This window comes from Streptomyces sp. NPDC018026, assembly GCF_044327745.1.
GTDB lineage: Bacteria > Actinomycetota > Actinomycetes > Streptomycetales > Streptomycetaceae > Streptomyces > Streptomyces rubrogriseus.
In genome coordinates, this window is the sequence record NZ_JBIRFY010000008.1 from 278,139 (window position 1) to 333,774 (window position 55,636).

Sequence of the window (55,636 nt, forward strand, 5' to 3'; positions counted from 1 at the left end):
GTGGTGTGCGGGGCGACCATGATGTTGGCCCCGGCGAGTTCGGCGGCCTGGAACGTGCCCCTGAACGCCTTGCTCCGGAAGCCGGTCAGCAGGTCGGCGATCCGGTCGCCGCTCAGCTCGGCGGCGTCGTGCACCACCGGCGCGTACAGGCCGCGGCCCGCGTCCATGGTGACGCCCACATGGGCCCGTTCGCTCTCGCGCACCGCGCCGTCGTCGGTGAGCGCGGCGAACATCAGGGGGTGGGCCGCGTGCCGACGCGCCACCGCCTTGATCAGCAGGACGGGCAGGGAGACGAAACTGCCGGTGCGCTCGGACAGCCGCCGGGCCAGTTCCTCCGCCTGTCCGACGTCGACCTTGGCGTAAGCGGCCGCGGCCGGGACGGTCCGCATCGACTCGGTCACCACCGCCCCCACCGTCCGCTGCTGCCTGGACAGCCGGCGCTCGGGGGAGGCGGGCGCCGACGCGGCCCGCCGCACCAGGGCCTCGACGTCGGCCGTACGGATGACCGTGCGCCCGAGACCGCGCAGCTCGGCCTCGTTCACGCCGTGGCGGTCGGCGAGCTCACGGGCCGCGTTGGTGATGCTCAGCTCCGCGCCGGGGAGTGCGGATGCCGCCGCCGGGGTGGCGGCCGACGCCCGGTAGGAGTCGCGCTCCTCGGCCGACTCGAAGAGGTAGGCGATGGTCTGCCCCGGCCGGCACTCCTGGCCGCCGCCGACGAGGACGTGCAGGATTCCGGAGCCGGTGCTCTCGATCTCCTCACTGGCCTTGGAGGTCTCCACGACCGCCAGCGGTTCCTCGCCCTCGATGCTGTTGCCGTCGGGGACGAGCCACTCGACCAGGGTGTAGCTGGAGTCGTTCGTGTTGAGCGTGGGCAGCTCGATGCCGATCACTTCGTCGCCTCCATGATCGCGCGGTGGATGGTGGACGGCTGGAGCAGCACGTCGTGCTCCAGGTGCGCCGCGGTCGGCACGATGCTCGGCTCGGCGCTCAGCGGCAGTACCGGGCGGGCCAGTCTGCTCCACAGCTGCTCGTGGAGTTGCTGTGCGAGCAGTTCGCCCCAGGTCCCGTCGGCCGTGGAGTCCTCCATGACGCAGATGCGGTCGGCACGGGACAGCACCGGGAGCAGCGCCTTGCTGTCGAAGGGGTAGAGCTGGGAGGGCACCAGCAGTTCGCAGGTGATCTCCTCTTCGAGGAGCAGGGTGCGCAGAGCGGTGACGGCCCGTTCGGTGAGCCCGCCCGGGGCCAGGACGATCCAGTCGGGGGGCCCGCAGTCCGGCGCGAACACCCGGGCGGTCTCGCTGGGATCGGCCAGCACCTCGTAGCGGAAGAGGTCGTCCACGACCCCGTCCTGGTACATGGCGCGGGTGTAGAGCACCTTGTCCTCGAAGAGCACACCGGGTTCCTCGCGGTCGAGCATCGCGGTCAGTACCCGCCGGTTGTCGTGGAACGGGGAGACCTCCCGCAGGTGCAGCGAGGGAATGCCGAGGAAGTGCTTCTGCAGGCTCTGGCTGTGCGTCGGGCCGTACCCGCGGTTGCCGCCGGTGGGGCAGCGCACGACCATGCTCATCGGGACCCTGCGGCCGTACATCGACACGGACTTGGCGGCGAAGTTCAGCAGCGGGTCGAAGGCCAGCGCGGCGAAGTCCGAGAACATCATCTCGACCACGGACCGGTTGCCGGCCAGGGCCAGGCCCGCGCCCACGCCGGCGATGCCGCCTTCGCTCAGCGGTGAGGACAGCACCCGGTCCGGGAAGCGGTCGGAGAGCCCCCGGGTCACCTTGAACGCCCCGCCGTAGGGGTCGGCGACGTCCTCGCCGATCAGATACGTGCCGGGGTGGGCGCCGAGGAGGTGGTGCAGTGCGCTGTTGAGGTTCTCGGCCACCCGCTGGCGCCTGGTCATCGGGCCTCCCATCGGGACGCCGGACGCGCGCCGATCTCTCGTACGACGGCGGCGACGGCCTCCGCCTGCGCCCGGTCGGCGGCGGCGAACTGTGCGGGATGGTCCTGTCGGTAGCGGCGGTACCAGTCGTGCCGGGCGGCTCGCTCGCGGACCTCGGCCGCGCGGGTGTCGTCCCCCTTGCTGTGCGGGCCCACCCGGTGGGTGACGCACTCGACCACGTACGGCCGGTGCCGGTCGCGGACCTGCTCGACCGCGGGGGTGAGGGCGGCGCGTACGTCGCTGACGTCCACGGAGTCGATCCGCAGGTGGCCGACGCCGAAGGCCGCCGCCCGGGCCGCGACGGTGCCGGACATCTGCCGCTCGGTCGGTGTCGACTGGGCGATCCCGTTGTGCTCCACCACGACGAGCACCGGGGCCTGCCACAGCTGCGCCATGTTGAGCGCCTCGTAGACGGCACCCTCGCCCCAGGTGCCGTCGCCGATGTGGACCACCGCGATCCGGCCCGGCTCGGCCCGCTTCAGGTGCAGGCCGACTCCCACGGCGACGGGCAGGCTCTGGCCCTGTACGCCGGTCGACAGGTAGCGGTCGCGGTAGATGTGCTGGCTGCCGCCCACTCCGTGGCAGACGGCACCGGCCCGCCCCATGATCTCCGCGAGCAGACCGTGCGGGTCGTGGAAGCGGGCCAGGTAGTGGCCGTGCCCGCGGTGGTTGCTGAAGACGTAGTCGCCCTCGTCCAGCAGCGGGTAGAGCGCGACGGGGATGTACTCCTGGCCGAGGCAGGTGTGCGTGGTGCCGTGCAGCCGGCCCTGGGAGAACAGCTCAAGGACGGCCAGTTCGAAGTGGCGGATCATCAGCAGGGTGCCGAGATCGGCGTCGGACAGCCGGGACAGGGGACGGGCCACGACACCGGCTTCGGGTGCGCCACCGGGCCCGAGGTCGACCGCGGGGGACGCGGACGTGACGTTCATGAGGTGCTCCTTACGGAAGTTCGACCACCTGGGCGCACCAGGTCAGCCCGGCGCCGAAGCCCAGCAGCAGCGCCTTGTCGCCAGGCCGTACGGTGGCCGAGGCGAGCAGCGACTCCAGAGCCAGCGGGATGGACGCCGAACTGGTGTTGCCGTCGGTGACGATGCTGCGGGCGATCGCCACGTGCTCGGGCGGGCGCAGTCGGCGCACCATCGCGTCGATCAGCCGCCCGTTGCACTGGTGCGGCACGAAGGCGCCGATGTCGTCCCAGGTGAGCCCGGCCGCGTCGAGTGCGTCCTGGGCCACTTGCGGCATGTGCGAACCGAACCAGCGGACCACCCGGGTGCCGTCCATGTGCATGTACGGGCGGGCGGCACCGGGTTTGGGCGGGGCGCTGGTCATCCAGGGCTCACCGGGGCCGTGGGTCCCCCACACCGCCGGTCCGATCCCGCCGTGCTCCGCGGCGCTGACCACCGCGGCCCCGGCAGCATCGCCGAAGACCATGACGGTCGCGCAGTCGTCGGGGTCGGTGATGTCGCTCAGCCGCTCGGCGGCGACGACCAGGATCTGACGCGCCTGCTGTGCGGCGATGAGTCCGGAGGCCAGGGTCAGCCCGTAACCGAACCCGGCGCACCCGCCGTTGAGGTCGAACCCGCCGGCCCGGCCGGCTCCGATGCGGTGGGTGAGACCGGCGGCCCGGCACGATGCCTGGCCGACGCTGCTGGCGGAGGAGAACAGGACACAGTCCAGGTCCTCGGCGAGCACGCCCGCGTGGGCCAGGGCCTTGTCCGCCGCCTGCGCGGCCATCTCGACGAAGGTGTCGTCGGGGTCGGCCTTCAGCCTGGTCCGGATTCCGGTGATCTGCTCGATCCAGCCTTCCTCACGGCCGAACCTGGTGTCGAGTTCGGCGCTGGTGAGCAGGCCACCGGGGCGGTAGACGCCGATGCCGGTCAGCCGTCCCGCGCCCCGGGCCATCAGCGGGCTCCGTCCGCCGCGGTGACGGCTGCCTTGCCGTTCACGTAGTCGAGGGTCCGCCGGACGGTGCGCAGGTCGTGCACCGCCTCGTCCGGGATGGGAACGCCGCAGCGCTCCTGGATCCGCTCGGCCAGTTCGATGACGGCCATCGAGTCGAACCCCAACGAGGTGAAGGGCGCGTCGGCCGGCTGCTCCGAGATCGCCCGGGCCGCTTCGGCGCCGGCGATCTCGGCCACCATCGCCGTCAGGTCTTCCAGAGTGAAAGGGGACATGCGGAAACTCCAGCTGATGAGATGCGGGGAGAGGTGACGGGAGGGACGGAAGGGACGGAAGGAACGCGAGGAAGGAACCGCGCGTGGGTCACCGGGCGGGCAGCACGGCGCCGCGGCCCAGGAAGGCGAGCATCCTGCGGAAGTAGTCGGAGTCGAGCACCGGCGGGGCACGGTGCGCGGACGCCGCGGTGGGGCCGGCGGTGTCCTGCCCCGGGGCCGGGATCATCTGCCGGAGGGTCTCGCCGGCCAGCCGCAGGGTGCTGCGGGGCACCGCGTCGCCCAGGTCGCGAAGCCGCTCCAGCCAGGTGTCGAACGGAACGAGCGGAAGGTCGACACCCGCGTCCGCGAAGCCCTGGAAGTACGACCGGAAGGGCAGCGGCTCGGGATCGATCACGTGGAACACCTGTCCTCGGGCACGCCGGCTCAGGGACAGGTCGACGATGGCGCGGCTGGTGAAGTCGACCGTGCCCACCGGCAGGAGACCGGGGTGGTCGGGGGCGCAGCCCGCGCGGATGCTCGCCGTCGTCAGGTGGACGAACCAGTCCGACTTCCCCACCAGGCCGGTGCGCGAGTCCGCCAGGATCACGCCGGGCCGGTGCACCATCGTGGGCGATCCGCGGTCCGCGGCCTGCGCGACCAACTGCTCGGCGACCCATTTGGTGGCGCAGTAACCGGAGACACCGGTCCCGGCCTCCCGGGCCGCCGGGATCACCCCCATCGTCGAGATGTAATGCACGGGAATCCGGCGGGTCCGGGTCGCCAGTCTCAGGATTTCCAGGGTCCCCGACACATTGCAGCCGCGTAGGATCTGGTAACTCGCCAGAAGATTGACCCAGGCACCGCAGTGGTAAATGACGTCGATGCCGCGCGAGAGGTCCGTGAACTCCTCTTCGGTCAAGCCGAACCGCGGCTTCGCCAGGCTGCCGGGCACGACGTCGATCCGGGACATGTGGTGCTCCGGCACCTCCCGGGCGCGTAACTGACCGGCGAGCCGCTCCCGGGCCTCAGCGACCGACTCCGCTCTCACCAGGCAATGGATTCGAGCGTCGGTGGCATCCAGCAGGTCGGCGAGCAGGAAACCGCCGAGGAATCCGGTGGCTCCCGTCAGCAGAATTCTCTCGGGCGGCCCTTCGGGAACTTCCGTCAGAGCCGACGCATCGATTTCCGCCGGAAGTCGCAAATCGTCGCTGATCGGGAAACTGGCCATACCAACACCGCATTTCAGCACAGGCGAGATTCGGTCCTGCCCTGAACACTCCCCGCGCCTCACGAGGTTTACTACAGAAATCTGCCACCAGTGGGAGCGAAGGGCGCATCCTCCCGGCCGTTACCCGCGCCCGCACCCCCACAACGGGTGAGTAGGGCTCATTCATTCGAACAGGCCACGGCTCCGATGGGACGGCCGGAACGTACGCCCGGAGCGCGTTGCAGGTATCGCGCGCCGTCGGTTGCACGCCAACGCGCTTACGCGGACGGAGCGTTGCGCAACGGGGAGCGGGGGGCGGGGGCGGCCCGAGCGTAAAGACAGATGAGAAGGACACAGCCAATAGGTAGTGAGGCAAGGGGGGTTGAGCCATGGCCGCAGGGCCTGAAATGCCGGAGGTTCCCGATCCCGGTGGGAGCGGGGCGAGTTCGCACTCCGATCCGCCGAAGGCGTTGCCCGAGACATGGCAGCCGCTGCTCGGCCGCCCGGCCCTCGCGGAGCTGCTCGGGCACCCCCTCGCGGGCGCCGCGCTGCAGGAGATGTGCCGGCTCCTGCCACCCCGCGTCGCCGTGCACTCGCTGCGGACGTTCCTGCTGGCCGACGCCTGTGCGCGGACCCACGGGACGGCCTACGACCGGGTCGGTCTGCTGGCCGCCGCGGCCTTCCACGACGCCGGGCTGGTAGGGCGTACTCCACTCGGTCGCGGTGGATTCCCGTACCGCTCCGCCCAGTTGCTCGACCACTTCCTGGCCCGGCACCAGGTGGGCACGGTGCGGCGCACGACCCTCACGCGTGCGGTGCGCGAGCACATGCGGCCGTTCCCCGCTCGCGACGCCGGACCCGAGGCGCGGCTGCTGCACTTCGGCGTGTGGCTGGACGTCACCGGGCGCGGCGAGCGGCAAGTGCCCGGCGACCGCCGTCTGTTGGCCGGGCAGGCGCCCACCCCCTGGTTCGCCGTGTCCTTCTCCGCCCGGTTGGTGGCCTGCGGGCTGCGCCGGGTGCTGCCGGGCTCCCCGGTCACCCGCCGGTGACCAGGGAGCCCGGCGACTCGCTCTTCCCGTCGCGAAAGGAACCGCAGACATGCAAGAAGACCAGCGTGTTTTCGATGTCGCCATCGTCGGAGGCGGCATCGGCGGGACGATGCTGGGGACCGTACTCGCACGTCACGGCGTGCGGGTGCTGCTGCTCGAAGGCAGCGGCCACCCCCGGTTCGCCATCGGAGAGTCCACCGTCCCCGAGACCACTTTCGGGCTGCGGGTCCTGGCCCGCCGCTACGACGTCCCTGAGCTCGATCACCTGGCGACCAACGCGGCACTGCGCCGCCACGTGTCGTCGAACAGCGGGGTCAAGCGAAACTTCAGCTTCATCTACCACCGTGACGGTGAGCCCACCCGGCCCGACGAGTGCACCCAGTACCCCACCTGGGGGCCTCCGCTCGGTCCCGACTCGCACTACTTCCGGCAGGACGTGGACGCGTACATGTTCCACGTCGCCGTGTCCTACGGCGTGACCGCGTACACCCACACCATGGTCGACGACGTGAAGTTCGAGGAGGACGGCGCGACCCTCGTCACCCGGGACCGGGGCACCTTCCGGGCCTCGTACGTGGTCGACGCCGGCGGCATGCGGGCGGTCCTGCCCGAGCGCCTCGGGCTGCGGCAGGAACCGCCCTACCGCACGAGGTCGCGCACGATCTTCACGCACATGGTGGACGTGCGTCCCTTCGACGCCGTGGCGCCTTCGCGGGCACAGCACGGCATGCCCAGCCCGTTCAGCCAGGGAACGCTCCACCACATGTTCCCGGGCGGATGGTTCTGGGTCATCCCGTTCGACAACCAGACGACCAGCACGAACCAGTTGTGCAGTGTCGGCCTCAACCTCGATCTCGACCGGTACCCGCGGCCGGAGGACATCTCGGCGGAGGACGAGTTCTGGCGGTACGTGCACCGGTTCCCCAGTGTGGCCCGGCAGTTCGAGCGGGCGCGGGCGGTCCGGCCGTACGTGTCCACCGACCGCACCCAGTTCGCCTCGCAGAAGGTGGTCGGCGACCGGTGGTGCCTGCTGCCGCACGCCAGTGACTTCATCGACCCGCTCTTCTCCAGCGGTCTCGCCGTCACCGTGATGGCGCTCAACGCCCTGGGCCACCGGCTGATCGACGCGGTGCGCAAGGACGACTTCGACACCGCCCGGTTCGCGTACCTGGACCACTGGACCAAGCGCATGTTCCGGTTCTACGACGACCTGGTGTCCTGCAGCTACATCGCGTTCGACGACTTCGACCTGTGGAACGCCTGGAACCGCGTGTGGACCATCACCACGCTGTACGGCACGAACGCCCAGAACCAGGCCGCCGTGACGTACGAGAAGACGCACGACCCGGCCTGCTTCGACGTGCTGGAGCAGCCGCCGTACCGAGGTCTCCAGGGCATGGACAACCCCTGGGTGGAGCGGATGTTCGACCAGTCGCGGGACGCCGTACTCGCCTATCGTGCGGGCGAGTTGACGAAGGAGCAGACGATCGCACGCATCTACGAGCTGCTGGGCGAGAGCGGACTGGTCCCGGCGGTGTGGGGCACCCTGGACCCCGACGACCGGTGCCCGTCCGGGGTGTTCACCCTCTGGCCGCTGATGAAGATCCTGCTGTGGGGCAAGTACCGCTCACCGCAGCACGTCCGGGGCTCCTACTTCACCGGCGGAGCGCGGCTGGTGGGCAAGGAAGCGGTCCAGGCCTACACCACCGAGTTGCGCGCCGGCAGCTCCCAAGTGCACCAGACCGTACGGGACATGTGGCGCAACTGGAACCGCGACTGGACGCGGCGGTCCGCTCCTCGGAAATGAGCACGGAAAAACATTTCTGCCGACTGACGGAGGCACATATTCCGGTTTGCCGCTCCAGGGCCTCGGGTAGGAAAACCACATGGCCGAGCAAATGGAAAGTCGGCCGCGGTTCTCCCTGCTCAATCCGAGAGACAACGGGCTGCAATCCACGATGGTGCGACATTCCACCTGCCAATCGCCCGCTGAATGCTCCTGGGAAGAAATCTTCCAGCATCAGGACCGCCTCATGCGGCTGGTTCGGCGAAGACTACCAAGTTTTCAGGACGCCGAGGACTGCGTTCAGGAAACCATGGCCCGGGCAGCCGCCCACGCCACGTTGGACAGGAATCGACTCGGTGCCTTTCTGACGTCCGTGGCGCTTCGCCTCTGCATCGACTTCTACCGTGACATGGACCGTCGCAGCAGACTCCTCCAGCGTGCGGCGCTCGCGGAACCCCCGGGCACGACCGAGGAGGACGTCTGCGACGAGGACTTCGGCAGATGGCTTCTGGGCCAGGTACAACACCTGCGGGGGCGGGAGCAGGAGGTCATACTCGCCCGCGCCAAGGGTATTTCCACTGCGGAATTCGCCCGCATGCACAACATTTCCGTGAAGGCGGCAGAGGCTGCTTTCACCAGGGGCCGCGCACGATTGAAGAACGTCTGCGCGAAAGCCTTGGAAGGCTGCGCCCGATAACACCCGAAAACCGCACCTCTCCCATCGCAGAGAAACGGAAAGGGACCACACCCATGGGCAACAGCAAGAACATCCAGGACATCTTCAAGGATCTGGTCGGTGATATGACCGACAGCTGGAAGGAGGCTTTCGACGACCTCCTGAACCGGGACGACGACTCAGAATCGTCGCGCGGCTCCGGCAAGACCGTCAGCACGCTGGCCGACCTGCCCCCGAACGCCCTCGCCGCACTGGCCGGGGCCGTCAACCCGGCGACCGCGCTCGCGGGTGTCGCCAATCCGCTGGCCGCCCTCGGCGGGATCGGCGGCGCCGTGCAGAACCCCCTGGCCGCGCTCACCGGCGCCGCGGGCGGCGGCAACCCGCTCGCGGCCGCGCTGGGCGGGGCGGGCAACCCCCTGGCCGCGCTGGGCGGGGCGGCCAATCCGCTCGCCGCGGTCGGCGGCGCGGCCGGTGCGCTCGGCGGGCTCGGTCAGCTGGCCGGAGGCCTCGGACACGCGGCGAGCGGGGCGGGCGACCTGATGGCGCTCCCGACCCAGCTCACCCAGCTGCTCCAGGTGCTGCCCAAGCTCCTGGAGGCGGTGCAGGGCCTGCAGAACCTGACCAACCTGCCGGCCCAGGCCGGTCAGCAGGGGCTGGCGGCCCTGCAGGGCCTGACCGGTCAGCAGGGGCAGGGCGGGAAGCCGTCCCAGGGCGGACAGTCCTCGACCTCGGGCTGACCGGCCGTGCCACCGTCCCGTCCGGCCGTCTCCGTGGCGCACGCCGACCGCCGTTCCGTACCCGGGTCCCGATCTGAGGAGGATCACACACGATGACGTCTGTCGTCGGCGATCGGCTGCGTCTCGTGGTCAGGGTCCTGGGCAGCCTCGTGGCCGACGAGGTGGGACAGGCGACCCGGCTGCGGAGGCGTACGAAGCGGGACGCGCATTCCCCGGCGGAGGGCCCGGTCGGCTCCGCCGGGTCCGCGGCCGAGGCCACCGCCGGGGCGGAGCAGCGCCGCGCCAAGGCGGTCCGGCATGCCCTGGAGAGCCTCGGCCCCTTCTATGTGAAACTCGGCCAGGTCCTCTCCACCCGGCCCGACATGGTCCCCCAGTCCATCCGGGACGAACTGCAGAACCTGCACGACGAGGTCGACGTCCAGCCGTTCTCGGAGTTCGAGCCGGTACTGGCCCGCGACCTCGGGCCGAACTGGAAGCTGCGCTTCGACGACATCGAGACCGTCGCCCCGCTGGGGGCGGCGTCCCTCGCCCAGGTCTACCGCGTGACGCTGCCCGGCGGGCGCGCGGCCGTGGTGAAGATCCAGCGACCCGGCATCCGCGAGGGCGTACTCGCGGACATGGTCCTGATGCGCCGGGCGTCGAAGATCGTGGCCCGCGTCGCTCCCCGGTTCAACGAGGTCATCGACGTCGAGGCGATGCTCGGCTCGGTCTTCGACGCCATGGAGCCGGAGCTGGACTTCACCGGCGAGGCCCGCAACATGGACGAGGCCCGTGACCACGTCCGCCCGTTCCGCTCCCTGGAGGTGCCCCGGGTCCTGCACGCCAGCCCCCGGGTCCTGGTCCAGTCGCTGGCCGACGGGAAGTCGGTGCGGCACGTCGACCGCGCCCACTTCACGGACGACGAGCGCGTGGAGATCGGCAAGGACCTGCTGCGGTTCATGTACCACGGGTACTTCGTCCATCGCTTCTTCCACGCCGACCCGCACGCCGGCAACGTCTTCGCCGCTCCCGGCGGACCCGCGACGCTGATCGACTGGGGCATGGTCGGCCGGCTGGACCGCAGGACCAGTCTTCAGCTGCTGCCGCTGTTCATGGCGATGGCGCAGAACGACGGGGCCGGGCTGGCGCAGCACTGGGCGGAGATGGGCCGGCTGACGCCGTGGGCCAACATGCCCGCGTTCGCCGCCGACATGGCCGCGTTCGTGCCCACGGTCTCCCATCTCTCGCTGGAGGACATGAACTTCGGCGTCGCGCTCACCACTGTGCTGGCCAAGGCGACCAAACGCGGAATCGGTTCGCCGCCGGCCGTCTCACTGCTGGGCAAGTCCTTCGCGAACCTCGACGGTTCGGTGCGGTGCCTGGCTCCCGAGATCACGCTGCCCGAGGTGTTCCAGGCGGAGGTGCCGAAGATCCTCTTCGCACTGGGCCGCGATTTCCTCGGCCGCAACCAGTTCGCCCGGAACTCCATGGAGCTTCTGCTGGCCGCCGTCACCAGTCCGGAACAGGTCCGGGGCGTCCTCTCCGACGTGGCCAACCGCCAGTTCGCACTGAACATCCACGAGCCGCGCACCCCCGCCGCGATGGGCGGCCAGCGGCCCACCCGCCCCTCCAAAAGCCTGCTCGCGCTGGGTGCCGCGGCGTTCCTGCTGGGCCGTCGCCGCTCCGGATGAACCGGGTCCGCACAGCCACCCCGCCCCACCTCAAGGAGATCCATGCCGGAATCCACTCGTCCGCAGTCACCGTTCGCGCCGGCCGCCGCGACCCCGCACGGCATTTCCCGCGCGGCGCTCTGGACGGCCGCCGCACACGCGGCGGAGAACCTCCGGCCCGCGCCGCTCGTCCGCGACCCGTGGGCCGCCGACTTCCTCCACGCGGCCGGGTTCGACGGGGGCCCGCCAGGTGACGGACCGCTGCAGCGCATGCTGCCCGACTATCAGGTGGTACGCACCCGCTTCTTCGACGACTACGCTCTCGCCGCGGCCCGTTCGGGCTGCCGCCAGGTGGTGCTGCTCGGCGCCGGTCTCGACACCCGTGCCTTCCGGCTCGACTGGCCGACCGGGGTGCACGTCTTCGAGGTGGAGGACGCGGCCGTACATGCCTTCAAGGAGTACGTACTGGACTGGAGCCGGCTCTCCTGCGGACGCCGCACCGGCGTCGAGGCCGACGGCACGGCATCCTGGCGAGAGGAACTCGGGGCGGCGGGATTCGATCCCGGCAGGCCCACCGCCTGGCTGTGCGAGGCACCGCTGTACTTCCTTCGGCCGCCGGAGGTGGAGGCCGTCGTCACCGCGATGACCGAACTCTCCGCCCCGGGCAGCATGTTCGGCGCCGAGTGCGTGAACTCCGCGACCATGTCCTCCCCGTTCGTCGCGCCCTTCATGGACGCCCTGTCGACGATCGGACTGGCCTGGAACTGGCAGATCGCCGATCCGAAGCGCTGGTGGGCCGAGCACGGCTGGGACGCGGCGGCCGCCGACCTGTACACGCTGCCGTACGCGGTCGAGCGCCTCACCCCGTATCTGCCGCTGATCGGCACGGCCGCCGCGGAGAGCGTCTTCCTCACCACCGGGACACTGCGCGGCACTCCCTGACACGGCACCACGCGCAGGCCCCGGACGGTGCGTCCGGGGCCTGCGCGTGGTGCCGTGGGCTACGGCCGCTCCAGCTCCAGCAGCGCCGCGAGCCACAGGTCGGGGAGTTCGTCCGCGGTCGCCAGGGCCTCGTCGTGAACGACGGTCAGGCACGCGGTGTCGTGCTGGCTCGTCAGCGTCGTCACACACCGGATGCCCGACGCGACGCCGGCGAAGACGGCCGCGCGGCGGGCCGCGACCCCCTGGTGGACCAGGGCCGTGCCGAAGTTCACGCTGCTCACCGGGCCGGCCACGAACGCCCCGCGGACCAGGCGGGTGCCGACGGTGGCGCCGAGCGGCCGCGGGGCGGCGGACAGCAGCAGGCGCATGGCGTCGCGCCGCCGGCTCTTCCGCAGCCGGCCCGTGCGGGCAACCACCCGGGCCAGGGACCGCTGGGGTGACTCCTCGTCGCAGGGCAGCAGGAGCCGGGCGGTGACCATGCGGTTGCCCGGGGCGTACTCCTCCCCCGGGGCCCGGACCGACATCGGGATCGACACGGGCAGCGGCGGATGGGCCGAGCCGGTGTCCTTCAGGTACCAGGTGCGGACGGCGTGGGACAGGGCCGCGAGATAGACGTCCGTGACCGTGCCGCCGTGGGCGCGGGCGATGGCGCGCAGCCGGGCCAGCGGGGTGTCGGCGTGGCACACGTCGACACGGCCCGTGAACTCTCCGTCGAACGCGGGTTTCGGGGTGGGCGCGCGGAAGGCGGCCACCACCTCGCCCAGGGCGTCCGCGAGGCCGTGGGCGGTGGGCCGGGCGGGACGCTGTGGGGCCGGTCCGCCCTCGGGGTGGTCTCCGAGGAGGGCGCGGGCGGTGTAGGCGGCGCCCATGCCGTCCTGGAAGGTGTGGTCGGTCCGGTAGACCAGGGTGTGGCGGCCGGCCGGGCCGTGGACCAGCCACACGTCCCAGGGCGGCCGGTCGTCCGTGCTCATCGGCCGGGACAGCATCAGGCGGCTGGTCGCCGACCCGTCGGTGTCCTCGGGCAGCCAGGCCTCGTGCACGTGCCGGTCCACCGCGATCCGGTCCACTCGCCTGAATCTCCTGCGGTCCCGTGCGATGCGGTAGCGCAGCGTCGGGACGCGGTGGACGCGTTCGGCGACCCGCGCGCGTACGGAGTCCAGGGTGGGGGCACGGCCTTCGAACCCGAACGTGAACGCGAGGGGCACCGGGTTGCCGCCCGTCGCCAGGTGGAAGGCGGCATCTACGGTTCCCATGGACAGGGCCGACGGCAGGCGGCCGTCCGTACCGAGGTGGGGTCGCATGGTGGAACCTCCTGGTCGGGTGCTGAGGGTCTGTGGGGCTGCGAGGCCGGGGTCTGCGGCGCCGGAGTCCGCGGTCTGCGGAGCTGGGGTACGGATGCGGGCCGCGCCGCCGTCAGCATGTATGCCGTGCGATGCGCCCCAGTGCGTCCACGTACGCCTGAAACAGCGGCCGCACGGGTCCGCGTGCGGGCAGGCGCGGGGCCCGGGAACGGTGCCACGGGAGCGGTTCGCCGGGTTCCGGCTCACCCAGCAGGGCCGCGGCCACGTGCGCGCCGTGCGCCACGGACAGGGCGAGTCCGTGCCCGCAGCAGCCGCCGATGTACCAGACGTCGTCGAAGCCCGGGACCGGCCCCACCACCGGCAGGTCGTCGCCCGTCATGCCGATGCGGCCGGACCAGCGGTGGGTGACCCGTACCCGGGCGAGGTCCGGATGCAGGGACCGCAGCCACCTCTCCAGCCAGGCCCAGGCACGCTCCCTGACGGCCTGGAGACGGGAGGCGCCGACACCCGCCGGGACCGTGGCGGTACCGCCGCCCGCCACCAGGCCCCGGTCCGGCAGCAGCCGGAAGTACGGCGCCATCGGGACGGCGTCGACGACGGAGTGTCCGGCGCGCCCGCCCAGCGCCTCGTAGGCCGGGGCGCTCAGCGGTTCGGTGGCGACGGCGTACACCTCGAGCGGCAGCACGGTGCCGATCGGCAGATCCAGCGCCTGCGCGGCGGAGTTGACGGCCAGTACCGCCTGACCGGCGTAGAGCCTGCCGTGCGGGAGGACCAGCTCGGGGCCGACCAGATCGCCGGGGCGCAGGGCCAGCAGCGGGCTGCGGCCGTAGAATCGCACGCCCTTGTCGGCACAGGCACGGGCGAGGGCGCAGGTCAGGGCGGCCGGGTCGAGGGTCGCGGCGGGGCGGTGCAGGAGTGCCGCCCGGTAGGGCACGCCGACCCGGTCGCGGATGCCGGCCGGGGAGAGGACGGGGACGTCCAGACCGAGTTCGCGGCAGGCGCGGGCCTGGCGGGCGAGTGCCACCAGGCCCGCGGAGGACCGCGTGGCCACCAACTGCTCGCCGGGCCGCAGCCCGCAGGACACGTCGAGCCGGGCGCACAGGGCGAGGACGTCCCGCACCGCCCGCTCACTGGCCCGGTGCATCCTGCGCGCCGTCTGCGGGCCGAAGCGGCGCACCGCGCGGTCGACCGCGGGGCCGGCCCGGGGGCCCAGCAGACCGGTGCCCCGGCCGCTGGCGCCGGCCGCCGGGTGCTCGGCGTCCACCACCGCGATGTCGAGCCCGGGGGCACGCTCCGCCAGGTGGTAGGCGCAGGACAGCCCGGCCAGCCCGGCCCCGACGACGGCCACGTCCGCGGTGACCACGCCGTGCAACTGGGGCTGCGTCGGCAGTTCCGCGGGGTCCCAGTACGGCGTTCCGGCCGGCGGCCTGGTCATCCGGCGGCGTCCGGCACCGGCTCGGTCAGCACACCGAACCGGCGGTCGTGCCACAGCAGCGGGCGCCCGCCGCCCACGTGCACGGCGGCGACCCGGCCGACGACGAGGTGGTGGTCGCCGTAGCGGCGTACGTCCTCGGTCAGGCACACCGACCAGGCGAGCGAGCCGGCCAGCACGGGGACGCCCAGCACCTGCCGGGTGTCGGTCCCGGCGAACCGCTCCGCCGCGGTGGTGGTGGGGGACGCGAACCGGCCCGCGAGTTCCTGCTGTTCCTCGCGCAGCAGGTGCACGGCGAAGGACCGGCGGGCGCGGACGGCGGCGAGGGTGCGGGAGCCGTCGCGCAGACAGGCAAGGAGCAGCGGCGGGCGGGCGGAGAGCGAGGTGACGGCGGACACCGTCATGCCCAGCGGACCGTCCTCGCCGCGGGCGGTCACGACGGTCACGCCGGCGGCCAGCTTGGCGTACAGGCCGAGACAGCGGGCAGCGCCGGGCCCCGGTTCCTCGTGCAGCGGTTCCTCGCGCGGCGGGTCGGCGACCGGGGGCGGGGCGCCCGCGACGGCCGCCCGGTCAGTCACCAGCCGCAGCCGCGCGCTCATCGATCACCTCCGCGCCCGCAAGGCCCCGCAGCACGCGGGCGATGTTGGTCCGCAGGGTCGACTCGGCCACCGGGTCGAGGATCTCGGCCATGGAAGGGATGCCGAGGTCGAAGGCCGCGGTGTAGACGACGAGCGTGCCGCCGTCCCTCGCTTCGCAGCGCCAGCTCCCCTCGAAGGCCTGGAAGTCGCCGCTGAGCTGTTCGAAGGCGATGGAGTACGTCTCGGGCGAGTAGGTGTCGCGCTCCCGCCACCGCATCAGGCCGCCCCGGAACTCGACGGTCCAGTCCGAGACGGTGGAGCCGTCGGGCAGCGGAGGCTCGACGTGCACCTCGCGGAAGGTGTCGCTGTGCTCGGGATAGCGGCGGAAGTCACTGATGCGGGCGTAGACGTCGGCGGGTGCCAGTTCGTCGGTGAGGGCGTGCAGGACCACGTGGCGCATGGGTCGTTCGGTTCCTTCCCGGAGGGTTTCCGGACGCTGGTGTCCGGAGCGGGTGGCTGGCGTCGGCGCCAGGAGCCGGTGTCAGCCGGTCATACGGTCGGCCGTGCCGCGCAGGGCCGCGCCGAGGGTGGTGAGGAACAGTTCGAGCGCGGAGTCCTCGACCACGGCCGGCGGGGTCAGCCGCAGCACCCGGGTGGAGTTGAGGGAGTTGTTGACGAGCACACCGCGGGAGATCAGTTCCAGCAGGAGTTCGCCGACCGCCTGTTCTTCGGCGAACTCGATGCCGATCAGCAGGCCCCGGCCGCGCACTTCACGGACCAGTCCGCCCTCGTACGGCGCGCACACGTCCCGTACGGCGGTGAGGATGCGCGGGCCGAGCGCGGCGGCCCGGGCCACGGTGTCCTCCTCCTCCATGGCCCGTACGGTGGCGAGGGCGGCGGCGCAGGCGATCGGCGAGGCGCCGAAGGTGGAGGTGTGCAGGTAGGGGTCGCGGCTGAAGGGGGCGTAGGCCTCGGCGGTGGCGACCATCGCGGCGACCGGTACGACACCGCCGCTCAGTCCCTTGCCGACGAGCAGCACGTCCGGACGCACGCCCTCGGCGTCGACGCCCCACCAGGTGCCCAGCCGTCCCATGCCGGTCTGGATCTCGTCGACGATCAGGAAGGCGCCGTACGCCCGGCACAGCGCCTGCACCTGGCTGAGGTAGCCGGGGCGGGGGATGCGTACGCCGCCCTCGCCCTGGACGGGTTCGACGATGACGCAGGCCCGGTCGCGGCGGGCGGCCAGCGCCTGTTCGAGGTCGGCCGGGTCGTCGTAGGCGACCTGGGTGACGTCCGGGAGCAGGGGCTGGAAGGGCGTCTGGTAGGTGGCGTTGGCGGTGACGCTCAGCGCGCCGAGGGTCTTGCCGTGGAAGCCGCTGCGGGTGGTGATCACCGAGGTGAGTCCGTGGGCGCGGGCCAGCTTCAGGGCCGCCTCGGTGGCCTCGGCGCCGGAGTTGACGAAGTGGACGTAGTCGAGGCCGGGCGGGGTGTGGGCGGCCAGGGCCTGGGCGGCCAGGGCGGCGACGGGTTCGAGGAAGACGCGGCTGGCCAGCGGGTGGGTGTCGATCTGCCGGTGCACGGCTTCGACGACGGCCGGGTGGCGGTGGCCCATGATGAAGACGCCGTAGCCGCCGAAGTCCAGGAAGCGGCGGCCGTCGTCGGCGTCGATCCAGGTCCCCTCGGAGCGGACCTCGGCCATGCCGCCCATGACCCGGCCCATCACGGCGCGGCCGGAGCCGATGTGCTTCAGGTAGAGGTCCACGACGTCGGGCCGGTCGGTCGGCGCGGCGGTGTCGGCGCGCGGGGTGGAGGACGGCCCGGCGGTCCCGGCGGACGGCCCGGTGGTCCCGGTGGACGGGGGCGACATGGTCATGACGCCACCTCCGTGGGGGCGGTCGCGGCGGATCGGTTCCGGGTGAGCAGGCCTGCCCTGTCCCCGGCCCAGCTCTCGGCGTTGCGTACGAGCGCGGCCCGGATGTCGGTCCGGGTCAGGCGGGTGCCGCAGTCGGGTTCGCCGAGGGAGGTGTCGAACGGCAGCTCCCGCTGGAACACCAGCAGCAGTTCCGCGTAGTACTCCAGCCGCCGCCGCAGGGAGGCGGGCAGCGAGGTGCCCTCCAGCATGGGCAGGAGCAGCCGGTGCACGGCGTCGACAGGGATGAGCCGGGGCCGCTGGGGCCGGGGCAGGCCGTGGCGTACCGCGACGTCGGCGCAGACGTCGGTGAACTCCCGCAGGTCGATGGCCTCCTTGCCGGCCGTCAGCCAGTACTCTCCGTCGGCCACCCCGCCCCGGACCAGGTCGCCGATGGCCCGCGAGACGTAGTCCTGGGGCACCATGTCGATCCGGGTCTCGGGGGCTCCGGGCAGCACCGGGGCCTGCCCCAGGACCATCGAGCCGATCGTCCTGGTCAGCCCCTGCTCACCGGCGATCCGCCCGCTGACGGAGTCACCCATGACGACCGAGGGCCGGACGATGGCGCCGGGCACGCCCGACTCGCGTGTCATCTGTTCGGCCGTGGCCTTGGAGTCGAGGTAGGCGGCCGCACCCGGGAAGCGCCGGCGGTCCTCCTCGGTGGGGCTGTGGGCCACGAACGCGGTACTCACCAGGTACAGCGGGGCGTCGGCCCGGGCCGCCAGGTCGAGCATGTTGTCGGCGCCGAGCACATTGGTGCGCGTGATGTCCTGTGGCGGGGTACGCCAGTTGGTCTCGGCGGCGCAGTGCAGCACCACGTCCACCTCAAGGGCCAGTTCGTGCCAGGCCAGTGGGCCCAGGCCGAGCCGGGGAGCGACCAGGTCGCCCTGGAGCTCGCGCACCCGCGGATCGCGCAACGGCGTGTTGCGGCGCAGGCACAGCAGGTCGAAGTCGGGTGACAGCTCGTCGATCAGGGCACGTCCGAGCACTCCGGAACCGCCGGTGAGCAGCAGGGAAGGGCGGTCGCGCCGTCCCGTACGGCCGACGGGCAGAAGAGCGAGACGCTGGTTGTCTGACGGCATGGGGGGTGTGTTCTCCCAACGGGTCTCGGCCCACCGGTGGACGGTGGGGGCGCGGTCAGGCGATGGCGAGTGGCCGGTCCGCCAGGTACGCGGAGAACGGGGCGGTCATCCGGGAGCGCGCCGGCGGGTGCAGGGAGAGTCCGTTGGCGCAGGCGGCCAGGTGGCCCACCTCGTCGGACGTCATGAAGTTGAGGCCGCCGAGGAGTTCGACCGCGCGCGGGACGACTCGGGCGATGGCGTCCTGAACGCCGTAGCGCACGTACAACGCCTGGGCGAGCGCCGACTCGTCGAGGTCACCGGCGTCGATGCGCCGGGCGACGCCCTCGGCGGTGGCCATGGCGGCCTCGGTCTCGACGAAGAGGCGTACGCGCTCGTGCTCGGGGATGCGGTCGTTCAGCAGCACCCGCTCCACCAGCGCGCTCGCGGCGCCGAGGTAGCTGCCCGTCATCAGCGTCTCGAACCAGATCAGACCGGCCGTCTGGAGTTCGTCGAGCTGTTCACCGGAGGTCGTCCCGGTGCGCAGCAGGAGTTCCGGCGGTACGAGGACGTCGGTGAGCGTGACCTGTTCGCTCTCGGCCCCGGCGAGGAAGGCGCTGGACCAGAAGCCGCTGACGCTCATCCCCTCGCTCTCCGCGGGCACGAGGGCTACGGCGAGTTCGTCGCCCTGCCCGTCCTCGCGCGGGATCAGCACGCTGGCGGTGAGCACGTCCATGGAGCGGGCCAGGCTGCACGGCCGTTTGACGCCGTTGATCCGGACGCCGTCCGCAGTCACCGTGGCGGTCATCGACGGGTCGAGGATGCCCGCGCCGCTGCGGCCCTCGGCGAAGCCGGAGGCGATCACGCGGTTGGACGAGGCCACGCCCTCGATCAGCATCCACTCCAGGCCGTCGCCGAGGCCGCCGATCCCGACGAGAGTGGCCATGGAGAAGTGATGCATGGTGGTGGCCACGGCCAGGGACGGCGAGCGGCTGCCGATGGCCCGCTGCACGCGCAGCGCATCGAGCGCGGTGGCGCCCCGGCCCTGGTGGTCCTCCGGGACGAGCAGTCCTGGACCGCCGCTGTCCCGGAAGTGCCGGATGCCCGGGCTGCCCGGCCGCTCCAGTTCCATCAGCGGGGCCTCGCGCAGGGCGGGGTCCAGTTCGGGCAGCAGCTTCGCGAGGGTGGCGCGTTCACGCTCTAGGAATCTCATGGGCGGGCAGTCCTCCAGGGTGGGATGAATACGGAATCGGCGCGGCACTCGCACGGCCGTGGACGCGGTGGCTCAGAGGGCGTTGGTGGCGCGCAGCAACTGCCAGACCGCGCCGGGGCGGGGCCTGCCGCGGAAGGCGATGTACTCCGGCAGGACCACGTGCGGGGCCCACTTCTGCTTGTACTCGAGCTGGGAGGCCGCCGGGTAGATCACGTCGCCGTGCTCGGCCAGGAGACGGGCGAACCGGGTGAACACACGGCTGGCACCGGACAGTTCGTGCTCGGGGTCGAGCCCGGTGAACGGGGTGAAGCCGAAGTGCAGCCAGCCCGCTCCTTCGGCGGTCAGCCGTTCCATGACGGTGGCGTTGAGCGCCTCCATCACGCCGGGCGGAGCGTCGGGGCGGCGTCGGCTGAGATCGTGCAGCCAGCCGGAGCGGCTGCCGTAGACCGGCGAGTAGTTGATGTACCCGGCCGTGTCGCCGTCGATCCGGCCGACGAACAGACGGCGGTGCCGCTGCAGGCTCCCGTTGCGCTGGCCGACCAGGAAGCGCAGCTCCTTGACGTGCCGGCCCTTGTCCCGCAGCCAGCACTCGTCGATCCGGTCCAGTTCGGCGCAGTCGTCGCCGGCCATGACCTCGGCGACCTCCAGGCCCGCCCGCCGGGCGCGCGAGATCTTGTTCCGCAGCCGGACGAACCGCGAGCCGCGCAGCGTGAAACGGCTCAGGTCGACCGCGTACGACGCCCCGAGCTGGTTGACCGTGAAGCCGTGCGCCGCGTACAGCTCGGCGTCCGCCCGCTGCAGTTGCACGGCGACCAGACGGCGGCCGGCGTGGGCGGCGAACGCGTCCAGCAGGCGTGCACGGTGTTCCGGCGCGGTGAACGGGCCGCCGAATTGCAGGACGTAGCGGCCCGAGGTGCGATAGGCGCAGGTGCCGTCGAACCCGCCGTCGTGGAAGTACGCGTTCCCGCTGTTGAGGGCGAGAAATGAACTGGGGTTGTCGCTGTGCGCGGCGAGTGTGTCAAGCACGGAGGGCATCGGCGTCCTCCACGGCAGTCCGCGGGGCGGCGTTCTTCCCGGAATCCGCCGCCGAGTGGTACCGCTGCTCGAACCCGCGGAACTCCGGGGTGGTTTCCGGCTCGAAGGAGACGCCGAAGGGTTTGAGGGAGTTCCCGAAGAGGGCCCGGTCGCCCATGAGGTGGATCGGGAGGGCCAGCAATGCCCATTCCGGCCCGACGAACAGCGCCCACGCCCCGGCCAGGACACCCGCTGTGACCAGGCTGTGCATGGTGTTGTAGGCCACGTAGCAGGCGCGCGGCACGTGTCCGTCCGGGCTGCGCCGGAAGGCGATCGCGCCGGGCAGGTATCCGACGACGTCGATCACCGCGAACAGCAGCACGAAGACGGCCCAGCGGATTTCCGCGAGATGCTGGAATGCGAGTACGACCGATACGGTGAGAAAGCCCAGCCATTCGAGTCGGGAGAGAGCGAAGGTGGTCTTCGTCTCGAAACGGTTCTTGGCGTCCACGGGCGCTCCTGGATTGCGCGTACGATTCCGGGGCGCGACCTCGGCCTGCCCCCTCGCTGTGGTCTGTCACTCCGGTTTACGCACCAGCGGGTCCAACCCCTCGTAAAGTGGGGACGATTGAGCAGACGTGGTGCAGACGTGATGTTCGGGGGGACTTCTTTCATGACGCCGTCGACCGGCCCGGGCGGCCCTCCTGCCGGCCCTCCTGGCTCCGCCGCCGGCAGCGCGGCCTGGGAGTTGCTGCTGCCCGCCGCCTCGGCACCGGCACGCGCGCGTGGCCGCGCCCTGCAGGAGGCGCTGCGCGACGCGGTCCGCTCGGGCCGGCTCACACCGGGCACCCGCCTCCCGTCCAGCCGGGACCTGGCGGCCGACCTCAAGGTGTCGCGGGGGCTGGTGACGGAGGCATACGAGCAGCTGACGGCCGAGGGCTATCTGCGCAGCGGGCGGGGCGCGGGGACGTGGGTGGGGGACGCCGTACGGGCCGCCCGTCCGCGCGCGCGTGATCTCGCCCCGCACTCCCCCGCCGATCGCGTCGACTTCGTGCCGGGGACACCGGATCTGTCGCTCTTCCCGCGTGCGGCGTGGGCCGCCGCGCAGCGGGGCGTGCTGACGGAGCTGCCGCACGAGAGCCTCGGCTACCCCGACCCGCGCGGGCTGCCCCGGCTGCGGACCGCTTTGGCGGAGCTGCTCGCGCGGCGCCGGGGTGTGGTGGCCGACCCGGAACGGATCATGGTGGTCTCCGGCGTGGCGCAGGCCACCTCGCTGCTGGCGGGCGTGCTCCACGCGCGCGGGACGCGCACCGCCGGTGTCGAGGACCCCGGCAGCCCTCAGCACCACGCCCTGTACGCCGCGGCGGGCCTCGGCACCGTACCCCTCCCACTGGACGACGAGGGCCTCGCCATGGGCCCGCTGTACGCGTCGGGCGTCCGGCTCGTGGTGACTACACCGGCCCACCAGTTCCCCACCGGGATCGCCTACTCGGCGCGGCGGCGCACCGAACTGCTCGACTGGGCGCGGTCCGTTGACGGCCTCGTCCTGGAGGACGACTACGACGGCGACTTCCGCTACGACCGTGCCCCCGTGGGCGCGCTCCAGGGGCTCGATCCGGAACGCGTCGCCTATACGGGCTCGGTCAGCAAGTCCCTGGCCCCGGGGCTGCGGCTGGGCTGGCTGCTGGTGCCGGACTGGCTGGCGGAGGCCGTCGTCGAGCGCAAGCGCACCACCGACCTCGGCCACCCGGCCCTCGACCAGGCGGTCTTCTCCCGCTTCGTCGAGCGTGGCGACTACGACCGCCGGCTCCGTGTCTGCCAGCGCGCCTACCGGGAGCGCCGCGACGCCCTGGTGGCCGCGCTGGCCGAGCACTTCCCCGGCTCACGGGTCACCGGCATCGCCGCCGGGTTGCACGCCATCGCCACGCTTCCGGAGCGGTACGGGCCCGAGGAGGGGTTCCTCGCGCGCGTGAGCGAGGCGGGCGTCGCGGTGCGCCCACTGACTGCGTACGCGCACGGCGGTGGGGCTGGTGGACCGGTGGGCGACCGTCCGGTGGCGGGGAAGGAGGTGCGGCTGGTGCTGGGCTACGCGCATCTGACACCGGCACGGATCCGGGCGGGTGTGGCGCGGATGGCACGGGCCGTGTGACGCGGCACCCGCCGCGGGCGGGCGACGGATGCCCGGGGCCCCAAGGCGTCCGGGTTGTTCACCCGCAATTTCCGTGGGCGCCGCGCCTTGCCAGTAGGTCTGGCTCTGCACACTGGCTCGAACCCTGGCCCGTACACCGGCCGGATCCCGTCCCTGGAGGCGCATCCATGTCACACCGTCCGCTGCCCGGCCGCCGCAGCGTGCTGCGCGGCTCGCTCGCCGCGTCGGCCGCCCTGACCCTGCCCACCGCCCTGGGGGCGGCGCCGGCGTTCGCCCGATCGGGACGGCCGGGGGCGGGCTGGGGCGTGCAGACGGGCGACGTGACCTCCCACTCCGGACTGGTCTGGGTGCGGTCCGACCGGCCGGCCCGGATGATCGTCGAGACGTCGGCGACCGAGTCGTTCCGCCACCCGCACCGGTGGCACGGTCCGCTGCTCGGGCGCGACACGGACTTCACCGGCACCACCCGGCTGCGCGGTCTGCCGCCGGGCGAGCAGATCCACTACCGCGTGCTCCTCGCCGACCCGGACGACCCGCGCCGCACGGGCAAGCCGGTCACCGGCACCTTCCGCACCGTGCCGGTCCGCCGCCGCGAGGGCGTGCGTTTCGTGTGGTCCGGCGACCTCGCGGGGCAGGGCTGGGGCATCAACCCGGACCTCGGCGGCTACCGCATCTACGATGCCATGGGCGCCCTGGACCCGGACTTCTTCCTGTGCAGCGGCGACAACATCTACGCCGACGGTCCCATCGCCGGGACGGCCGCCCTGCCGGACGGCGGCACCTGGCGGAACATCACGACCGAGGAGAAGTCCAAGGTCGCCGAGACCCTCGCCGAGTTCCGCGGCAACTTCCGCTACAACCTGCTCGACGAGAACCTGCGGAGCTTCAACGCGCGGGTTCCGTCGGTCGTCCAGTGGGACGACCACGAGGTCCGCAACAACTGGTACCCGGGCCAGGTGGTCGCGGACACGGACGACCGGTACACGGAGAAGAGCGTCGACGTCCTGGCCGCCCGCGCCCGGCGCGCGTTCAGCGAGTACTTCCCGATCTCCACCCTGCGCCCCGGCGCGCGCGAGGGGCGTGTGCACCGGGTGCTGCGCCAGGGCCCGCTGCTCGACGTGTTCGTGCTGGACATGCGGACCTACCGCAACGCCAACTCCCCCGGCGAACAGACCGTCGACCCGCAGGGCATCCTGGGCCGCGAGCAGTTGGAGTGGCTCAAGCGGGAACTGGCACGGTCGCGTGCGGTGTGGAAGGTCATCGCGGCGGACATGCCGATCGGTCTCGTCGTGCCGGACACCACCGAGGGCGCGCCCAACATCGAGGCGATCGCGCAGGGCGACCCCGGCGCTCCCCTGGGGCGCGAGCTGCAGATCGCCGAGCTGCTGCGCTTCGTCAAGCACCGCCGGATCACCGGCACGGTGTGGCTGACGGCCGACGTGCACCACACCTCGGCCCAGCACTACCAGCCGTCGCGGGCCGCGTTCGGTGACTTCGAGCCGTTCTGGGAGTTCGTGTCCGGGCCGCTCAACGCGGGCGCGTTCCCGGCCAGCGCGCTGGACGCCACGTTCGGTCCCGAACGGGTCTTCGTGAAGGCGCCGACCGCCTCGAACGTCTCGCCCGCGGGCGGCTACCAGTTCTTCGGCGAGGTCGACATCGACGGCGGCAGCGCCGAGATGACGGTGCGGCTGCGCGAGCAGGACGGCACGGTGCTGTTCACGAAGGTGCTGCGGCCGGGCCTGGTGGGCCAGTAGTCCCGGTAGCCTGTCGGCTGTGCCGCGCACCGGCGTCATCCCCCGGTGCGCGGCCCCGCGCCGTGGAGCGCGCTGCACCGGCCTGCCGGCGTGCGGCGAGTGCTTCGACTTCCCCTCCAAAGCGGCCGTTCCCGCAGGTCAAAGCGATTGTCAGTGGTCGCCTCTACGGTTTTTCCATGACGCGATCTTTGCAGGCCGTGGCCTATCGACGACCCTCCGTGCTGGAATCCGCCGCGGGCGGACAGCACCTGGGGCTGGAGACCTCCCGGGGTGCGACGCCCGCCGGTGCCGTGGACCATCCTCGGTTCTTCGCGGGCTTTCTGACATCACCTCAGAAGGCGTCCGCGGCGCTGCTCGCGGTGGCCGACGTGGCCGCCGCGCGGTACTACCAGCCGCAGCTGCGGGCCTCCCTCGACCCGGTGGTGACGGGCAGCGGCGACCGGCTCCGTTTCGAGTCCTTCTCCGGCTGCGGCGGGGTCTACGCCCGCCTGGACGTGCTGGAGGCGGGCCTCGACGGCGGCGAGGTCGGACACGGCACGACGAACGTCGACGTCAACAACCCCTTGCGCGAGGCCCTGTCCCGGATCGGCGCCGACGACCCGCTGCACCTGCGGGTGGGTCCCGAGGAGCTGGCCGTGACCACGCTGGACGGCCCGGTCGTGGAGAAGAAGGTGCCGCTGCCCGACCGGTGGCTGCGCGGTTTCGCCGAGGCCCAGGTCATAGCGGCCGGCTTCGACCTGCGGGCCGAACTGGACGCGGCCGAGGCGGTGCGCTTCCTGCGTGCGCTGCCCCGCGGCGGCAGGAGCGGGACGACCGGCCCCCGATGGGTGGTGCCGTCCGGGCGCACGCTGCGGCCGACGACGCGTGCCGTGCCCGGCGCGGTGTGCCTGCCGGGACCGGAGCGGCTGGTCGCGCTGCAGCGCGTACTGCGGCACGCCACGGCCCTGCGGGTCTACGGGCCGGCGGTCGCCTCGGGGGCCGCCGCCACCGCCTCCGCCTGGGAGGTGCTCCTGCCGGGCATGCGGCTCACCCTCACCCTGTCCCCCGACGCCGCGCGCGGGTTCTCCGGGGAGGGCGGTGTCCTCGACGCGCTCGCCACCGACGAGGCGGCCGCGGACGCCGAGCTGATCTCGGTGCTCCTCGCCTGGGAGCCCCGGATCGACGTCGCCGACCTGGCCGCCGCCTCGGGCCTGACCGCCGAGCGGGTGCGTGCGGCGCTGGTCCGCCTCGGCACCTCGGGGCGCGTCGGGTACGACACCGCCGAGGCGGCCTACTTCCACCGGGAGCTGCCGTACGACGCGGCACGCGTGGAGCGGCACAATCCCCGGCTGCGTTCGGCCCGCGCCCTGGTGGCGGCGGGCGGGGTCGTCCTGGACGGTCCGATCGGGACGGTCACGGCCGAGGACGGTCATGTGCACCGGGTGCGCGAGGAGGCCGGAGTGCTCTCCTGCAGCTGCCTGTGGTGGGCCAAGTACCGGGGCGGGCGCGGTCCGTGCAAGCACGCGCTGGCGGTGCGGATGGTACGGCGGGGTTCCGGCGAGCCGCAGGGTGCGGTTCGGATCGACGGGGGTGCGCGATGACGACGACGGTGGCGAGTGCGGCAGCGGCAGTGACAGCGACTGCGACTGCGACTGCGGACACGACGGGGCTGCTGGTGGCGGCGGTGCGAGCGGGGCGGACGGCCGAGGTCGTGGCGCTGCTCGACGGCATGACGGACGTGCAGCGGCGCGCCTGCTTCCCCGAGTTGAAGGCCGTCCGGCAGGAGCTGAGGGCGGCCCGCTGGTCCGCGGAGTCCCGCCGGGCCCACCCGGCGCTGCACGCGGCGGGCGCGGCGTGCCAGACCGGCGCCGCGGCCGTGGCGAACTGGCTCGCGGCCGTCGACATGCGCTGGTCGCAGGCGTCACCGTCGGTCCTGCTGCACGTGCTGGGCGACCGCGATCGCGGGTGGCTGGCCGACGTGGCGCACCGCCTCGCCCAGCGACCGGTCGCTTCCAACGTGTCGTACGAGCTGATGGCCGGCCTGGTGCGGTTGTCCGGCTGCCCGGTGCCGACGACGGACGCGTACGTCCGGGGCTGGCTGCTTCACATCGGCGCAAGCCGGCAGCGGGCCGGCACGGTCGGCGACCGACTCCGCCAGGACCCGCATCTGGCGGAGCTGGTCGCCGCCCTCTTCCGCACCGAAGGCGTCGGCGCGCAACTCGGGTGGCTGTCCGGCGACGGACCCGAGAGCTGGACCAGCGCCCTGGCCCGGCTGACCGGCGAGGGCGTGCTGGACCGACGGGCCGTGGTCGACGCGTGCGTGGCGCGGCTGTTGCGCGGGGGCGCACCGGCCGAGCTCCGGGTGTTCCTGCGCCTGCTGCGGGACCTGGCCCTCACCGGCGAGGAGGAGCGCCGGCGGACGGCGGACTGGACGGCGCTCGCCTCGGACGCGATGCCGACGGTGGCCTCCCACGCCCAGTCGGTGCTGGGTGCCCTGGCGCTGGCCGGTGAGTTGTCCCCGCGGCGGTTGGCGGAAGCGACCGAGGCGGTGCTGTTCCGTACCGAGAAGAAGCTCGTGCGGGCCCAGCTCGTGCTGCTCGGCAAGGTACTCGCCAAGAACCCGGCCGCGGCGGGTGAGTTGCTGCCGGCCGCCGCCCGGGCGTTCGGGCACGAGGACTCCGACGCACAGGAGCGGGCGCTGAAGCTGGTCGAACGGCACGTCGGCAAGGTCACCGCCGCGGAGGTCCGGGAGCAGCTCGCCGGGGCTGCGGAGCAGTTGATCCCGGCGCTGCGCACCCGGGCGGTGCGCACCCTGGGTGCGACGCCGCCGGACGCCCGGACCGTGTCCCACGAGGAGGTGCTCCCTCCCCCGCCGCAGCCGGTGCGCCTGGCTCCCGCTCCCGCGGCGGCCGTCGAAGTCGCCGAGGAGATCAGCGCGTTGCTGGCCTCCGGAAGCGACGTGTCCGTGTTCGAGCGGGCCCTGGACGGGCTGGTCCGGCAGGCGCACCTGGACCGGGACGCCCTGCTGGCGGCCCTCGAACCGGTGGTCGCCCGCCGCTGGTGGGCCGAGGGGGAGCCGCGGCACGGCCACCGGTCCGACGACTTCTTCGCCCGCCGCCACGAGCTGTTCGACGACGCGCGCGCCTTCGACCTGCTCCTCGCGACCTTGTACGGGAAGGTCCGGACGGGCACCTTGCACCGGGTGGTCCACGAGGGGGTGACGAACTCCGGCTGTGCGCACAACTCCCTGGCCCGCCCCTTCGAGGCCCGCGTGTGGGAGGTGGCCCACCGGCTGCGCACCGATCCGCAGCCGTTCCTGCTGGCCACCCCCACCTGGGGCACGGGTCTGCTCGAACCCGACGAGCTGGTGGACCGTCTGGACGCCTACCGCCGCGCGGGCGCCCGGGTCGCGGCGGTCGACTTCGGCCAGGCGCTGCTGCGGGTGCGGCTGGACGACCGCCCGGCGGCGCTCGCGGCGGCGGAACGCGCGGCGGCGCTGGGCACCGGGGAGGGGGAGCGGCTCGCGCGCCGGTTGCTCACCGAGCCGGCCGCGCCTTCCGTCACCCGGCGGACGGCGGACACCCGGATCCTGGTGGAACTCGGTGAGGTGCCCGACCTCCAGGCCGAGGAGTTCCCCGCCGCCCTGCGGCTGCTGGGGCGTCCGGTGAACCCGGACTCGGACCACTGGTACTGCAGTCACTGGAGCGGCGCGATGCGCCCACACTGGTTCGCCCTGCTGCCCGAGCGACCGGAGCTGGTGGCCGCGCGGCTGCTGCGGGACGTGTCCGAGGCGTCCGTGCACGACCAGCAGGGCACCGCCGCCGCGGTGCTGCCCCACCTCGCCGACGCGGACGGCGAGGCGGGCGAGGCCGGGCATCTGTCCGTGGCCTACGGGCTGGGTGCGCGGCACGCCGAGGACCGGCTCGCCGCGGTGGACGCCCTGCTCGTACTGGCGGCGCGCGGTCGGCTCGAAGCCGACCGGCTGGGCGCGGACCTCGGCCAGTTGGTGCGGCGCGGCGCGGTGAAGCCGGCGCGGCTCGCCGACGCGGTGCGCACCGCCGCGGCGACGGGGGCGAACGCCACGGTGTGGGCGGTCCTGCGCCAGGTGCTGCCCGTGCTGCTCGCCGACCTCTCCACCGGTGGCGCGACACCATCCTCGGCCCGTGGGCTCGGTGAACTGCTGGCCGTGGCGGCCGAGTGCGCCGAGCGGACGGGCGAACGGGGCGATCTGCCGCACCTGTCGGGGGTGGCGGACCGCCGCGGCACGTCACGGCTGGTGACACAGGCGCGGCGGCTGCGAGAGGCGCTGACGGCGGCACCCGCGGCCGCCTGACACCCCATAACGGCCTGAAAGGTAAGAACGCCCCCAGAAGCCTTCTTTACCCATCGGTCACAGAGCGTTCGTGATCACGCAACACCGTTCCTTCACAGTGGGTGCATGAGTCGAGACATGTCTGATGTGACGGATGCCGTGGCGCGCCTCGTCGACCACGGCCCCACGGTGCCCGCCCTGGTGCTGGCCTCGCTGGCGGCCCTGATCGCCACGGCGGGTTTCCACACCCGGTGGTCACGACGCCACGGGCAGGCCCCGCCGGCCGACGATACCGACGCCCGGCCGCCGACCGCCGAGCGGCCGGCCGGGACCGGACACTCCGGGAACGGACCGGCCGGGAGCGGACCGGCCGGGAGCGAGCCGGTTGGATCCGAGCCGGTTGGATCCGAGCCCGGCGGTGAGAGCGCGCTGTGGCGGATGCGCACGACGGTGCGGGACGCGCCGGGGTCGCTGGCCGTCCTCTGCGCGGCCCTCGCCGACCGGCGGATCGACATCCTGAGCCTGCAGACGCACCCGCTGACCGAGGGCACGGTGGACGAGTTCCTGCTCCGTGCCCCCGGTGAGCTGAGCGCGGCCGAGCTGGCCGACGTGGTGACGACGGCGGGCGGTGCCCGGACCTGGACCGAGCGGGCGGACGCCCACGACCTGGTCGACGCGCCCACCCGGGTGCTGGGCCTGGCCGCCCGCACCGCCCTGGACTCAGCGGAACTCCCGCTGGCACTACGGCAGTTGCTGGGACGCTGCACCATCAGGTCCCTCCCGGCGCCCGCGCACGACAGGGCGGGGGCACGAGCGGCGGACGCGGTACCGCCGGAGGGCACGCTGGAGGACACGGTGCTGCGGCTGCGCGCCCCCGAGGGCGGGGTGATCAGCGTGGAGCGGCCCCATCTGCCGTTCACCCCGGCCGAGTTCGCGCGGGCGCGGGCGCTGGTCGAGCTGGACGCCCGGCTCGGTCCGCGGGTCCCGCGCGGCCGGGACGTGCTGACGTTGCCCGAGGGCAGCGACATCACGGTCCGCCGGGCCGACACGCGTGACGTTCCGGCCGCGAAGGCGATGCACGAGCGCTGCTCGGCGCGGACTCTGGGGATGCGGTACCACGGTCCGGTCGGGGACGCCGACCGGTACCTCAACCACCTGCTCAGCCCCCGTTTCGGCCGCACCCTCGCCGTGCAGACCGCCTCGGGGCGAATCGTGGGCCTCGGCCACCTGTTGTGGGACGGGGACGAGACGGAGGTCGCGCTGCTCGTCGAGGACGGGTGGCAGCGCCGCGGCATCGGCGGCGAACTCCTGGCCCGGCTGGTGGCGATGGCGGCCGACGCGGGCTGCGAGAGCGTGTACGCGATCACGCAGGCGTCGAACACCGGCATGGTCGCCGCGATGCGCGGCCTGGGCCTCCCCCTCGACTACCAGATCGAGGAGGGGACCCTGGTCGTCACGGCCCGTCTGGACCCGGCCTCCCGCTCCGCGGCACGGCTGCCGCAGGCGGAGCGGATCGGCGGGGAGTGACGGGCGGCGGGCGCGGTGGCGCGGTCAGTCGGCCCGCGACAGCGCCTCCCGCGACGGGACGGCCCCGGCGGCCGGCTCTCCCAGGGCCCGGTCCAGGTCGGCCCACAGGTCGTCGACGTCCTCCAGGCCGACGGACATGCGCAGCAGCCGGTCGCCGACCCCGGCTCCCCGCCGGTCGTCCGCGTCCACGATGCGGTGGCTGATCGACGCCGGGTGCTGGATGAGCGTGTCGACGCTGCCGAGGCTCACGGCCGGGGTGATCAGCCGGACGCCGCCGATGACCTCGTGCGGGTCGCCGTGGACCTCGAAGGAGACCATCGCACCGCCGATGCGCGGATAGTGGACGCGGGCCACCCGCGGGTCGGCGGCCAGCCGCCCGGCCAGTTCGGCGGCGCCCGCGGAGGCGGCCCGTACCCGGACGGGCAGGGTGGACAGCCCCCGCAGCAGGAGGTAGCCGGCCAGCGGGTGCAGCACTCCGCCGGTGGCGAAGCGGACCTGCCGCAGCCGCCCGGCGAACTCCTCGTCGCAGGCGACCACGCCCGCCAGTACGTCCCCGTGCCCGCCCAGGTACTTGGTGGCGCTGTGCAGCACCAGCCGGGCGCCGTGTTCGGCGGGGCGCTGGAGCACGGGGGTGGCGAAGGTGTTGTCCACGAGCAGCGGCACCGACCCGCACGCGTGGGCGACGGCCCGCAGGTCGACCTCGGCCAGCGTCGGGTTGGCCGGCGACTCCACGAGCACCAGTCCGGTGTCCGGGCGCAGCGCGTCCGCGACGCCCGCCGGGTCGGTCCAGGTGACCTCGGACCCGAGCAGCCCGGCGGTCAGCAGGTGGTCGCTGCAGCCGTACAGGGGCCGTACGGCGACGACGTGGCGCAGCCCCATCGAGCCGCGGACCAGCAGGACCGCGCTCAGTGCGGCCATGCCGCTGGCGAAGGCAACGGCGGCCTCGGTCCCCTCCAGCCGGGCCAGTGCCGTCTCGAAGCGGGCGACGGTCGGGTTGCCGAGGCGGCCGTAGACCGGCGGTCCGTCAGGCTCGGCACCGGTCGCGGCGAACGCGTCGATGCGGGCGGCCTCGCCGCGGCTGTCGTACGACGGGTAGGTCGTGGACAGGTCGATGGGCGGGGCGTGCAGTCCCTGGGCGGCGAGGTCGTCGCGGCCGGCGTGCACGGCTTCGGTGGCCAGTGCCCTGCCCGTGGGAGCGGTGGAGCGTACGTCGTCGGGTGGTGACGTGTGCGTGCGCGCTGAGTCCATGGCCGAAGGGTGAACACCGACCGGGACGGCGGGGCCGGACTCCGTGCTACGTTCGGGCCATGGCCGATTCCGTCGTACTGGATCCGGTGGATCTGCATCTGCTGCGGCTGCTGCAGAACGACGCCCGGACCACCTACCGCGATCTCGCGGCCCAGGTCGGCGTCGCCCCGTCGACGTGTCTGGACCGGGTGGCCCGGCTGCGGCGGGCCGGGGTGATCCTCGGCCACCGGCTCGAACTGGACCCGGCGAAGCTGGGGCGTGGTCTCCAGGCGCTGCTGCTGGTGCAGGTGCGCCCGCACCGGCGGGAGCTGGTGGGACCGTTCGTGGAGCGGATCCGGGCGCTGCCGGAGTCGCGCACCGTCTTCCACCTCACCGGGCCGGACGACTACCTCGTGCATGTCGCGGTCGCGGACATGGCGGACCTGCAACGGCTGGTCCTGGACGGGTTCACGTCCCGGCGGGAGGTGGCCCGCGTCGAGACCCGGCTGATCTTCCAGCAGTGGGAGTGCGGCCCCCTGCTGCCGACCGCGACCTCGACCTCGGCCGCTTCCCCGGCCGCACCCGCGTCGACGGCCACGCCCGCGGCCACGCCCTGAGCGAAATCCGGCCGCCCGCACGGTCGGGCCCGGTCCACCGGGCTGACGCGGCACCGGTCTCCGTATGAGGATGTCCGCATGTCAGAGACCAAGAGCCCGCTGCCCCGCGAGGTCGCCGACGCGTACGTCGACGAGCTCATCGCCCTCGACCCGGTCACCGGTACGTATCTCGGTGTCGCGGAGAGTTCCAGCCGTCTGCCCGACTTCTCACCCGCCGGGCAGGAGGCCCTCGCGGAGCTGGCCCGCACCACCCTCGCCCGGCTGGACGAGGCGGAGCGCCGGCCGGGCGGTGACAGCGACGTGGAGCGGCGCTGCGCCCGGCTGCTGCGTGAGCGCCTCACCGCCGAGATCGCGGTGCACGAGGCCGACGAGGGCCTGCGTTCGGTCGGCAACATGGGCACCGCCGCCCACTCGGTGCGCGAGGTCTTCACCCTCACCCCGACCGGTACGGACGAGGACTGGGCCCGGATCGCGGAGCGGCTGCGGGCGGTCCCGGCGGCGTTCGCGGGCTACCGCGCGTCCCTGTCGCTGGGCCTGGAGCGCGAGCTGTACGCGGCGCCGCGGCCGACGGCCACCTTCGTCGAGCAGCTCGGCGAGTGGGCGGACACGGGCGAAGGCCGCGGCTGGTTCGAGGACTTCGCCGCCGACGGCCCCGAGGCGCTGCGCGCGGAGCTGGAGGAGGCGGCCCGGGGTGCGACCGCGGCCGTGGTCGAGCTGCGGGACTGGATGCGCGACGTGTACGCCCCGGCCGTCGAGGGCGCCCCGAACACGGTGGGCCGGGAGCGCTACGCCCGCTGGTCGCGTTACTACAACGGCACGGACCTGGACCTGGACGAGGCGTACGCGTACGGCTGGGCCGAGTACCACCGCCTGCTGGCCGAGATGAAGGCGGAGGCCGAGAAGATCCTGCCGGGCGCCGAGACGCCGTGGGTGGCGCTGGCCCATCTGGACGAGCACGGCACGCACATCGAGGGCGTGGACGAGGTCCGCGACTGGCTGCAGGGCCTGATGGACCAGGCGATCGAGCAGTTGGACGGCACGCACTTCGAACTGGCCGAGCGGGTCCGGAGGGTGGAGTCGCACATCGCGCCGCCCGGCAGCGCGGCCGCGCCCTACTACACGTCCCCCTCGGAGGACTTCTCCCGCCCCGGCCGCACCTGGCTGCCGACGATGGGTCAGACCCGCTTCCCCGTCTACGACCTGGTGTCGACCTGGTACCACGAGGGCGTGCCCGGACACCACCTCCAGCTCGCCCAGTGGACGCACGTGGCGGAGGACCTCTCCCGCTACCAGGCTTCGGTCGGCATGGTCAGCGCCAACGCCGAGGGCTGGGCGCTGTACGCGGAGCGGCTGATGGACGAGCTGGGCTACCTCACGGACGCGGAGCAGCGCCTCGGCTATCTGGACGCCCAGATGATGCGGGCCGCCCGGGTCATCGTGGACATCGGCATGCACCTGGAGCTGGAGATCCCGGCGGACTCGCCGTTCCACCCGGGTGAGCGCTGGACGCCGAAGCTGGCCCAGGAGTTCTTCGGCGCGCACAGCAGCCGCCCGGCGGACTTCGTGGAGAGCGAGCTGACCCGGTACCTGACGATCCCGGGCCAGGCGATCGGCTACAAGCTCGGTGAGCGGGCGTGGCTGCTCGGCCGGGAGAAGGCCCGCGAGCGGCACGGTGACGCGTTCGACCCGAAGGCGTGGCACATGGCGGCCCTCTCCCAGGGTTCGCTGGGCCTGGACGACCTGGTGGACGAGCTGTCACGGCTGTGACGTCCGCCCGCCTCGGGGCTCACCGCCGGAAGCCGCCCTCCGAGTCGATCACCTGACCGGTGACCCACTCCCCCTCGTCCGTGGCGAGCCACGCGACGAGGCGGGCCGGGTCGTCGGGCATGCCCCAGCGTCCGCCGGGGAACCGCGCGGCGACGGCGTCGTAGTCCTCACCGGTCAGGTAGTCGGTGTCCACGGGTCCGGGGTTGACCGCGTTCACGGTGACGGCGTGCTCGGCGAGGGTCGTCGCCAGGGAACGCGTGACGGAGGCGAGCGCGCCCTTCTGGAGCGCGTAGGCGATCTCGCCGGGCATGCCGCCGGCGATGTCCTGGCCGGAGGTCATCATCACGACCCGGCCGCCCGGCGTGCGCGGCGCGAGCGCGGCGCGACGGCGGGCGTAGGCCTGGATCAGCAGCAGCACCGATCGGGTGTCGACCTGCCAGTGCGCGTCGAGCATGGCGGCGTCGACGGTGTCCAGCGTGCCGTCGGACCCGCTGAGCGCGTGGTTGGCGACAAGGATGTCCAGCCGTCCGCCGAGCGCTTCGGCGGCGGTGGCGACGAGTTCGCCGGGGGCGCCGGGGCGGGTGAGGTCGCCGGGGCCCGCGTGCACGGGGGCGTCCGGGTCGCCGAGCGCCGCACGCACGGAGTCGACCACGTCTTCCATCCGGTCCGCGCCCCAGGGCATGGCGGCGTCGTGCGGGACGTGGTGGTGAAGGTAGAGGCCGGCTCCGTACGCGGCGAGCCGCCGGGCCACGGCGTGGCCGATGCCGCCGCGCCGGCTGGCTCCGGTGACGAGGGCGGTGCGGCCGCGCAGGGGCAGCGGGTCGCGGCGCAGGTCTTCGGGGGCGGGGTGGGGAAGTCGTGGCATGGTCACCCATGATGGGCGGGCCGCGGCCGCCCCGCACGCCGATATCGCCGCGGCTACCGGTCGGCGAGCCGCCGCAGGTGTACGAGGCTCAGCCAGGTCTCGGGCCCGGGGCGCACCTCGGCCGCGCGCACCGCGTACCGGCCGGGTTCCAGGGCGACCCGCACCCGGTCGGGGGCGCGCTCGGACGCGCTGCCGGGCCAGGCGGCGTCGAACAGGAGGACGGGGCCGGATACGTGCCAGGACACCTCGGGCTGCCATTCGGCGGCGTCGAGGGCGGCGGGGACCCTCGCCAGCACCTCGTCCTCGGAGTCCGCCGCGCACCAGCGGACGAAGGTGCCGTGGTCGGGGAGGTAGGCGGTGGAGGCGGGTTCGTCGCCGAGCACGAGGGCGGTGGAGTCGCCGACCGGGAGCAGTCCGACGTGGCCGTCGACCTCGCAGGCCCGGTCGTAGTCGGAGTCCGTCTCCTCGCCGTCGGCGCCGGTCCAGAACGGCAGGACCGTCTCGGGTACCGCGATCAGCGGCCCTCCGCCCGACTCGACCCACTCCACCGCGCCCGGCTCCGCGTATCGCACCATGCGGCAGAACCTACACTCCGTTCAGCAACCGCAGTCGGCCGCGTCCACCGCAACGGTCAGGGGGTCGGCGGCGGGCCGCTCGGTGCCCTGCCACGTCTCGAACTCGAAGCCCTCGCGCACCCAGTACTCGAACCCGCCGAGCATCTCCTTGACCGAGTACCCGAGTTCGGCGAGGGCGAGGGCGGCGCGCGTCGCTCCGTTGCAGGCGGGTCCCCAGCAGTACGTCACCACCGGCACGGCGGGGTCGAGGAGTTCCCCGGCCCGCTCCGGGACGAGCGCGGTGGGCAGGTGGACGGCGCCCGGCACGTGGCCCTGGTCCCAGGACTCGGTGGAACGGCAGTCGACGAGCACGAACCCGGGGTCACCACCGGCCGCGAGGGCGTCGGCGACGTCGGAGACGTCGGAGTGGAAGGCGAGGCTCGCCCGGAAGTACGCAGCGGCCTCGGCGGGCGGTGCGGGGGCTACGCGCAGGACGGGGTTGACGTGCCCGGCGGCGGTGACGGTAGCGGCGGCGATGACGCCGGCGGTGGCGGTGACGGTGGCGGTGGCGCTCATGGCGGGGCCTCTCCTCGGTGGATCCTCCAGCCAGAAATCTATGCACCACGTCGTGCCGCATGAAGGGCCTTTCCCCGGCCCACTCCTTGTTCCACCGGGGAATCCGTGCTACTTCTGCCGGATGACCGAGTATTCCCCGGACGGCACCGACTGGCGCATCCTGGAAGCGCTCCAGCGGGACGGACGGGCCAGCTTCGCCGAACTGGCCCGTGCCGTCTCGATGTCCGCGAGCGCGGTGACGGAGCGCGTGCGGCGGCTGGAGGAGGCCGGGATCATCCAGGGGTACGCGGCGGTCGTCGACCCCGAGCGGCTGGGCCTGCCGATCCTGGCGTTCGTGCGGCTGCGCTACCCGGTCGCCAACTACAAGCCGTTCCACGACCTGGTGGCGGTCACGCCGGAGATCCTGGAGGCGCACCACGTCACGGGCGACGACTGCTTCGTCATCAAGGTCGCGGCCCGTTCGATGCGGCACCTGGAGGAGGTGTCCGGCCGGATCAGCGCCCTCGGATCGGTCACCACGAGCGTCGTCTACTCCTCACCGCTCCCCCGCCGCCCGCTGGGCCGCTGACACCGGCTCCGGCGCGCTCAGCCGGCGCCCCGCTGCCGCAGTACGGATCCCGACCGTCCCTTCACGACCTCGAGTTGGGCATGCACGCGGCGGCGCAGGTCGGCGACGTGGCTGACGATGCCGACGCTGCGGTCCCGCTCGCGCAGGGCGTCCAGGACGTCGAGGACCTCGTCGAGGGTCTGGTCGTCGAGGCTGCCGAAGCCCTCGTCGATGAAGAGGGTGTCCAGGCGGACGCCGCCCGCCTCGTCGGTGACGACGTCGGCGAGGCCGAGCGCGAGGGCCAGCGAGGCGAAGAACGTCTCGCCGCCGGACAGCGTGGCGGTGTCGCGCTCGCGGCCGGTCCAGGCGTCGACGACGTGCAGACCGAGGCCGCTGCGGCCGCGGCCGGTGCGGCCGTCGGAGTGGACGAGGGTGTAGCGGCCGGAGGACATGCGCAGCAGCCGGGCGGTGGCCGCGGCGGCGACCTGTTCGAGGCGGGCGGCCAGTACGTAGGACTCCAGGCGCATCCGGCGTTCGTTGTCCGCCGAGGTGCCCGCGGCGAGCGAGGCGAGGCGGGCGACCCGGGTGTGCTCCTCGCGCAGCGGGGCGAGCCGGCGCACGGAGGCGGTGGCGTGCGTGGACAGCCGGTCCAGTTCGGCGCAGCACCGGGCGGCGGCGTCGCGGGCCGAGGCGGCCTCGCGCAGCCGCCGGCCCGCGTCGGCGGCGGCGCGCTCCGCCGCGGCGAGGTCGGCGGGCGGTCGCCGGGCCGCGTCGGCGGTGTCGGCCTCGCCGAGGACCGCGCGGACGGCGGCGTCCTCCGACTGCCAGGCGTCGAGGCGCCGTTGCAGTTCGCGGTGGGCGGTGTCGTCGAGCAGGGCGGCGGCCGCGTCGGCTGGGGTGTCGAAACGGGCCCGGAAGGCGGCGTCGGCGAGCCGGGCGTCGGCGTCCTTGAGCCGCTGGGCGGCGTCCTCGGCGACGCGGGCGGTCTCGGCGGCCCGGGTGAGCAGCGCCGCCTGTCGCTCCAGTTGCGCCGCCCGCGCCGTCACGCTCTCGGCGCCGTTCCGCGCCCGCGCCAACTCCTCTTCCAACGAGGCCTGTTCCCGCTCCAGCAGGTCCCGGCCCGCGACCCGGGAGGCGGACCGTACGACGGCCTGCTGCTGTGCGGCGGCACGCTGCTCGCGTTCGCCCTCGGCCCGCCGCAGCTCCTCCTGCGCCGCGTGCAGTGTGGAAGCGGTCGCCCGCGCCCGCGCGTACGCCCCCTCCAGTTCCTCGGCCTCTGCGGCCAGCCGGTCGGTGGCCGCGTCACCGGCTTCGGCCGTGGCGGCGGCGAGCGCCTCCCGTACGGTGCTCAGATGCCGTTCGGCCTTCGCGCGCCGTTCGTCGGCGGCCTGGTGGGCGGCCAGGGCGCGCTCCTCCGCGGCGCGGTCGACGTGCCCGGCGGTCTTGCGCGCGGGGGCGGGGTGTTCGGTGGCGCCGCACACCCCGCAGGGTGCGCCGTCGGTGAGGCTGGCGGCGAGTTCGGCGGCGATGCCGTGCAGCCGCTGCTCCTTGAGGTCCAGCCAGTGGGCGCGGGCCCCGACGGCATCCTCCGCCGCGGCGAGCGCCCGCCGCCGTGCCTCTTCGGTGTCGTCGGTGAGCCGGTCGCGCTGCCGGGCGGCCTCCAGCCTGCGCCGTGCCGGATCGCGCTGCAGGGCGAGCTGTCCGGCGCGGGCGGCGGCCTCCTGGGCGGAGTCGACGCGGCTCTGGAGTCCGGTGCGGGTGGTCTCCCAGTCGGCGAGCCAGGTCTCCGCCTCCTGCCGGACCTCGTCGTCGGCGCGTTCCTGGCGGTCGAGGCCGTCCCGCTCCTCGACCAGTTCGGCGAGGCGTCGTTCGGCGCGACGGGCCGACTCGAGTCCGCCCAGTTCCTCGGCGGCCCGGCGGGCGGCGGCGGCGAGCCCGGCGGCACCTGCGTCGGCGAGGGCCTGCGGCAGCAGGGCACGCGCGCTTGCTTCCGCGGCTGCCGCCCCTCGGTGCTCGCTGTCGGCGGCGTCCCGCAACTCCAGGGCGGGAGCGACCGCCTCGGCCTTGCGGGCCCGCTCCATGCGCTCCTCGGCACCGCGGTGGGCGTCGGCCCGCTCCGCCAGCCGTGCGGCCCGCTCCCGCGCCTCGGCGAACCGGCGCTGCAGCCGGTCGAGTTCCCGGACGTCGGCCAGGTGGCGTTCGGCGGCGGCCTGGGCGGACTCGGTGGCGGTGAGCCGGCAGTCGGCGACCGTCAGCAGCTCACGGGCGGTGCCGCGGGCGACGGCGGCGGCTTCGAGCACCGCTTCGGCCAGCCCCGGCTCGCCCGGCGCGAGTTCCGGCAGCGCCATGGCGTCACCGGCGGCCTGCTGCATCCGGTGCGCGTCGGCCAGCAGCGTGGCGTCCCCCTCGCGCACCCGGGCCTCGGTGGTGCGGCGTCGTTCGGCCAGGCGCTTCTCGACCTCGGCGAACCGGTGGGTGTCGAAGAGCCGGCCGAGCAGCTTGCCGCGCGCTTCGGCGTCGGCGCGCAGGAAGCGGGCGAAGTCGCCCTGCGGGAGCAGCACGACCTGGCAGAACTGCTCTCGGCTCATCCCGAGCAGCTGGGTGATCTCCTCGCCGATCTCCTGGTGGGAGCGGCTGAGGTCCTTCCAGGCGCGGGTCGTGGCGTCGTACTCGCGCAGCCAGGTCTGGGCCTTGTCGACGGTCGTGCCCTTGCCACGGAGCTTCGGACGCTCCCAGGGCGGCTGCCGGGTGATCTCCAACCGGCGTCCCGCGACAGTCAGTTCCAGCCGCACTTCGGTGCGGGTGCCCCCGGCCGCGTGGTCGCTGCGCAGCGTCATGCCCTGGCCGCTGCCGCCCTGCCGGGCGCCCGGCACCGAGCCGTACAGGGCGTAGCAGACGGCGTCGAGGACGGAGGTCTTGCCGGCGCCGGTGGGGCCGTGCAGCAGGAACAGCCCGGCGGCCGAGAGGTCGTCGAAGTCGACGCTCTGCGAGGCTCCGAAGGGCCCGAAGGCGGTGATGTCCAGCCGGTGCAGCCTCACCGGGCCACCTCTCGCAGAGTCTCGTCCGCGCGCACCGCGTCGAAGGCGTCCCGCAGCACGGCCTGTTCGTGGTCGTCGGGCCCGGCGCCGCGCACGTGGGTCACGAAGTCCTCCGCGATCTGCTGGTCGCTGCGGTCGGCGAGGCGCCGGGCGTAGGACACCCCGGGCTCGCCGGGGGTGCGCTCGGGGTCGAAGACGAGGCTGAGCGTGTGCGGGAAGCGCTCGCTGAGCCGCGCCATGGGCTCGTCGGGCCGGACCGGGTCGGTGAGGGTCGCCTCGACCCAGGCGTCCTCGTGCGGGGTCAGCTCCGGGTCGGCGAGCAGGTCCGCCAGTGTGCCGCGCAGCCGGGCCAGCGCGCGCGGCACCGGGCAGTCGACCCGCTCGGCCGTGACCGACCCGTCGGCGCCCAGATCGACGAGCCACATGCTCTTGCGGTGCCGGTGCTCCGAGAAGGAGTACGGCAGCGGGGAGCCGGAGTAGCGGACGCGCTCGGTGAGGGTCTGGCAGCCGTGCAGATGCCCCAGTGCGACATAGTCCACGCCGTCGAAGACACCGGAGGGCACGGCGGCGACCCCGCCGACGGTGATGTCCCGTTCGCTGTCGCTCTGCTCACCGCCGGTGACGAAGGCGTGTGCGAGGACGACGGAACGGGTGCCCGCCGCGCGCGTGGCGAGGTCGGCGCGCACCCGGTCCATGGCGGCGGCGAGCACGGCCTCGTGCCCCGCCTTCTCGACGCCGAACTCGGTCTTGACCAGCGCCGGTTCGAGATACGGCAGCCCGTAGAAGGCCACGTCGCCGTGGGCGTCGCCCAGCACCACCGGGGTGCCGCAGCCCGCCGGGTCGGTGCGCAGGTGGATACCGGCGCGGTCGATGAGCCCGGCGCCGACCCCGAGGCGTCGGGCCGAGTCGTGGTTGCCGGAGATCATCACGGTCGGCACGCCGAGCCCGGCGAGGCGGTGCAGGGCGTCGTCGAACAGCTCGACGGCGGCGAGCGGCGGCACCGCCCGGTCGTACACGTCTCCCGACACGACCACGGCGTCGACGGAGTGCTCGCGCACGGTCTCGACGAGGTGGCCGACGAACCCCGCCTGGGCACCGAGCATGTTCACCCGGTGGAACGCCCGGCCGAGGTGCCAGTCGGAGGTGTGCAGCAGCCTCATGAAATCGCCCTGACCTGCACGTTTCCTCCTGACGGACCCAGAAAACCAGCACCGACCGGCGCGGGCTCCCGGTTGACAGTCACCCCCGCCGTTGACAGTCACCACGCTAACGCCTGCGCGTCGCCGCCCCGTCACCGGTCGCGGTCCAGCACCCACCCCGCGGAGCAGATCCTTCGGGGTTCTGGCTGCCGGGCGCCGCCGGTCGTTCCGTCAGGCGTCGGTCCCGCGGCGCAGGAGTGCCGCCAGCAGGATGGGCGCGGGGATGAGGTGCAGGGGGATCAGGGACAGGGCGGCGGTGTCGCTGACGCCGGGCTAGTCGGCCGGGGAGGCGCCGAGCAGGCTGAGCGGCGAGAGCACGCTGACCACCGCGAAGACGAGGGCGAGGACGGTGAAGATCCGCTCCGGGCTCGCGGTGAACCGGCGGAGCAGCAGGAACGCGCCCGTGCCCGCAAGCATGGTGACGAGCGTGGCCATGATCACCATCTGGGGCTTCAGGCCGACGAAGCGGGAGTCGAGATCGAACACGGCCCTGGCGGCGACGGCCACCACAGTGTTGACGGCCGCGGCGACGACGGCCGCGACGGCGCCACGTGCCCAGACGGCGCGGGCGGGTGCGGCGGGGGCGGCCACGGTGTCGAGGGTGCTCACGAAGGGTCCTTCCGCATGGGGGGACGGCGCGGAGCCGGGGCGGCGCGCCGGGTTGCCGCGCCAGGAGGACGCGACAAGTTTCGATTTCAATATAACGCTAGTCATTAGATAACTGGCTATGCAAATGCCACCGACTACGCTCTAAGGGGCGCGGATCGAGTGCCGAAGGACGACGGGAGCGAACCAGAGTGACGGAGCCGACCGGACCCGACGGCCAGGGCGGGTGCAACGCGGAGGATGTCGCTCTGCTCGACCAGTGGCACACGGTGTACAGCGGCTTCCGCCGGCTCACCCACGAACTCCTCGCCGACGTGGAGTCCGAGACCGGGGTCGCGCCGTCCTCGTTCGAAGTGCTGTGGTTCCTGGTCATGAGGCCCACCAGGGCCGCCCAGATGCATCAGCTCAGCACGGTGCTCGGGTTCTCCACCGCGGGTACCACCAAGGTCGTCGACCGGCTCGCCGAGGCCGGACTGGTCGAGCGGCGCCCTTCACCCTCGGACCGCCGCGTCACCCTGGCCGTGCTCACCCCCGTCGGCGCGGAGGTGGCGGCCAACGCCGCCCAGATCCTGTCCCAGGCGTTGCGCCAACGCGTACTCGTACCTCTCGGCAGCGAGGGTTTCACCGGTCTGGCAGCCGCCGTCGCCACGCTCGGCGCCGACTCCCAGGGCTGCCCCGAGGGCTAGGGGGCGAGGCCGGGCGCGTCGCCTCGGCCTGCCCCCGCTCGTACGGTGCGGCTACCGACTCCCACCCGGCAGCCGCGGACATCTCCGGGTGGGTTTCGCCGTGACGGTCAGCGCCAGCCGAGGGCCGGGGCGACGTGGGTGAGGATGTTGTCCAGTACGTGCGTGTTGTAGGCGACGCCGAGCTGGTTGGGCACGGTCAGCAGCAGCGTGTCGGCCTCCTGGATCGCCTCGTCCTCGGCCAGCTGCTTCACCAGGACGTCGGGCTCGGCGGCGTACGTACGGCCGAAGATCGCCCGGGTGGTGGCGTCGATGTTGCCGACGTGGTCGCTGCTGTCGCCGTCGCGGCCGAAGTACGCGCGGTCCCGGTCGTCGGTGAGCGCGAAGATGCTCCGCGACACCGAGACGCGTGGCTCGTGCTCCCAGCCCGCCCCTGCCCATGCCTCGCGGAACGCCCGGATCTGCGCCGCCTGCTGCACATGGAACGGTGCCCCGCCCTCGTCGTCCTTGAGGGTCGAGCTCATCAGGTTCATCCCGAGCCCGGCCGCCCAGGCCGCGGTCGCGTTGGAGCTCGCGCCCCACCAGATCCGCTCCCGCAGACCTTCGGAGTGCGGCTCGACGCGCAGCAGCCCCGGCGGGTTGGCGAACATGGGGCTCGGGTTCGGCTGGGCGAAACCCTTGCCCTGGAGCACCGTCAGCAGCACCTCCGTGTGCTTGCGGGCCATGTCGCCGTGGGTGTCGCCCTCGCTCGGCTCGTAGCCGAAGTACCGCCATCCGTCGATGACCTGCTCCGGGGATCCACGGCTCACGCCGAGCTGGAGCCTGCCGCCGGAGATGAGATCCGCCGCGCCTGCGTCCTCGGCCATGTACATCGGGTTCTCGTACCGCATGTCGATCACGCCGGTACCGATCTCGATACGTGACGTCTTCGCGCCGATCGCAGCGAGCAGCGGGAACGGCGAGCCGAGCTGCCGGGCGAAGTGGTGAACACGGAAGTAGGCGCCGTCGGCGCCCAGTTCCTCGGCCGCCACGGCCAGGTCGATGGACTGCAGCAGGGTGTCCGACGCCGTCCGGGTCTGGGAGTGCGGTGTGTCGGACCAGTGGCCGAAGGAGAGGAATCCGATGCGTTTCATGTGCGGACAACCCCTGACCGAACTGATTGATTCCTGAACTACCAAGGCACCGCTCACCAATTCTCGGCGCCCTCCCGCTCACCCGCAAACGGGCGACGGCGAAGGGGAGTGGCGCGAGGAGCAGGGACAAGGCGACGTATGGCCGAATCGGGCATTACGTGCTCATGGTGGATGCAGAGCGGGAGCCGGTGAGCCTCCGCATTCGGCACTCGACTGCTTTCGACCCGAAGAGTAGGTAGGTGGGCATGAATCAGCCTGTGGCGGTCCTTGGCGCGACCGGCGGCCAGGGTGGTGCGGTGGTCCGGGCTCTGCTGGCGGAGGGTGTGCCGGTGCGGGCAGTCGTGCGTTCACCCCGTTCGGCCCGGGCGAGGGCGCCTCAGGAGCGCGGAGTGGAGGTGGTGCCCGGCGACCTCGAGGACACCGACAGCCTCACCCCCGCCTTCACCGGCGTGCGAGCCGCGTTCGCCGTCACCACGCCGTTCGAGGAAGGGGTGGAGGCGGAAGTCCGGCAGGGCAGGTCCATCGTCTCGGCAGCCGTCGCGGCCGAAGTGCCGCACCTGGTCTTCTCGTCGGTGGCGGGAGCCGACCGTGACTCCGGGGTGCCGCACTTCCAGAGCAAACACCTCACCGAGACGATGATCGGTGAGACGCGACTCCCGTGGACGGTGGTCGCGCCCACCTACTTCTTCGACAACATCCGTGGTTCCGGGGAAGACCTGATGAACGGCGTCCTTCCCCTTCCGCTGGAGCCGGAGCAGCCCTTTCAGCAGGTGGCCCGACCGGATCTGGGGGCCTTCGTCGCACACGCGATCGGGAATCCGGAGCCCCATCTCGGCGCGCGGATCGAACTCGCCGGAGACGATCCGACGCCAACGCGGATGACGCAGGTCCTGGCACACGTTCTTGGACGGCCCGTCCGGCCCGTGACCGTGCCGGTCTCCGACGTCTACGCCTACAGCGCAGACATGGGTGCGATGTGGGAGTTCATCGGTGGCGGGGGGTACCAGGTCGACATTCCAGCGCTCAAGGCGTCGTATCCGTCGGTGCCTTGGACGAGTTTCGCCCCATGGATCGAAGAGGCGTTCACTCAGTCGTGATCCATCCATCACCCGGGAGCAGGGGCGGTCCCGTGTGTGAACAGGTGGCCGAGATCTGCGCCGACCAAAGCCGCCGCCTTGGTCGGCCAATCAATGGCAAAGCCTCCCGGCCCGCAGCGGATCACGGACCCGGCGCGGACCGGGGCCGCCGCGCCGTCCGGCAGCGTCCCGGACGGCGAGTGGCTCACTGCTTGCTGAACAGGAGAATGCTTCCGGGGTTCTCCAGCTCCGTCGCGGGAGCGCCGTCGGCGTCGCGCACATTGCCCGCGGAGTCGGTCGCCACGTAGACGGACTCGCCGTCCGGGCTCAGCGCGATGTCGCGGTAGCGGTTCTGCGCCTTCCACATCCGGGTGGCCCCGACGACCGTCTTGTTCCCGTCACCGAGCTTCAGCCGGTAGACCGCGCCGTCCTTGAGAGTGGTCATGAGCAGCGAGTCGCGGAACTCGGCGATGCCGCCGGTCTCGGGGTAGTACGTGAGGCTGGAGTTGGCCAGCGAGGGCCAGCAGATGTAGACCAGCTCGCCGCACCTGGGGTCGGCGAAGTTGTGGTCGGAGCCGACCGTGCCGAAGGTGCGCACGGGCTCCGTGAACTCGCCCTTCCAGTCGGTCTCCTTCTGCGTGGGCACGGACTCGGGCACGTCCAGATCACTGAACGTGAGGTCGGCGCACGGCGTCGGAGCGGAGGCGGCCCAATTGTGGAACGCGTACGCCTTGTCGTCCCGGTAGCCCGCCACGTAGGGCCAGCCGTAGTTGCCGCCCTTCGTCAGGACGTTGACCTCGTCGTCGGTCTTGGGGCCCTGGTCGGCGTTGTAGAGGGTGCCGTCCGTGCCGAACTCCAGGCCCTGGGAGTTGCGGAACCCGTAGGCCCACACGTGACTGCGCACGCCGTTGAGCATGGGGTTGTCGTCGGGGATCGAGCCGTCGTCCGGGTTCAGCCGCAGTGTCTTGCCGCGGTAGGCGATCCAGTCCTTCGCCTTGATCTCTTCCTCGGTGGGCAGCCGCTGGGCCCGGTTCGGCTCGCAGTAGTGCTGGAGCTGGTTGGCCCCCTGGTCACCGATCGTGTAGTACAACTTGCCGTCGGGGCCGAAGCGCATCCGCGCGCTCTGGTGGTCGGACCCCGAGGCCAGGCCGCTGATCAGGTTCTTCGGCTCGCCCAGGGTCCCGGTTCCGCTGTCGTAGGTGTAGCGGTCGATCCTCAGCCGCTGGTCGACCTCGGCGTCCGACGGGTTCTTCAGCAGGTCCGGGTGGAGGGCCAGGCCCAGCACGCCGTCCTGACCGCCCTCGGTGTGTACCGCCTTGTCCGTCAGGTCGAGGGCGGTGCTCTTCGCTCCCGTCCGCGGATCTACACGGGTGACCTTCCTGCCGCTCTTCTCCGTGGCCCACAGGAAGTCGTCGGGGCCCCAGACGATTTCGTAGGGGTCGGCCAGGCCGGTGGCGACCACCTGCTTGGTGAATCCGTTGAGGGAACCGGTCCCCGTACCACTGCCCGTGGTGTCGCCACCGGTGGGACCGCCGGCGACCGCCGGGAAGACCGCACCCTGGGTGATACCGAGAACCAGGGCCGCCGGCATGGCTGCCAGCGCGATGCGTATTCGACGCATTGAGTGCTCCTTTCCGCCCCCCACAGTCAGAGTCACTTACGGCGACGACAGCGTCGCTCAGGGTGCCTGTCAGTCGGGTGACACGCCGCGGGAGCGGCCGCGCGGGGGCGGGGGGTCACGCGTCGCCGTACGCCTCTCCGCCCAGTTCGAACCCGGCCGATCCGGCGGTGGCGTCGGCGAGCCAGGAGCGGAAGGTGTCCACGTCGGCCTCCGGCAGACCGACCTCGATGGTGACGGCCTCCGCGTACCGCACGTCGCGCACCGCGCGGCCCGCGGTGCGCAGGTCGTTCTGGAGCTTGCCGGCCCGCTGGTGGTCGACGGTCACGGTGGCCAGGCGGAACCGGCGCCGGGTGAGGGTGCCGAGGTCGTCCAGGGCTTCGCCGACCGCGCCGCCGTAGGCGCGGATGAGGCCGCCCGCGCCGAGTTTGACGCCGCCGTAGTAGCGGGTGACGACGGCGACGACGTACCGCATGTCGCGGCGCAGCAGCATCTGGAGCATCGGGACGCCCGCGGTGCCGCCCGGCTCGCCGTCGTCGCTCGCCTTCTGGACCCCGGCGTCGGCGCCGATGACGTACGCCCAGCAGTTGTGGGTGGCGTCCGCGTGTTCCTTGCGCACGCTCGCGACGAACGCCTGGGCGTCCTGTTCGGTGGCGGCCGGGGCGAGGGCGCACAGGAAGCGCGAGCGGTTGATCTCGGTTTCGTGCACACCCGCGCGGGCGACCGTGCGGTACTCGTCCTGCATCCGGCCAGCCTATGTGCTCGCCGTGCCGTGCTCGCCGCGGGCGTCGGCGGGGCCCCCGGCCCCCGGTCACGGCGGGGACCCGACGTCCCGGGTGAGGTGGAGGCCGAGGAACCGGTCGGCGTAGGCGCAGATCTCGAACCGGGCCCCGTCCGGAAGGCCCGGGTCGCTCTGCACCTGACGCAGGACGCGCAGCACGCCGGGGGCGTCCAGATCGTCCTCCCAGGCCGCCCGCAGCCGGTCGCGCAGCTCTGCCGGGACCGGCCGCGAGGGCTGCCTGGCCCAGTCGGCGACCGCCCCGCGCAGCGCCGCGAGGGCGGCGCGGGCCTCGTCCAACACGGTGGCGTCGAGCTCCACGCGCGCGTGATGATGCCGTTCCAGCAGGGCGAGGCGCACGGCGTCGGGATCGGAGAGGTCGGGGACGGCCGGGTGCACGGGGGCGACGGCGACCGTGGCCACGCCCTGTGCGCTCCCACCCCCGCCCCCGCCCCCGCCCTTGTCCTCGCCCTTGTCCTTGTCTTCCTCCTCGTCGTCTTCCTCCTCGTCCGCATCCTCGCCTTCGCTCACGACGCGGACGCCCTGCCCGGTGCCCGGTCCGGGTCCGGCCGCGCCGTCCTCGAAGGGCCGGATACCGAGGGCGGCGGCGTCCTTGCGCGGCCCGTCCCGCTCCGCCGCACCGGTCAGCACCGCCCACGCGGGCGTGCTGTCGAGTTCCAGGGCGCGCACCAGGAGGTCCGCGACCAGCAGCACGCGCAGGGCGGTGGCGTCACGCCCCGGCACGTGCGCCTCGACACGGGTCGGCGCCCGTCGGGCGGGGGCGGCGGGGGTGGGTTCTCCGGTCCGGGCGTCGATGATGCGCAGCACGAGGCGAGCGTAGGCACGGCGACGCGGTGGCGCACAGGGGGCGCGCTCGCCGCACCCCTGCGACCGCGGGGGAATCCCGGCACGGCGCCGTCCGTTGTCCCGAACGGGTGGCCCGACCCGCGGGCCGCCCGGAGCACGAGGAGGCCACCGGTGTACGGCGACGAGGCAACCGTCCGCAAGATCCTCACCGAGCTGGGCGACACCTGGGCCGTGGTGGGCCTGTCGAACAACCGGCAGCGCGCGGCGTACGGCGTCGCCGAGGTGCTGCAGCGCTTCGGCAAGCGCGTCGTCCCCGTGCACCCCAAGGCCGAGTCGGTGCACGGGGAGAAGGGGTACGCGTCGCTCGCGGAGATCCCGTTCGACGTGGACGTCGTCGACGTCTTCGTCAACGGCGACCTGGCCGGAGCGGTCGCCGACGAGGCGGTCGCCAAGGGCGCCCGGGCGGTCTGGTTCCAGCTCGGTGTGGTCGACGAGGCGGCGTACGGGCGGACCCGGGACGCCGGCCTGGACATGGTCATGGACCGGTGCCCGGCGATCGAGATCCCGCGGCTGGGCTGAGCGCGCCGGGGCTCACGGGCCGGCGCCCGGACCTGACTGGATGACCACGACGCGGGCCCAGTCGGGCGGTGCGTCGGGTACGTACTCGGGGTCGTCCTCGTTCCAGGAGCCGCCGGTCCGCTCCCGGGGGAACAGGCCCACCACCGTCCGGCATGCCGGCCGCGTGTCCGGCCAGGGCGTCTGCCCGTCGGTCAGCACCACGACGGCGTCCGGCGCCGGGCGCGCCCCGAGCGCCTTGGCGAAGCCGGTGCGCAGGTCCGTGCCGCCGCCGCCCACCAGCTCGATCCCCTCCTCCCGGCACAGCGAGTGCGCGAGGCGGGCCGCCGCGTCGCAGGGCACCACGCTGACCAGATCCCGTCGGCCGCCGACGGCACGGGCGATCGCGGCGACCTCCAGGAGGGCGCTGCCCAGTTCGGCGTCGCTGACCGATCCGGAGGTGTCGATGACCACGGCGACCCGGGGCGGCCTGCGCCGCAGGCTGGGCAGCACCACGCCGGGTGTCCCCGCCGAGCGGCGCGACGGCCGGCCGTACGTGTAGTCCTCGCCCGCACCGCCCGAGGAGGTCGCCGAACGGACCGCCGCCCCCAGCAACTCGCGCCAGGGCTGCGGCGGGTGGAACACCTTCTCCGCCCATCGCCGCCAGCCCTTGGGCGCGCTCCCCGGGGCGGCGCTGATGCCGCGGGCCACCCGGAAGCGCACCGCGTCCCGTTCCTGCTCGCTGAGGCCGTCCGCACCGTCCGGGCCGAGGTCCCACTCCCGGTCGAGGCCGTCCGCACCGCTGCCGCAGTCCAGCCAGGCCAGGCTCTCGGTGAGCCGCCCGAGCCGGAACCGGCTCAGGTACTCCTCCATGAGCTGTCCCTCGGGCAGTTGCAGGAACGCCGGGTCGACCGCGCCCTCCGGACGGACCAGTCCGTCGCCGAACACGTCGTCGTTGATCTCGCAGTCCGCGGCGATGTTCATCCGCAGCCGCTCCGCCGGACCGGTCAGCCCGCGCTCGCGCGCCACCCGGTCGCTGCGCCCGTGGTGGTCGCGCAGGAGGTGCGAGACCTCGTGCACCCACACCCCGGCCAGTTCCTCCACCGGCGTGCGGTCGACGAACACCGGCGAGACGTAGCACCGCCAGTACCGGTCGACGGCCATCGTCGGCACCCTGCGCGAGGGGACGACGTGCAGGGCGAACAGCGCCGTCGCCAGATAGGGCCGGGCCCGGGCGGCCTGCAGCCGGGCGGCGAAGAGCTTGTCGAGGTCGACCCGCACCCGCTCCGGCTCGGCCGCCACCGGGCTCGGCGTCGGCTTTGTCGACTTCGTCGGCTTCATCGGCTTCATTGGAGTCATCGGTCTCATGGGCATCATCGGCCCGTCTTCGCGGTGCCCGCGAGCCGTGCCGCCGCGCGATCGGCCGCGCGGTCCGCGCGCCGTGAGAGGGACATGGCTCCGGCGAGCCGCTCGATCGAGGCAGGGATGTCCCAGTCCTGCTGCCGCAGCGTGGCGAGGGTCGTCGCCGGGACGACCACGACGTCCGGGGCGCCGGTCTCCATCGCCCGGGCCAGCAGCGCCCACGCCGAGTCCCACCGGGACTTCTCCGGCCGTTTGCGCACGGCGGCCACCACCCCGTCCAGCACGGCCTGCCGGAGGTCTCCCCGTTCGGGCAGTACGGCACCCGCCGGGTCGGCGAGCACGGTCTCCGGGTCCGGGAGGTCCATCCGGTCCAGGCTCGCCATCAGTTCGAGGCCGGGACCGTCCCCCACCGTCCCCCGCACCAGCAGGGAGAGCACTTCCCTGGACGAGCCGGCCGCGGTCGCGAAGGCGATCAGGCACAGGGTCATCTCCCAGCTCCGGGGCGACGGCCAGGCGCCGCCCCGGCGTGTCTCTCCGCTGGGCAGCCGGTGCACGAGTCCGGGGCGGGCGGTGAGGAACTCGCACACCGCGCGGCGCGCGTAACGCACCGCCTCGCCCAGCCCGGCCGGGTCGAGGCTCGGCAGGGTCGCCCGGGGCCAGGTCCCGCCGAGGCCCCGTACGACGACGTCCTGGTCGTGGGTCCACTGGAGGTGGACGAACCGGTTGGCCAGGGGCGGGCTCAGCTCCCAGCCGTCGGCCGCCGAGGACCGCGGGTTGGCGGCGGCCACGATCCTGACGCCGGGCGGCAGCCGGAGCGCGCCGACCCGCCGTTCCAGCACGAGCCGGAGCAGTGCCGCCTGTACGGCGGGCGGCGCGGTGGACAGCTCGTCGAGGAACAGCAGCCCCCGGCCGGCCCGCACCAGGCGCACGGCCCAGTCCGGCGGGGCCATCGGAACGCCCTGTTCCGCGGGGTCGTCGCCGACGACGGGCAGCCCGGAGAAGTCGGACGGCTCGTGCACGCTGGCGATCACGGTGGTGAGCGGGAGATCCAGGGCGGTGGCGAGCTGTGTGAGGGCCGCGGTCTTGCCGATCCCAGGCTCTCCCCACAGCAGCACGGGGAGGTCGGCGGCCACGGCCAGGGTGAGTGCCTCCAGTTGGACGTCGGGCCTGGGTTCGGTGGTCGTGTCGCGCAGCAGTGTCAGCAGGTCACCAGCGACGTCGAGCTGGGCGGGAACGGCGGGCGCGTATGTCGTCATTTGTCATCATCTGGGGTTCGGTAGTGGGCGCAGTCGGTCGTGGGAGGGGTGCGGCGCGGAGAGGTCAGTGGGGGCGGGACGTCCGCGGTCCCCGGGGTCAGTCGAACGTCGCGTGGCGCGGGCGGGAGCGGCCCTCGCGGGGCCGGTGCGGGCCTGGGGCGACGCGTCCCGGAGCGGGCTCGTCGAGGCCCGCGCGGAACAGCCCGTGGGCGACCCGCCGCAGCGCGGCGGCCTCCAGGTCGTCCCGCAGGTCGCCGTCGCGCAGGCGTGCGGCGGGTCCCAGCAGGGCCTCGACGGCGGCGAGGGCACCGGCGGTGTCCCCGTGGTTGAGGCGTTCGCGGATGTCGGGGAGGCACTGCGGACGCCGGTGTGCCTCGTCGATGACCTGGAAGCAGGGCAGCGGCGTGCCGGTCAGCGCGGCGAGCAGTTCCTCCCGCCGGATCTCGGCCGGATCGTGGTCCAGCGCCGTCAGCGCCCCGTCGACGAGGCCGATCCGGTGTCTGGCTCCCCAGCAGTCCACCAGCCGCGGCCCCGCCGCCGGGTCCGGTGTCCGGAGCCGGTCGTCCGGCGCCCGGCCCGGTACCAGTGCGGCGGCGACCAGCGGGTGCAGCCGGCCGGCCTCGATCGCACCGGCGCGCACCAGTTCCAGGTCGGGCAGTACCCAGGTGGCCGCGTCGGGGAGCACCGGCAGCGCGGACGCGGCACCGCCGTCGGGCACCGGGACGATCCGCGGCGCCGTGGCCGAGGGGGTTTCGTCCGCGTCCAGTTCCAGGGCGAGCCGCTGCCCGGAGCCGACCCGTACGACGACCGTCGCGCCGCCGGTGCCCTCGACCCGGAGCAGGATCCGCGCCTCGGCCTCCCAGCGGCTCACGGCACAGCACCGCCCCGGCGGCACCGCTCCCCACGGGCCCGCGGTTTCGGGCGGGACCTCGGCGGGCGGCGGCAGGTCGGCGCCCGAGCGCACGCGCAGCTCATCGGTTCTGCGCGCGTCCCACAGGTGGCGGTGCAGGTCGAGCCGGAAGCGCCTGCTCGGCCGGGGATGCGGATGCCGTGCGGGACCGGCGTCCGTACCCGAACCGTCCCACAGGGCCAGGCTGATGCGCTGACCGCCGTCCGCCCAGGCGGGTGGGGTACGGGCGACGAGATGCACCGGCCGTACGCCGTCGCGGCCCTCGGTGGCGTACCGGGCCAGGGTGAGCGTGAGGCCCGGGCGCAGCAGCCCGTCCGGAGCGACTCTCGGCATGTGCCAGCGCAGCAGGTCGGGAGCGAGGTGCCGCAGGTCGGTGCGGAGCCGGGAGGCGAGAGAGCGGCCGTGGGTGCGGACCACGGAGCGCAGGTCGAGGTCGACGTCGAGGGCCGCGGCGGCGCACGCGCTCGCCCAGTCCCCGGCACGGCGGCGCGCGGTCGCGGTCTCGATCATGGAGGGCGGCACGGCGAACTCGCGCACGCGCTGCCAGAAGGAAAGGCGGGAGTCGGAGTCCCCGTTCACGAAGTGAGTGGCCATCAGCACTCACCTTGCGCGGACGGGTCCCCCAATCTGCCGACAGGAGGAGTAGTCATCGCGGGGAGCATAGCCGCGCCGGGTCGGGACCCGCCAGGTGTTTTCCCTCGGCGAGGGCCGTCGCGACCGTTCCGTGGCCCGTGCGCCGCCGACATAATGTCCGCGTGACCGCATCCTCCCGCCCTCCCAACTCCGGGACACCGCAAGGCTGTTCAGTCGTCGTGGTGGGCGCGGGTCCGGCCGGGCTGACCGTCGGCAACATCCTGCGCGCCGCGGTTGTCGACTGTCTGGTGCTGGAGACCGGGACCCGCGAGACCGTCGAAGTCCGGCCGCGGGCGGGTGTCGTCGAGGAGTGGGCCGTGCGCGGGCTGGAACGGCGCGGGCTGGCCCGGACCCTGCTGGCGCGGGCGCAGGCCCACACCGAGTGCGAGTTCCGGTTCGCCGGGGAGCGGTACCGCTTCGGGTACACCGAACTGACGGGGCGCCACCACTTCGTCTATCCGCAGCAGTTCCTGGTGACCGATCTGGTCCGGGAGTACGCGGACGTGCGCGGCGGGGAGATCCGGTTCGGCGTCCGGGACGTGCGCCTGCACGGCGCCGGGTCCGCCCGGCCGGCGGTGTCGTACGTGTGCCCCGACTCCGGTGAACGCCGGGTCGTGGAGGCGGACTTCGTGGCGGGGTGCGACGGTGCCCGCGGGGTGACGCGCGCGTCGCTGCCCGCCGGGCGGGCCCGCCTCGCCCGTCACGACTACGGCGTCGGCTGGCTGGCGCTGCTGGCCGAGGCACCGCCGTCCGCGGACTGCGTGGTGTTCGGCATGCATCCGCGCGGCTTCGCCGGGCACATGGCGCGCAGCCCCGAGGTGACCCGCTACTACCTCCAGTGTCCGCCGGGCGACGACCCGGAGAACTGGCCGCACGAGCGGGTCTGGGCCGAACTGCGGGTACGGCTCGGCGCGGCGGGCGCACCGCCGCTCGCAGAGGGGCGGCTGATCGAGAAGCGCGTGCTGGACATGCACAGCTACGTGGTCGAGCCGATGGCCTTCGGTCGCCTCTTCCTGGCCGGGGACGCGGCCCACCTGACCGCACCCATCGCCGCCAAGGGGCTGAACCTCGCCCTGCACGACGCCTTCCTGCTCGGCGACGGGCTGGTCGCGTCCCTGACGAAGGGCGACCACTCCAAACTGGCCGGCTACTCGGACGCGTGTCTCGCCCGGGTGTGGGACTACCAGGAGTTCTCCCAGTGGCTCGCGGAGATGTACCACGGCACGGCGTCGGGGGATCCGTACCGCGCGGGTGCCGCGCTGGCCCGGCTGCGGCGCCTGTTCTCCTCACCGGCCGCGGCGGCGGAGTTCGCCGAGCGGTACCTCGGCCTGCGGACCACCGGCTGAGCGCCCGGGCAGCCGGGACGGCCGGTCGCTCAGTCGTGGAGCGGCCGGTCGCCGAGCCGGTGGTCGGCCACGTTCAGCGCCTCGTCGACCAGGCGGCGCAGGTGTCCGTCGCGCAGTGAGTACACGACCCGCCGTCCCTCCTTGCGGGTGCCGACCAGCCCCGCGAGGCGCAGGCGGGCCAGGTGCTGGCTGACCGCCGGGCGGGCCGCCCCGCAGGCCTCGGTGAGGGTGGTGACGTCGGCCTCGCCGCCGGTCAGGGCGTGCAGCAGGGTCAGGCGGGTGCGGTCGCCGAGCAGCGCGAGGATCTCGGCGGCGAGGGCGAACTGCTCCTCGCCCGGTGTGCGCGGGTGCGCATCGTCCGCAGGTGACAGGTGCATGCGTGCGCTCATACGCACATAATGGCGGGACGGACGGCGCGCGTCCACCCGTCGCACCGACACACGGGACACGGCAAGGCACCCGGCACCGAGCACCGAGCACCGGAAGGGGCACCATGAGCGACCCGCACCGGCACCATCACGACGGCCATCACCACGATCACCACGATCACCACCATCGCGATCACCAGGGTCGTCACCACCACGATGGCCCCCAGGACGAACACGCCCACCACGACCGCTCCCCCGCCACCCACTGGCGCCGGATCGCGCGCCTCCTCGCCCATCGGCTCACACCCCACTCCCACGAGAGCGTCGACAAGTTGGACCCGGCCCTGGAGGCATCGGCCCGCGGGCTTCGCGCGCTGTGGGTGTCGCTGGCGGTGCTCGGCGCCACGGCGCTGGCACAGGCGGCCGTGGTCGTGGCCTCCGGATCGGTGGCGCTGCTCGGGGACACGGTGCACAACACCGCGGACGCGCTGACCGCCGTACCCCTGGCCATCGCCTTCGTCCTCGGCCGGCGCGCGGCGACCCGGCGCTTCACCTACGGCTACGGACGGGCGGAGGACCTGGCGGGCATCGTGATCGTGCTGACGATCGCCGCGTCCGCCGTCTTCGCGGCATGGACGGCGGTCGACCGGCTGCTCGATCCGCGCCCGGTCGCACACGTCCCGGCGGTGGCCGTGGCCGCCGTGGTCGGTTTCGCCGGCAACGAGTGGGTGGCCCGCCACCGGATCCGCGTGGGCCGGGAGATCGGCTCCGCCGCCCTGGTGGCCGACGGTCTGCACGCCCGCACGGACGGGTACACGTCCCTGGCCGTACTGCTGGGTGCCGGCGGCGCGGCACTGGGGTGGCGGCTCGCCGACCCGGTCGTGGGGCTGGCCATCACGGCCGCGATCGCGCTCGTCCTGCGGGACGCGGCACGCGAGGTGTTCCGGCGGCTGATGGACGCCGTCGACCCGGCGCTGGTGGACCGGGCCGAGCGCGTACTGGGCGAGGTTCCCGGGGTGCGCGGGGTGGGCGAGCTGCGGCTGCGCTGGATCGGGCACCGGCTGCGCGCCGAGGTCGCCCTGGTGGTGGACGGCGAGGCGACGGTCCGCGAGGCCCACCGCGTCGCCGTGGCGGCCGAACACGCCCTGCTGCACGCGGTGCCGCGGCTTTCCGCCGCCCTGGTCCACGCCGACCCGGCGCCGTCCCCGGGCGAGGCGGATCCGCACCTGGAGCTCGCCCACCACGCCCCCGCGTGACGGGTCAGGCGACGCCCAGCCCTTCCAGCACCTCGGCGCCGGGCAGCTCCGCGAAGGCCTTGCCCGGCACGAGCAGCTTGCCGCGCCTGCGTCCGCTGCCCACGAGGACGTACGGCAGGTCGACGACGGCCGAGTCCACCAGCACGGGCCACTCGGCGGGCAGGCCGACCGGGGTGATGCCGCCGTACTCCATGCCGGTCTCCCCGGTGGCCGTGTCCATCGGCGCGAAGGAGGCCTTGCGCGCCCCGAGCCGACGGCGCACGACGCCGTTGACGTCGACCCGGGTGGTGGAGAGGACCACGCAGGCGGCGAGCGTCGTGCCGCCGCCGCGCTTGCCGGTGACCACCACGCAGTTGGCGGACTGTTCGAGCAGCTCACGGCCGTAGTGCTCGACGAAGGTGGCGGTGTCGGCCCAGTCCGGTTCGGTGTCGACGTAGAGGATCTGGTCGGCGGGTACGGTGCCGCTCCAGTGCCGTACGGCGTCAGCGACCGGGC

The 55,636-nt window shown here is 73.2% G+C and carries 50 protein-coding genes (2 of these 50 only partly in view); 19 read left to right on the plus strand and 31 right to left on the minus strand.

Annotation, left to right across the window (positions count from 1 at the left end; all coding sequences use genetic code 11):
• The 6 genes from ACH4D3_RS25420 to ACH4D3_RS25445 all read right to left on the minus strand — a co-directional run.
• A protein-coding gene (locus ACH4D3_RS25420; RefSeq protein ID WP_398326054.1) for a 2-oxo acid dehydrogenase subunit E2 crosses the window boundary here: on the minus strand, positions 1-890 show its 5' portion. It extends 229 nt beyond the left edge of the window; 890 of the gene's 1,119 nt are visible here — the first part of the coding sequence; the start codon lies at positions 888-890; its stop codon lies beyond the left edge, outside the window.
• Entirely contained in the window at positions 887-1,900 is a 1,014-nt protein-coding gene (locus ACH4D3_RS25425) for an alpha-ketoacid dehydrogenase subunit beta (RefSeq protein ID WP_398326057.1), read from the minus strand. The genes ACH4D3_RS25420 and ACH4D3_RS25425 overlap by 4 nt, the downstream gene beginning before the upstream one ends.
• A complete protein-coding gene (locus ACH4D3_RS25430; protein ID WP_398326060.1) occupies positions 1,897-2,868 on the minus strand; it encodes a thiamine pyrophosphate-dependent dehydrogenase E1 component subunit alpha in 972 nt (323 codons plus the stop codon). The genes ACH4D3_RS25425 and ACH4D3_RS25430 overlap by 4 nt, the downstream gene beginning before the upstream one ends.
• Positions 2,869-2,878: 10 nt before the next feature.
• Positions 2,879-3,841, minus strand: a complete 963-nt coding sequence (locus tag ACH4D3_RS25435) for a ketoacyl-ACP synthase III (protein ID WP_398326063.1) — start codon at positions 3,839-3,841, stop codon at positions 2,879-2,881.
• Positions 3,841-4,113 (minus strand): acyl carrier protein, encoded by a 273-nt coding sequence (locus ACH4D3_RS25440; RefSeq protein WP_398326066.1) that lies wholly within the window; start codon positions 4,111-4,113, stop codon positions 3,841-3,843. The genes ACH4D3_RS25435 and ACH4D3_RS25440 overlap by 1 nt, the downstream gene beginning before the upstream one ends.
• Before the next feature lie 88 nt (positions 4,114-4,201).
• Entirely contained in the window at positions 4,202-5,320 is a 1,119-nt protein-coding gene (locus ACH4D3_RS25445; RefSeq protein WP_398326069.1) for a thioester reductase domain-containing protein, read from the minus strand.
• Positions 5,321-5,688: 368 nt separating this feature from the next.
• On the opposite strand from ACH4D3_RS25445, the gene ACH4D3_RS25450 reads away from it, so the two are divergent.
• The 6 genes from ACH4D3_RS25450 to ACH4D3_RS25475 all read left to right on the plus strand — a co-directional run bounded on the left by ACH4D3_RS25450 (position 5,689) and on the right by ACH4D3_RS25475 (position 12,138).
• Positions 5,689-6,348, plus strand: coding sequence for a hypothetical protein (locus tag ACH4D3_RS25450; protein WP_398326072.1), 660 nt, complete (start codon positions 5,689-5,691; stop codon positions 6,346-6,348).
• A 49-nt stretch (positions 6,349-6,397) separates the two neighbouring features.
• Positions 6,398-8,155 (plus strand): NAD(P)/FAD-dependent oxidoreductase, encoded by a 1,758-nt coding sequence (locus tag ACH4D3_RS25455; RefSeq protein WP_398326075.1) that lies wholly within the window; start codon positions 6,398-6,400, stop codon positions 8,153-8,155.
• 79 nt (positions 8,156-8,234) lie between these two features.
• Positions 8,235-8,831, plus strand: coding sequence for an RNA polymerase sigma factor (locus tag ACH4D3_RS25460; protein ID WP_398326078.1), 597 nt, complete (start codon positions 8,235-8,237; stop codon positions 8,829-8,831).
• 53 nt (positions 8,832-8,884) lie between these two features.
• The gene (locus ACH4D3_RS25465; protein ID WP_398326081.1) at positions 8,885-9,547 is read left to right on the plus strand and encodes a hypothetical protein; all 663 of its coding nucleotides are present in this window, start codon (positions 8,885-8,887) and stop codon (positions 9,545-9,547) included.
• Between the two features lie 92 nt (positions 9,548-9,639).
• Positions 9,640-11,217, plus strand: a complete 1,578-nt coding sequence (locus tag ACH4D3_RS25470; protein ID WP_398326084.1) for an ABC1 kinase family protein — start codon at positions 9,640-9,642, stop codon at positions 11,215-11,217.
• 42 nt (positions 11,218-11,259) lie between these two features.
• The gene (locus tag ACH4D3_RS25475; protein WP_398326087.1) at positions 11,260-12,138 is read left to right on the plus strand and encodes an SAM-dependent methyltransferase; all 879 of its coding nucleotides are present in this window, start codon (positions 11,260-11,262) and stop codon (positions 12,136-12,138) included.
• A 59-nt stretch (positions 12,139-12,197) separates the two neighbouring features.
• On the opposite strand, the gene ACH4D3_RS25480 is transcribed toward ACH4D3_RS25475, so the two are convergent.
• The 9 genes from ACH4D3_RS25480 to ACH4D3_RS25520 all read right to left on the minus strand — a co-directional run bounded on the left by ACH4D3_RS25480 (position 12,198) and on the right by ACH4D3_RS25520 (position 21,154).
• Positions 12,198-13,439: a wax ester/triacylglycerol synthase domain-containing protein gene (locus ACH4D3_RS25480; protein WP_398326090.1), complete on the minus strand. Its 1,242-nt coding sequence runs from the start codon at positions 13,437-13,439 to the stop codon at positions 12,198-12,200.
• A 112-nt stretch (positions 13,440-13,551) separates the two neighbouring features.
• Positions 13,552-14,874 (minus strand): NAD(P)/FAD-dependent oxidoreductase, encoded by a 1,323-nt coding sequence (locus tag ACH4D3_RS25485; protein ID WP_398326093.1) that lies wholly within the window; start codon positions 14,872-14,874, stop codon positions 13,552-13,554.
• A complete protein-coding gene (locus tag ACH4D3_RS25490) occupies positions 14,871-15,470 on the minus strand; it encodes a flavin reductase family protein (RefSeq protein WP_398326096.1) in 600 nt (199 codons plus the stop codon). The genes ACH4D3_RS25485 and ACH4D3_RS25490 overlap by 4 nt, the downstream gene beginning before the upstream one ends.
• Complete coding sequence (locus ACH4D3_RS25495) at positions 15,442-15,909, minus strand: aromatase/cyclase (RefSeq protein ID WP_398326099.1); 468 nt, start codon at positions 15,907-15,909, stop codon at positions 15,442-15,444. Before ACH4D3_RS25495 ends, ACH4D3_RS25490 begins: the two co-directional genes overlap by 29 nt.
• 81 nt (positions 15,910-15,990) lie before the next feature.
• A complete protein-coding gene (locus ACH4D3_RS25500; RefSeq protein WP_398326102.1) occupies positions 15,991-17,322 on the minus strand; it encodes an aspartate aminotransferase family protein in 1,332 nt (443 codons plus the stop codon).
• Positions 17,319-18,440, minus strand: coding sequence for an SDR family oxidoreductase (locus tag ACH4D3_RS25505; RefSeq protein ID WP_398326105.1), 1,122 nt, complete (start codon positions 18,438-18,440; stop codon positions 17,319-17,321). Before ACH4D3_RS25505 ends, ACH4D3_RS25500 begins: the two co-directional genes overlap by 4 nt.
• Before the next feature lie 55 nt (positions 18,441-18,495).
• Positions 18,496-19,629, minus strand: a complete 1,134-nt coding sequence (locus ACH4D3_RS25510; RefSeq protein WP_398326108.1) for an acyl-CoA dehydrogenase — start codon at positions 19,627-19,629, stop codon at positions 18,496-18,498.
• Positions 19,630-19,701: 72 nt separating this feature from the next.
• Positions 19,702-20,664, minus strand: coding sequence for a bifunctional lysylphosphatidylglycerol flippase/synthetase MprF (locus ACH4D3_RS25515; protein WP_398326111.1), 963 nt, complete (start codon positions 20,662-20,664; stop codon positions 19,702-19,704).
• Positions 20,648-21,154 carry a hypothetical protein gene (locus ACH4D3_RS25520; protein WP_398326114.1) on the minus strand — a complete coding sequence of 169 codons (507 nt, stop codon included), beginning with the start codon at positions 21,152-21,154 and terminating at the stop codon, positions 20,648-20,650. Before ACH4D3_RS25520 ends, ACH4D3_RS25515 begins: the two co-directional genes overlap by 17 nt.
• A 162-nt stretch (positions 21,155-21,316) precedes the next feature.
• Here ACH4D3_RS25520 and ACH4D3_RS25525 point away from each other — a divergent pair, with 162 nt between their 5' ends.
• The 5 genes from ACH4D3_RS25525 (at position 21,317) to ACH4D3_RS25545 (ending at position 30,364) form a co-directional block, all read left to right on the plus strand.
• Positions 21,317-22,792, plus strand: coding sequence for a PLP-dependent aminotransferase family protein (locus ACH4D3_RS25525; RefSeq protein ID WP_398326117.1), 1,476 nt, complete (start codon positions 21,317-21,319; stop codon positions 22,790-22,792).
• Between the two features lie 167 nt (positions 22,793-22,959).
• Positions 22,960-24,546, plus strand: a complete 1,587-nt coding sequence (locus ACH4D3_RS25530) for an alkaline phosphatase D family protein (RefSeq protein ID WP_398326120.1) — start codon at positions 22,960-22,962, stop codon at positions 24,544-24,546.
• A 176-nt stretch (positions 24,547-24,722) separates the two neighbouring features.
• On the plus strand, positions 24,723-26,126 hold the full coding sequence (locus ACH4D3_RS25535; protein ID WP_398326123.1) for an SWIM zinc finger family protein: 1,404 nt from the start codon (positions 24,723-24,725) through the stop codon (positions 26,124-26,126).
• Positions 26,123-28,858 carry a DUF6493 family protein gene (locus ACH4D3_RS25540; protein ID WP_398326126.1) on the plus strand — a complete coding sequence of 912 codons (2,736 nt, stop codon included), beginning with the start codon at positions 26,123-26,125 and terminating at the stop codon, positions 28,856-28,858. The genes ACH4D3_RS25535 and ACH4D3_RS25540 overlap by 4 nt, the downstream gene beginning before the upstream one ends.
• A 117-nt stretch (positions 28,859-28,975) precedes the next feature.
• Positions 28,976-30,364 (plus strand): GNAT family N-acetyltransferase, encoded by a 1,389-nt coding sequence (locus ACH4D3_RS25545; RefSeq protein ID WP_398326399.1) that lies wholly within the window; start codon positions 28,976-28,978, stop codon positions 30,362-30,364.
• Positions 30,365-30,388: 24 nt separating this feature from the next.
• Here ACH4D3_RS25545 and ACH4D3_RS25550 read toward each other — a convergent pair whose 3' ends face one another.
• Positions 30,389-31,612, minus strand: coding sequence for a trans-sulfuration enzyme family protein (locus ACH4D3_RS25550; protein WP_398326128.1), 1,224 nt, complete (start codon positions 31,610-31,612; stop codon positions 30,389-30,391).
• A 59-nt stretch (positions 31,613-31,671) separates the two neighbouring features.
• Between ACH4D3_RS25550 and ACH4D3_RS25555 the strand changes: the two genes are divergently transcribed.
• Positions 31,672-32,208: an Lrp/AsnC family transcriptional regulator gene (locus ACH4D3_RS25555; RefSeq protein WP_398326131.1), complete on the plus strand. Its 537-nt coding sequence runs from the start codon at positions 31,672-31,674 to the stop codon at positions 32,206-32,208.
• Between the two features lie 78 nt (positions 32,209-32,286).
• Positions 32,287-33,975: a DUF885 domain-containing protein gene (locus ACH4D3_RS25560; protein ID WP_398326134.1), complete on the plus strand. Its 1,689-nt coding sequence runs from the start codon at positions 32,287-32,289 to the stop codon at positions 33,973-33,975.
• A gap of 19 nt (positions 33,976-33,994) precedes the next feature.
• On the opposite strand, the gene ACH4D3_RS25565 is transcribed toward ACH4D3_RS25560, so the two are convergent.
• The 3 genes from ACH4D3_RS25565 to ACH4D3_RS25575 are packed head-to-tail and all read right to left on the minus strand — an operon-like array spanning position 33,995 to position 35,970.
• Positions 33,995-34,840 (minus strand): SDR family oxidoreductase, encoded by an 846-nt coding sequence (locus tag ACH4D3_RS25565; RefSeq protein WP_398326137.1) that lies wholly within the window; start codon positions 34,838-34,840, stop codon positions 33,995-33,997.
• A 53-nt stretch (positions 34,841-34,893) separates the two neighbouring features.
• Complete coding sequence (locus ACH4D3_RS25570) at positions 34,894-35,415, minus strand: immunity 21 family protein (protein WP_398326139.1); 522 nt, start codon at positions 35,413-35,415, stop codon at positions 34,894-34,896.
• Positions 35,416-35,436: 21 nt separating this feature from the next.
• Positions 35,437-35,970 carry a rhodanese-like domain-containing protein gene (locus tag ACH4D3_RS25575; RefSeq protein WP_398326142.1) on the minus strand — a complete coding sequence of 178 codons (534 nt, stop codon included), beginning with the start codon at positions 35,968-35,970 and terminating at the stop codon, positions 35,437-35,439.
• 121 nt (positions 35,971-36,091) lie between these two features.
• Between ACH4D3_RS25575 and ACH4D3_RS25580 the strand changes: the two genes are divergently transcribed.
• The gene (locus ACH4D3_RS25580) at positions 36,092-36,538 is read left to right on the plus strand and encodes an Lrp/AsnC family transcriptional regulator (RefSeq protein WP_007447234.1); all 447 of its coding nucleotides are present in this window, start codon (positions 36,092-36,094) and stop codon (positions 36,536-36,538) included.
• Positions 36,539-36,555: 17 nt separating this feature from the next.
• On the opposite strand, the gene ACH4D3_RS25585 is transcribed toward ACH4D3_RS25580, so the two are convergent.
• From ACH4D3_RS25585 to ACH4D3_RS25595, 3 genes are all read right to left on the minus strand, one after another.
• A complete protein-coding gene (locus ACH4D3_RS25585; RefSeq protein ID WP_398326145.1) occupies positions 36,556-39,555 on the minus strand; it encodes an AAA family ATPase in 3,000 nt (999 codons plus the stop codon).
• Positions 39,552-40,715 (minus strand): exonuclease SbcCD subunit D, encoded by a 1,164-nt coding sequence (locus ACH4D3_RS25590; RefSeq protein ID WP_398326148.1) that lies wholly within the window; start codon positions 40,713-40,715, stop codon positions 39,552-39,554. Before ACH4D3_RS25590 ends, ACH4D3_RS25585 begins: the two co-directional genes overlap by 4 nt.
• A 312-nt stretch (positions 40,716-41,027) precedes the next feature.
• Positions 41,028-41,363 (minus strand): DUF6069 family protein, encoded by a 336-nt coding sequence (locus tag ACH4D3_RS25595; RefSeq protein WP_398326151.1) that lies wholly within the window; start codon positions 41,361-41,363, stop codon positions 41,028-41,030.
• 188 nt (positions 41,364-41,551) lie between these two features.
• Between ACH4D3_RS25595 and ACH4D3_RS25600 the strand changes: the two genes are divergently transcribed.
• The gene (locus ACH4D3_RS25600) at positions 41,552-42,046 is read left to right on the plus strand and encodes a MarR family winged helix-turn-helix transcriptional regulator (protein WP_398326154.1); all 495 of its coding nucleotides are present in this window, start codon (positions 41,552-41,554) and stop codon (positions 42,044-42,046) included.
• Positions 42,047-42,153: 107 nt separating this feature from the next.
• On the opposite strand, the gene ACH4D3_RS25605 is transcribed toward ACH4D3_RS25600, so the two are convergent.
• Positions 42,154-43,176, minus strand: coding sequence for an LLM class flavin-dependent oxidoreductase (locus ACH4D3_RS25605; RefSeq protein WP_398326157.1), 1,023 nt, complete (start codon positions 43,174-43,176; stop codon positions 42,154-42,156).
• 245 nt (positions 43,177-43,421) lie between these two features.
• Between ACH4D3_RS25605 and ACH4D3_RS25610 the strand changes: the two genes are divergently transcribed.
• Positions 43,422-44,273, plus strand: a complete 852-nt coding sequence (locus ACH4D3_RS25610; protein WP_398326160.1) for an NmrA/HSCARG family protein — start codon at positions 43,422-43,424, stop codon at positions 44,271-44,273.
• Positions 44,274-44,457: 184 nt separating this feature from the next.
• Here ACH4D3_RS25610 and ACH4D3_RS25615 read toward each other — a convergent pair whose 3' ends face one another.
• From ACH4D3_RS25615 to ACH4D3_RS25625, 3 genes are all read right to left on the minus strand, one after another.
• Positions 44,458-45,873: a glucose/sorbosone family PQQ-dependent dehydrogenase gene (locus ACH4D3_RS25615; RefSeq protein WP_398326163.1), complete on the minus strand. Its 1,416-nt coding sequence runs from the start codon at positions 45,871-45,873 to the stop codon at positions 44,458-44,460.
• A gap of 115 nt (positions 45,874-45,988) precedes the next feature.
• A complete protein-coding gene (locus tag ACH4D3_RS25620) occupies positions 45,989-46,615 on the minus strand; it encodes a YigZ family protein (RefSeq protein WP_398326166.1) in 627 nt (208 codons plus the stop codon).
• 66 nt (positions 46,616-46,681) lie between these two features.
• The gene (locus ACH4D3_RS25625) at positions 46,682-47,476 is read right to left on the minus strand and encodes a hypothetical protein (RefSeq protein ID WP_398326169.1); all 795 of its coding nucleotides are present in this window, start codon (positions 47,474-47,476) and stop codon (positions 46,682-46,684) included.
• Between the two features lie 150 nt (positions 47,477-47,626).
• Here ACH4D3_RS25625 and ACH4D3_RS25630 point away from each other — a divergent pair, with 150 nt between their 5' ends.
• A complete protein-coding gene (locus ACH4D3_RS25630; protein ID WP_398326172.1) occupies positions 47,627-48,034 on the plus strand; it encodes a CoA-binding protein in 408 nt (135 codons plus the stop codon).
• A 12-nt stretch (positions 48,035-48,046) separates the two neighbouring features.
• On the opposite strand, the gene ACH4D3_RS25635 is transcribed toward ACH4D3_RS25630, so the two are convergent.
• The 3 genes from ACH4D3_RS25635 to ACH4D3_RS25645 form a co-directional block, all read right to left on the minus strand.
• The gene (locus ACH4D3_RS25635) at positions 48,047-49,351 is read right to left on the minus strand and encodes a VWA-like domain-containing protein (protein ID WP_398326175.1); all 1,305 of its coding nucleotides are present in this window, start codon (positions 49,349-49,351) and stop codon (positions 48,047-48,049) included.
• A 32-nt stretch (positions 49,352-49,383) separates the two neighbouring features.
• Entirely contained in the window at positions 49,384-50,628 is a 1,245-nt protein-coding gene (locus ACH4D3_RS25640; protein WP_398326178.1) for an AAA family ATPase, read from the minus strand.
• A 97-nt stretch (positions 50,629-50,725) separates the two neighbouring features.
• Positions 50,726-52,132 (minus strand): hypothetical protein, encoded by a 1,407-nt coding sequence (locus ACH4D3_RS25645; protein WP_398326181.1) that lies wholly within the window; start codon positions 52,130-52,132, stop codon positions 50,726-50,728.
• 161 nt (positions 52,133-52,293) lie between these two features.
• On the opposite strand from ACH4D3_RS25645, the gene ACH4D3_RS25650 reads away from it, so the two are divergent.
• Positions 52,294-53,517 (plus strand): 4-hydroxybenzoate 3-monooxygenase, encoded by a 1,224-nt coding sequence (locus ACH4D3_RS25650; RefSeq protein ID WP_398326184.1) that lies wholly within the window; start codon positions 52,294-52,296, stop codon positions 53,515-53,517.
• A 29-nt stretch (positions 53,518-53,546) separates the two neighbouring features.
• Here the strand turns inward: ACH4D3_RS25650 and ACH4D3_RS25655 are convergent, their stop codons facing one another.
• Complete coding sequence (locus ACH4D3_RS25655; protein WP_003977520.1) at positions 53,547-53,906, minus strand: metalloregulator ArsR/SmtB family transcription factor; 360 nt, start codon at positions 53,904-53,906, stop codon at positions 53,547-53,549.
• Between the two features lie 104 nt (positions 53,907-54,010).
• Here ACH4D3_RS25655 and ACH4D3_RS25660 point away from each other — a divergent pair, with 104 nt between their 5' ends.
• Positions 54,011-55,141 carry a cation diffusion facilitator family transporter gene (locus ACH4D3_RS25660; protein ID WP_398326187.1) on the plus strand — a complete coding sequence of 377 codons (1,131 nt, stop codon included), beginning with the start codon at positions 54,011-54,013 and terminating at the stop codon, positions 55,139-55,141.
• A gap of 4 nt (positions 55,142-55,145) precedes the next feature.
• Here ACH4D3_RS25660 and ACH4D3_RS25665 read toward each other — a convergent pair whose 3' ends face one another.
• Positions 55,146-55,636, minus strand: the 3' portion of a protein-coding gene (locus ACH4D3_RS25665; RefSeq protein WP_398326190.1) for a YbaK/EbsC family protein. It continues 67 nt past the right edge of the window; the window shows 491 of its 558 coding nt (coding positions 68-558); the start codon falls outside the window, past its right edge; the stop codon is at positions 55,146-55,148.

Coding starts and splice junctions, on each gene's coding strand:
- ACH4D3_RS25505 (WP_398326105.1), bottom strand. CDS start 18,440: ATGCCGTCAGACAACCAGCGTCTCGCTCTTCTGCCCGTCGGCCGTACG.
- ACH4D3_RS25530 (WP_398326120.1), top strand. CDS start 22,960: ATGTCACACCGTCCGCTGCCCGGCCGCCGCAGCGTGCTGCGCGGCTCG.
- ACH4D3_RS25475 (WP_398326087.1), top strand. CDS start 11,260: ATGCCGGAATCCACTCGTCCGCAGTCACCGTTCGCGCCGGCCGCCGCG.
- ACH4D3_RS25560 (WP_398326134.1), top strand. CDS start 32,287: ATGTCAGAGACCAAGAGCCCGCTGCCCCGCGAGGTCGCCGACGCGTAC.
- ACH4D3_RS25645 (WP_398326181.1), bottom strand. CDS start 52,132: ATGGCCACTCACTTCGTGAACGGGGACTCCGACTCCCGCCTTTCCTTC.
- ACH4D3_RS25460 (WP_398326078.1), top strand. CDS start 8,235: ATGGCCGAGCAAATGGAAAGTCGGCCGCGGTTCTCCCTGCTCAATCCG.
- ACH4D3_RS25500 (WP_398326102.1), bottom strand. CDS start 17,322: ATGACCATGTCGCCCCCGTCCACCGGGACCACCGGGCCGTCCGCCGGG.
- ACH4D3_RS25495 (WP_398326099.1), bottom strand. CDS start 15,909: ATGCGCCACGTGGTCCTGCACGCCCTCACCGACGAACTGGCACCCGCC.
- ACH4D3_RS25615 (WP_398326163.1), bottom strand. CDS start 45,873: ATGCGTCGAATACGCATCGCGCTGGCAGCCATGCCGGCGGCCCTGGTT.
- ACH4D3_RS25655 (WP_003977520.1), bottom strand. CDS start 53,906: ATGAGCGCACGCATGCACCTGTCACCTGCGGACGATGCGCACCCGCGC.
- ACH4D3_RS25575 (WP_398326142.1), bottom strand. CDS start 35,970: ATGAGCGCCACCGCCACCGTCACCGCCACCGCCGGCGTCATCGCCGCC.
- ACH4D3_RS25480 (WP_398326090.1), bottom strand. CDS start 13,439: ATGCGACCCCACCTCGGTACGGACGGCCGCCTGCCGTCGGCCCTGTCC.
- ACH4D3_RS25610 (WP_398326160.1), top strand. CDS start 43,422: ATGAATCAGCCTGTGGCGGTCCTTGGCGCGACCGGCGGCCAGGGTGGT.
- ACH4D3_RS25435 (WP_398326063.1), bottom strand. CDS start 3,841: ATGGCCCGGGGCGCGGGACGGCTGACCGGCATCGGCGTCTACCGCCCC.
- ACH4D3_RS25485 (WP_398326093.1), bottom strand. CDS start 14,874: ATGACCAGGCCGCCGGCCGGAACGCCGTACTGGGACCCCGCGGAACTG.
- ACH4D3_RS25490 (WP_398326096.1), bottom strand. CDS start 15,470: ATGAGCGCGCGGCTGCGGCTGGTGACTGACCGGGCGGCCGTCGCGGGC.
- ACH4D3_RS25515 (WP_398326111.1), bottom strand. CDS start 20,664: ATGCCCTCCGTGCTTGACACACTCGCCGCGCACAGCGACAACCCCAGT.
- ACH4D3_RS25455 (WP_398326075.1), top strand. CDS start 6,398: ATGCAAGAAGACCAGCGTGTTTTCGATGTCGCCATCGTCGGAGGCGGC.
- ACH4D3_RS25470 (WP_398326084.1), top strand. CDS start 9,640: ATGACGTCTGTCGTCGGCGATCGGCTGCGTCTCGTGGTCAGGGTCCTG.
- ACH4D3_RS25510 (WP_398326108.1), bottom strand. CDS start 19,629: ATGAGATTCCTAGAGCGTGAACGCGCCACCCTCGCGAAGCTGCTGCCC.
- ACH4D3_RS25550 (WP_398326128.1), bottom strand. CDS start 31,612: ATGGACTCAGCGCGCACGCACACGTCACCACCCGACGACGTACGCTCC.
- ACH4D3_RS25425 (WP_398326057.1), bottom strand. CDS start 1,900: ATGACCAGGCGCCAGCGGGTGGCCGAGAACCTCAACAGCGCACTGCAC.
- ACH4D3_RS25620 (WP_398326166.1), bottom strand. CDS start 46,615: ATGCAGGACGAGTACCGCACGGTCGCCCGCGCGGGTGTGCACGAAACC.
- ACH4D3_RS25660 (WP_398326187.1), top strand. CDS start 54,011: ATGAGCGACCCGCACCGGCACCATCACGACGGCCATCACCACGATCAC.
- ACH4D3_RS25570 (WP_398326139.1), bottom strand. CDS start 35,415: ATGGTGCGATACGCGGAGCCGGGCGCGGTGGAGTGGGTCGAGTCGGGC.
- ACH4D3_RS25430 (WP_398326060.1), bottom strand. CDS start 2,868: ATGAACGTCACGTCCGCGTCCCCCGCGGTCGACCTCGGGCCCGGTGGC.
- ACH4D3_RS25465 (WP_398326081.1), top strand. CDS start 8,885: ATGGGCAACAGCAAGAACATCCAGGACATCTTCAAGGATCTGGTCGGT.
- ACH4D3_RS25445 (WP_398326069.1), bottom strand. CDS start 5,320: ATGGCCAGTTTCCCGATCAGCGACGATTTGCGACTTCCGGCGGAAATC.
- ACH4D3_RS25580 (WP_007447234.1), top strand. CDS start 36,092: ATGACCGAGTATTCCCCGGACGGCACCGACTGGCGCATCCTGGAAGCG.
- ACH4D3_RS25605 (WP_398326157.1), bottom strand. CDS start 43,176: ATGAAACGCATCGGATTCCTCTCCTTCGGCCACTGGTCCGACACACCG.
- ACH4D3_RS25565 (WP_398326137.1), bottom strand. CDS start 34,840: ATGCCACGACTTCCCCACCCCGCCCCCGAAGACCTGCGCCGCGACCCG.
- ACH4D3_RS25635 (WP_398326175.1), bottom strand. CDS start 49,351: ATGAAGCCGACGAAGTCGACAAAGCCGACGCCGAGCCCGGTGGCGGCC.
- ACH4D3_RS25590 (WP_398326148.1), bottom strand. CDS start 40,715: ATGAGGCTGCTGCACACCTCCGACTGGCACCTCGGCCGGGCGTTCCAC.
- ACH4D3_RS25555 (WP_398326131.1), top strand. CDS start 31,672: ATGGCCGATTCCGTCGTACTGGATCCGGTGGATCTGCATCTGCTGCGG.
- ACH4D3_RS25450 (WP_398326072.1), top strand. CDS start 5,689: ATGGCCGCAGGGCCTGAAATGCCGGAGGTTCCCGATCCCGGTGGGAGC.
- ACH4D3_RS25440 (WP_398326066.1), bottom strand. CDS start 4,113: ATGTCCCCTTTCACTCTGGAAGACCTGACGGCGATGGTGGCCGAGATC.
- ACH4D3_RS25540 (WP_398326126.1), top strand. CDS start 26,123: ATGACGACGACGGTGGCGAGTGCGGCAGCGGCAGTGACAGCGACTGCG.
- ACH4D3_RS25525 (WP_398326117.1), top strand. CDS start 21,317: ATGACGCCGTCGACCGGCCCGGGCGGCCCTCCTGCCGGCCCTCCTGGC.
- ACH4D3_RS25535 (WP_398326123.1), top strand. CDS start 24,723: ATGACGCGATCTTTGCAGGCCGTGGCCTATCGACGACCCTCCGTGCTG.
- ACH4D3_RS25545 (WP_398326399.1), top strand. CDS start 28,976: ATGTCTGATGTGACGGATGCCGTGGCGCGCCTCGTCGACCACGGCCCC.
- ACH4D3_RS25640 (WP_398326178.1), bottom strand. CDS start 50,628: ATGACGACATACGCGCCCGCCGTTCCCGCCCAGCTCGACGTCGCTGGT.